41 protein-coding genes (1 of these 41 running past the window's edge) are annotated in these 57,671 nt (G+C 64.7%); 22 read left to right on the top strand and 19 right to left on the bottom strand.

The window, feature by feature from the left end:
• Positions 1-816: the 3' portion of an XOO1806 family protein gene (locus tag ACCQ03_RS15470; RefSeq protein ID WP_209225493.1), read on the top strand. 18 nt of this gene lie to the left of the window's left edge; only the last 816 of its 834 coding nucleotides appear in the window; the start codon falls outside the window, past its left edge; its stop codon occupies positions 814-816.
• A 242-nt stretch (positions 817-1,058) separates the two neighbouring features.
• Entirely contained in the window at positions 1,059-3,959 is a 2,901-nt protein-coding gene (locus ACCQ03_RS15475; RefSeq protein WP_057679801.1) for a TonB-dependent receptor domain-containing protein, read from the top strand.
• A 471-nt stretch (positions 3,960-4,430) separates the two neighbouring features.
• Here ACCQ03_RS15475 and ACCQ03_RS15480 read toward each other — a convergent pair whose 3' ends face one another.
• Positions 4,431-5,039 carry a TetR/AcrR family transcriptional regulator gene (locus ACCQ03_RS15480; RefSeq protein ID WP_017157868.1) on the bottom strand — a complete coding sequence of 203 codons (609 nt, stop codon included), beginning with the start codon at positions 5,037-5,039 and terminating at the stop codon, positions 4,431-4,433.
• A 136-nt stretch (positions 5,040-5,175) separates the two neighbouring features.
• Here ACCQ03_RS15480 and ACCQ03_RS15485 point away from each other — a divergent pair, with 136 nt between their 5' ends.
• Both ACCQ03_RS15485 and ACCQ03_RS15490 read left to right on the top strand, forming a co-directional pair.
• The gene (locus ACCQ03_RS15485; protein ID WP_209225495.1) at positions 5,176-6,075 is read left to right on the top strand and encodes an alpha/beta fold hydrolase; all 900 of its coding nucleotides are present in this window, start codon (positions 5,176-5,178) and stop codon (positions 6,073-6,075) included.
• The gene (locus tag ACCQ03_RS15490) at positions 6,072-8,546 is read left to right on the top strand and encodes an acyl-CoA dehydrogenase (protein WP_209225498.1); all 2,475 of its coding nucleotides are present in this window, start codon (positions 6,072-6,074) and stop codon (positions 8,544-8,546) included. The genes ACCQ03_RS15485 and ACCQ03_RS15490 overlap by 4 nt, the downstream gene beginning before the upstream one ends.
• A gap of 289 nt (positions 8,547-8,835) precedes the next feature.
• Here the strand turns inward: ACCQ03_RS15490 and ACCQ03_RS15495 are convergent, their stop codons facing one another.
• Both ACCQ03_RS15495 and ACCQ03_RS15500 read right to left on the bottom strand, forming a co-directional pair.
• Entirely contained in the window at positions 8,836-9,189 is a 354-nt protein-coding gene (locus ACCQ03_RS15495; RefSeq protein ID WP_039572303.1) for a DUF1304 domain-containing protein, read from the bottom strand.
• A 193-nt stretch (positions 9,190-9,382) separates the two neighbouring features.
• A complete protein-coding gene (locus ACCQ03_RS15500; protein WP_209225500.1) occupies positions 9,383-10,744 on the bottom strand; it encodes an NTP/NDP exchange transporter in 1,362 nt (453 codons plus the stop codon).
• Between the two features lie 333 nt (positions 10,745-11,077).
• Between ACCQ03_RS15500 and ACCQ03_RS15505 the strand changes: the two genes are divergently transcribed.
• Entirely contained in the window at positions 11,078-12,457 is a 1,380-nt protein-coding gene (locus tag ACCQ03_RS15505; RefSeq protein WP_057679797.1) for a serine hydrolase domain-containing protein, read from the top strand.
• A 627-nt stretch (positions 12,458-13,084) separates the two neighbouring features.
• Here ACCQ03_RS15505 and ACCQ03_RS15510 read toward each other — a convergent pair.
• Positions 13,085-13,552, bottom strand: a complete 468-nt coding sequence (locus tag ACCQ03_RS15510) for a histidine biosynthesis protein HisIE (RefSeq protein WP_104619465.1) — start codon at positions 13,550-13,552, stop codon at positions 13,085-13,087.
• 199 nt (positions 13,553-13,751) lie between these two features.
• Between ACCQ03_RS15510 and ACCQ03_RS15515 the strand changes: the two genes are divergently transcribed.
• Positions 13,752-14,153, top strand: a complete 402-nt coding sequence (locus tag ACCQ03_RS15515) for a hypothetical protein (protein WP_209228024.1) — start codon at positions 13,752-13,754, stop codon at positions 14,151-14,153.
• A 176-nt stretch (positions 14,154-14,329) separates the two neighbouring features.
• The gene (locus ACCQ03_RS15520; RefSeq protein ID WP_057679795.1) at positions 14,330-14,557 is read left to right on the top strand and encodes a hypothetical protein; all 228 of its coding nucleotides are present in this window, start codon (positions 14,330-14,332) and stop codon (positions 14,555-14,557) included.
• Here the strand turns inward: ACCQ03_RS15520 and gcvH are convergent, their stop codons facing one another.
• From gcvH to nudE, 8 genes are all read right to left on the bottom strand, one after another.
• Positions 14,558-14,953 (bottom strand): glycine cleavage system protein GcvH, encoded by a 396-nt coding sequence (gcvH, locus tag ACCQ03_RS15525; RefSeq protein WP_003482419.1) that lies wholly within the window; start codon positions 14,951-14,953, stop codon positions 14,558-14,560.
• Between the two features lie 166 nt (positions 14,954-15,119).
• Positions 15,120-16,229 carry a glycine cleavage system aminomethyltransferase GcvT gene (gene gcvT / locus ACCQ03_RS15530; protein WP_209225505.1) on the bottom strand — a complete coding sequence of 370 codons (1,110 nt, stop codon included), beginning with the start codon at positions 16,227-16,229 and terminating at the stop codon, positions 15,120-15,122.
• Between the two features lie 174 nt (positions 16,230-16,403).
• Entirely contained in the window at positions 16,404-16,838 is a 435-nt protein-coding gene (locus ACCQ03_RS15535; RefSeq protein ID WP_039571997.1) for an NfeD family protein, read from the bottom strand.
• A gap of 3 nt (positions 16,839-16,841) precedes the next feature.
• On the bottom strand, positions 16,842-17,804 hold the full coding sequence (locus tag ACCQ03_RS15540; protein ID WP_150146707.1) for an SPFH domain-containing protein: 963 nt from the start codon (positions 17,802-17,804) through the stop codon (positions 16,842-16,844).
• Between the two features lie 158 nt (positions 17,805-17,962).
• Positions 17,963-18,298 (bottom strand): YnfA family protein, encoded by a 336-nt coding sequence (locus tag ACCQ03_RS15545; RefSeq protein ID WP_017157878.1) that lies wholly within the window; start codon positions 18,296-18,298, stop codon positions 17,963-17,965.
• On the bottom strand, positions 18,295-19,323 hold the full coding sequence (mazG, locus tag ACCQ03_RS15550; RefSeq protein WP_150146710.1) for a nucleoside triphosphate pyrophosphohydrolase: 1,029 nt from the start codon (positions 19,321-19,323) through the stop codon (positions 18,295-18,297). The genes ACCQ03_RS15545 and mazG overlap by 4 nt, the downstream gene beginning before the upstream one ends.
• A 188-nt stretch (positions 19,324-19,511) precedes the next feature.
• Positions 19,512-20,312 carry a 3'(2'),5'-bisphosphate nucleotidase CysQ gene (gene cysQ, locus ACCQ03_RS15555; RefSeq protein ID WP_008572065.1) on the bottom strand — a complete coding sequence of 267 codons (801 nt, stop codon included), beginning with the start codon at positions 20,310-20,312 and terminating at the stop codon, positions 19,512-19,514.
• Positions 20,309-20,857 (bottom strand): ADP compounds hydrolase NudE, encoded by a 549-nt coding sequence (gene nudE, locus ACCQ03_RS15560; RefSeq protein ID WP_057679792.1) that lies wholly within the window; start codon positions 20,855-20,857, stop codon positions 20,309-20,311. Before nudE ends, cysQ begins: the two co-directional genes overlap by 4 nt.
• Positions 20,858-20,898: 41 nt before the next feature.
• Here nudE and bioA point away from each other — a divergent pair, with 41 nt between their 5' ends.
• Together bioA and ACCQ03_RS15570 are read left to right on the top strand one after the other, a co-directional pair.
• Entirely contained in the window at positions 20,899-22,317 is a 1,419-nt protein-coding gene (gene bioA / locus ACCQ03_RS15565) for an adenosylmethionine--8-amino-7-oxononanoate transaminase (protein WP_057679791.1), read from the top strand.
• Positions 22,308-23,042 (top strand): 16S rRNA (uracil(1498)-N(3))-methyltransferase, encoded by a 735-nt coding sequence (locus ACCQ03_RS15570; protein ID WP_057679790.1) that lies wholly within the window; start codon positions 22,308-22,310, stop codon positions 23,040-23,042. The genes bioA and ACCQ03_RS15570 overlap by 10 nt, the downstream gene beginning before the upstream one ends.
• 478 nt (positions 23,043-23,520) lie before the next feature.
• Here the strand turns inward: ACCQ03_RS15570 and ACCQ03_RS15575 are convergent, their stop codons facing one another.
• A complete protein-coding gene (locus ACCQ03_RS15575; protein ID WP_170922406.1) occupies positions 23,521-24,519 on the bottom strand; it encodes a glucokinase family protein in 999 nt (332 codons plus the stop codon).
• Between the two features lie 721 nt (positions 24,520-25,240).
• Between ACCQ03_RS15575 and ACCQ03_RS15580 the strand changes: the two genes are divergently transcribed.
• The 9 genes from ACCQ03_RS15580 (at position 25,241) to ACCQ03_RS15620 (ending at position 46,004) form a co-directional block, all read left to right on the top strand.
• Positions 25,241-27,913, top strand: coding sequence for a TonB-dependent receptor (locus ACCQ03_RS15580; RefSeq protein ID WP_209225507.1), 2,673 nt, complete (start codon positions 25,241-25,243; stop codon positions 27,911-27,913).
• A gap of 206 nt (positions 27,914-28,119) precedes the next feature.
• The gene (locus tag ACCQ03_RS15585; RefSeq protein ID WP_209225510.1) at positions 28,120-29,805 is read left to right on the top strand and encodes an alpha-L-fucosidase; all 1,686 of its coding nucleotides are present in this window, start codon (positions 28,120-28,122) and stop codon (positions 29,803-29,805) included.
• A gap of 3 nt (positions 29,806-29,808) precedes the next feature.
• Positions 29,809-30,876 (top strand): glycosyl hydrolase family 18 protein, encoded by a 1,068-nt coding sequence (locus tag ACCQ03_RS15590; protein WP_017155577.1) that lies wholly within the window; start codon positions 29,809-29,811, stop codon positions 30,874-30,876.
• A gap of 257 nt (positions 30,877-31,133) precedes the next feature.
• Positions 31,134-33,584, top strand: a complete 2,451-nt coding sequence (locus ACCQ03_RS15595; RefSeq protein ID WP_209225513.1) for a family 20 glycosylhydrolase — start codon at positions 31,134-31,136, stop codon at positions 33,582-33,584.
• A 21-nt stretch (positions 33,585-33,605) separates the two neighbouring features.
• Positions 33,606-36,296 (top strand): beta-mannosidase, encoded by a 2,691-nt coding sequence (locus ACCQ03_RS15600; protein WP_209225515.1) that lies wholly within the window; start codon positions 33,606-33,608, stop codon positions 36,294-36,296.
• 440 nt (positions 36,297-36,736) lie between these two features.
• Positions 36,737-39,397, top strand: coding sequence for a glycoside hydrolase family 3 C-terminal domain-containing protein (locus tag ACCQ03_RS15605; RefSeq protein ID WP_150146718.1), 2,661 nt, complete (start codon positions 36,737-36,739; stop codon positions 39,395-39,397).
• 563 nt (positions 39,398-39,960) lie between these two features.
• Positions 39,961-41,424, top strand: coding sequence for a glycoside hydrolase family 125 protein (locus ACCQ03_RS15610; protein ID WP_209225628.1), 1,464 nt, complete (start codon positions 39,961-39,963; stop codon positions 41,422-41,424).
• A 110-nt stretch (positions 41,425-41,534) separates the two neighbouring features.
• Positions 41,535-43,886, top strand: coding sequence for a GH92 family glycosyl hydrolase (locus ACCQ03_RS15615; RefSeq protein ID WP_209225517.1), 2,352 nt, complete (start codon positions 41,535-41,537; stop codon positions 43,884-43,886).
• Positions 43,887-44,168: 282 nt separating this feature from the next.
• On the top strand, positions 44,169-46,004 hold the full coding sequence (locus ACCQ03_RS15620; protein WP_150146722.1) for a glycoside hydrolase family 35 protein: 1,836 nt from the start codon (positions 44,169-44,171) through the stop codon (positions 46,002-46,004).
• A 49-nt stretch (positions 46,005-46,053) separates the two neighbouring features.
• On the opposite strand, the gene xopK is transcribed toward ACCQ03_RS15620, so the two are convergent.
• Entirely contained in the window at positions 46,054-48,720 is a 2,667-nt protein-coding gene (xopK, locus tag ACCQ03_RS15625) for a type III secretion system effector XopK (RefSeq protein ID WP_280514358.1), read from the bottom strand.
• A gap of 504 nt (positions 48,721-49,224) precedes the next feature.
• Between xopK and ACCQ03_RS15630 the strand changes: the two genes are divergently transcribed.
• Positions 49,225-49,425 carry a hypothetical protein gene (locus ACCQ03_RS15630; RefSeq protein ID WP_209225519.1) on the top strand — a complete coding sequence of 67 codons (201 nt, stop codon included), beginning with the start codon at positions 49,225-49,227 and terminating at the stop codon, positions 49,423-49,425.
• Positions 49,426-49,482: 57 nt separating this feature from the next.
• On the opposite strand, the gene ACCQ03_RS15635 is transcribed toward ACCQ03_RS15630, so the two are convergent.
• Entirely contained in the window at positions 49,483-49,812 is a 330-nt protein-coding gene (locus tag ACCQ03_RS15635) for a RebB family R body protein (protein ID WP_057680160.1), read from the bottom strand.
• A 456-nt stretch (positions 49,813-50,268) separates the two neighbouring features.
• On the opposite strand from ACCQ03_RS15635, the gene ACCQ03_RS15640 reads away from it, so the two are divergent.
• Positions 50,269-51,429 (top strand): sialidase family protein, encoded by a 1,161-nt coding sequence (locus tag ACCQ03_RS15640; protein WP_057680161.1) that lies wholly within the window; start codon positions 50,269-50,271, stop codon positions 51,427-51,429.
• 385 nt (positions 51,430-51,814) lie between these two features.
• On the top strand, positions 51,815-53,500 hold the full coding sequence (gene xopL, locus ACCQ03_RS15645) for a type III secretion system leucine-rich repeat domain-containing effector XopL (RefSeq protein ID WP_209225632.1): 1,686 nt from the start codon (positions 51,815-51,817) through the stop codon (positions 53,498-53,500).
• Between the two features lie 104 nt (positions 53,501-53,604).
• Here xopL and ACCQ03_RS15650 read toward each other — a convergent pair whose 3' ends face one another.
• Both ACCQ03_RS15650 and ACCQ03_RS15655 read right to left on the bottom strand, forming a co-directional pair.
• The gene (locus ACCQ03_RS15650) at positions 53,605-54,336 is read right to left on the bottom strand and encodes a copper homeostasis protein CutC (RefSeq protein WP_057680163.1); all 732 of its coding nucleotides are present in this window, start codon (positions 54,334-54,336) and stop codon (positions 53,605-53,607) included.
• Positions 54,333-55,397 carry a glycosylasparaginase gene (locus ACCQ03_RS15655; protein WP_150146725.1) on the bottom strand — a complete coding sequence of 355 codons (1,065 nt, stop codon included), beginning with the start codon at positions 55,395-55,397 and terminating at the stop codon, positions 54,333-54,335. The genes ACCQ03_RS15650 and ACCQ03_RS15655 overlap by 4 nt, the downstream gene beginning before the upstream one ends.
• A gap of 468 nt (positions 55,398-55,865) precedes the next feature.
• On the opposite strand from ACCQ03_RS15655, the gene ACCQ03_RS15660 reads away from it, so the two are divergent.
• Positions 55,866-56,318 carry a hypothetical protein gene (locus ACCQ03_RS15660; RefSeq protein ID WP_139791036.1) on the top strand — a complete coding sequence of 151 codons (453 nt, stop codon included), beginning with the start codon at positions 55,866-55,868 and terminating at the stop codon, positions 56,316-56,318.
• A gap of 26 nt (positions 56,319-56,344) precedes the next feature.
• Here the strand turns inward: ACCQ03_RS15660 and ACCQ03_RS15665 are convergent, their stop codons facing one another.
• Together ACCQ03_RS15665 and ACCQ03_RS15670 are read right to left on the bottom strand one after the other, a co-directional pair.
• Positions 56,345-56,938, bottom strand: a complete 594-nt coding sequence (locus ACCQ03_RS15665) for a GNAT family N-acetyltransferase (RefSeq protein ID WP_209225522.1) — start codon at positions 56,936-56,938, stop codon at positions 56,345-56,347.
• Between the two features lie 231 nt (positions 56,939-57,169).
• Complete coding sequence (locus ACCQ03_RS15670; protein WP_008575177.1) at positions 57,170-57,646, bottom strand: chemotaxis protein CheW; 477 nt, start codon at positions 57,644-57,646, stop codon at positions 57,170-57,172.
• Positions 57,647-57,671 lie beyond the last annotated feature (25 nt).

Consider the following 57,671-nt stretch of genomic DNA (forward strand, 5'->3'; position numbering starts at 1 on the left):
GCCACCGGCGTGCACGCGCAGTCGGCCCAGCAGTTACGCGAAAGCACGATCCTGCCGGTGTGGAACAAGGGCAGCGGCAAGGTGGAAGCCTTTCTGTACCTGGAGCCGACCGGCGAGCAGAAAGCCGGCGCGCGGTGGCATTTCGGTCGCAACTCGCTCGATGCCGCGTTTGGTCTGAGCTCCGGCGACTCGCTTGGCCTGCTCTGCAACAGCAGCCGTGGCACCAATATCAGTGGTCTTGCCAGCCACTGCCTGCTTGCAGGCATCGGCGATGACGAAGAAGACAGCGCTGCTGCCTCGCGCCGTGTGTCCGGCACGCTGGGTTTCAATCGCGGTAGCGCCCGGGTCGGCGTCACTGCCGGCACAGGCCGCGACACCCTGCCTGCCTGGCTGATCGGCGCAGGCAAGGCCCCGTTGACGCGTGTCGAGCAAAACGACCTGACGGTGTTCGCACAGAAGAACATCGGCCGCGAAGGCTTTGTTTCGATCGGCGGCACGTATGCTCGCGCACGTCTGGTACCGCTGGCCGATGTGTCCCCGGCCATTGCCGACCAGTGGGACAGCAAGACCTTGAGCGTTGGCGGCGGCTACGGTGCCTTCAGCGCAAATGTCATCGGTCGCGTCGTCGACGTCCCCGGCCAACCCGAAAAATGGGAAGGCCTGGGCCTGGGCCTGACCTGGCGCACTCCCTGGAGCGGCCAGCTCACCGTGGGCGCCGAGAACGTCATTTCCCGCGGCAAGAACCCGTTCGCGCCAAGTAACGAGAGCAACAGCGACGGTACGGTTCCGTACGTAAGATACGAGCAAGACCTGTAACCCACTGATTCCGAAGCATTTCTCAAGACGCCATCGGCCTGCAGCCGGTGGCGTTTTTCGTTGCGGATCGAATGCCAGGCGGCCACTTTCACAACCTTCTTCTTTTTCGTTAACGGGACTTTAATTTCTCTCGCAACGCATATACCATCGGTTCACCCTGACGTTTTGGATCCGCTTTTTCGGAACCCCCGGCAGGCAAAACAACCCTTGGCAGTACCCAAGATCACTTGGAGAGAGAGCTAATGAATTGCAAGTCCAACAAACTGCGCGATGCAGTTGTCCTCGCGCTCGTCGTGAGTGTGGGCGGTACCGGCACCGCCATGGCCCAGGAAGCCGGCACCACCAACCTCGACAAGATCGAAGTGACCGGTTCGCGTATCCGCCAGGTCGATAGCGAGACAGCCCAGCCGGTGCTGCTGATCAGCAGGGATCAGATCGAAAAGCAGGGCTTCAAGTCGGTTGCGGACATTCTGCAGAACATTCCGACCGCGGGCTCGCCGGCCATCAGCCGCACCTCGCCGCTGAGCTCTGGCGAAAACGTCGGTGGTTACTACATCGACCTGCGCAATCTGGGTGCCAACCGTACCTTGGTCCTGGTTGACGGCCACCGCCTCGGCATCACCAACGGCGGCCTGCAGGACGTTGCCTCGATCCCGGCCGTCATGGTTGAGCGCATCGAAGTCCTGAAGGACGGCGCATCCACGATTTACGGTTCTGACGCGATTGCAGGCGTGATCAACATCATCACCCGCAAGGATTTCGAAGGCGCCGAAGCGAACGTCTACATTGGCCAGTGGGGCCAGGGCGACGGTCAGCGCGACGTGTACGACTTCACGATGGGCTTCCGTGGTGATCGCGGCTCGCTGACCGCCGGCGTCGAATACACCAACGAAGACCCGGTCTGGGCACGTAACCGCTGGTTCAGCCGCGCCCGATTCCCGACTGGGGAAAAGACCGATCCGCGTCCGGGCGGTCTTTCGGGAACCACTGAATTTGGTCGTTTTGCTTATACCAATGCTGCAGGCGGCACCTCGACGCGCACGCTGCGCCGCGACGTTGCTGGGCTGGATCCGGCTGACTTTTCCAGCTATCGCGCGCTAAACGGCACCGACACCTCCAATCCCTCGCTGGCATCCACGGTCTACAGCGGCATCAAGCGCAAATCGGCGTTCCTCAATGGGCACTTCGATTTCACCGACAATGTCGCGTTCGACACCAGCGTTCTGTACACCGACCGCGAGTCGTTCGCACAGAATGCCGGCTATCCGATGCAGAGCGCCAATTTCAACCTGAGCAGCGGCGGCCTGTCCATCGACAGCGTCTTCAATCCGCTGGGCAATCAGGCGACCGGCACGCTGCCTGCAGGCGTCGCCCCGCAGGCTGTTCAATATGTCCGGCGTGGCTGGGAAGTTCCGCGCGAAGTTCAGAACAATCTGACCACCTCGCGATTCACGGGCAAGTTTAGCGGTAATTTCAATTTCGGCGAGAAATACTGGGATTGGGAAGCGGGCTTCCTTTACAACCAGAATAAAGGCACGCAGATCAGCACGGGTAATCTCAATACCTATGCCGTCGGCCAGGCCACCGGCCCCTCCTTCATCAATTCCGAGGGTGTGGCACAGTGCGGCACCGCCGCTAACCCGATTACCCTCGGCTCCGGCCCCGGGGCATGCACGCCTTGGAATCCGCTGGTTCCGTTCGGCTACAACGCGCCGAACGGCTTGAACGACCCCAACGTCCAGGCTTACCTGTATCAGCCCGGCCAGGCGCTGTCCGAAACCACCACCAAGAACTACTTCGCAAGCGTTTCCGGCATCCTGGCCTCGCTGCCGGCCGGCGACCTGGGCGTGGCTGTTGGCGTGGAACGTCGCGAAGAAACCGGCTCGTTCTCGCCAGATGCACTCGCACAGACGGGTATCTCGACGGATCTGGCCGCCGGCCCGACCCGCGGTGGCTACAACCTCAACGAAGTCTACGCCGAGCTGCAGGTTCCGTTGCTGGCGGACCTTCCCGGCGCCAAGGAATTGAGCGTCACGCTGGCAACGCGTTATTCGGATTACGACACCTTCGGCAATACGACCAACAGCAAGTTCGGATTCAAGTGGAAGCCGTTCGAGTCCGTGCTGGTGCGTGGTACATGGTCGGAAGGTTTCCGCGCGCCGACCGTTGCAGACTTGTTCGGCGGCCTGTCGCAGAGCTTCGAGAACTACACCGATCCGTGCGATACCTCGTTCGGCCCGGCTGCCGGCAATGCACGCTGCCTGGCTGATGTGCCGGCAGGTTTCCGTCAGCTCAATGCGTCGGGCGTCGCTCCCGCACCGGGCCCTGGCGAACAGACGAATGTGCCGTTCGTGTCCGGCTCGACTCCTACGCTGACCCCGGAAACCTCGACCTCCAAGACGCTTGGCCTGGTGTGGAGCCCCGGTTTCATCACCGGCCTCAACGCATCGCTGGATTGGTGGAATATCCGCATCGAAAACACCATCGTTGGCGACACGCCGACCGACCTGCTGGATGATTGCTACCTGCGCGGTATCGAGTCGCGTTGCGTGGGCTTTACCCGTAACGCAGCGGGCAACATCACCAGCCTTTCGTTCGGCCTGCGCAATGCCGGCTATGTTGAGACCGAAGGCTTCGACTTCGATCTGAATTATCGCTTCGAGACGCAGTGGGGCAACTTCACCACCTCGCTGTTGAACACCTACGTATCCAAGAACGAACTGAAGGCCGACAACTCCAGCAATCCGCCAAGCCAGCAAAATGGCTACGGCGGCAACTTCCGTGTTCGCTCCAACCTGTCGGTGAACTGGCAGTGGGACGATTGGTCCGTGACATGGAGCGCGCGTTACTACTCGCGTACCAAGGAGCGTTGCTTCGCCACCGATCGTTGCAGCTTGCCGGACTTCAGTGCTCCTGAGTTCCAGGGCGCGACGGTCGGCATGAACGAGCTGGGCTCGAACACGTTCCACGATTTGCAGGTCGCGTACGCCCTGCCGTGGAATGCCACGGTTGCAGTTGGCGCCAACAATATCTTCGAGCACTACTCGGCGCCGGCCTACGGCCAGCCGAACTCGGGATATTCGTACTACGGCGGCTACGACATTGGCCGTTTCATGTACATGAAGTATCAGCAGCGCTTCTGATAGGCTGACAGCACGAGAAACGGCCCCGTTCACCGGGGCCGTTTTTTTTTGGAGCAGATACACCATCTCCGCACACGTGCCCTGCAGCCAGCCATTTTCAGATGCGTAACAACTCGGAGAAGTCCCAACATCTGCGCCGCATGGGCATGACATCAGCGACGACGGCAACTGCTTTCGGTGCCCATGATCGAAGGACAATGGGCGCCGTAACAGTGGCAGTGTGCTGGTTACGCAAGACTGCACAACGTTGCAAGTAAGCTGTCAGCCGACGACAGCCCATAAGGCGGTCGACATGCCGCCTGTCGGCACATCGAAAGACGCGCCGAACTCTGCGATCGCCTATCGATGAAGTGATAGACGCCACATGTGGGCACCAGGCAGAAGGCAACGCGCTCTTGCGTACGCTCCGCCGCATCCACACGTGCTACTCCATTCGCCCTATATAGGAGCGAGCACTGGCAATGCTAGCGCTCACCCAGGAATCAACGTCTGGATCACATGCTCGACGTAGGCTTCGAAATCTTCGCGGGCCGGCTTGGGCTGTTGCAATTGCAGTGAGAGTTGCAGGAAGCCGACGTAGGCGGCGTAGGCCAAACGGGCGCGGTGCTGGGCGTCGGTGCGGGACAGGCCGGCCTGGCGGAACGAGGCGATGAGGTAATCGAGGCGACGTTGCGAGACGCGGTCGATGACCGGGCGCACGGCCGGGTGGTCGAGTGCCTTGAGCAGTTCGCTATAGATGACGTGCGGTTTGACTTCGTGGGCGACCAGCTGAAACAGCGCGCGCAGGCGGGCGCTGGGGTCGGGCACGTCTTCCAGGCTGCCGAACACCTCTTTTTGCTCGAAGATTTCCCAGCGCTCAAGGGCCGCTTGAAGCAGCGCGTCGCGCGAGGGGAAGTGCCAATAGAAGCTGCCCTTAGTCACGCCAAGCCGGCGCGCCAGCGGCTCGACTGCAACCGCGCCCACACCTTGTTCGGCAATCAGGTCGAGCGCTGCCTGTGCCCAATCGTCCGCGCTGAGGCGATTGCCGCGACCGGAGCTGGCGCGGGGCGTGGTGAGGCTGGAGTCGATGGTGTCGTTCATGCCGCGATTTAACCATACGCTTGTGTCAGTTGCAGTATGCATCACGAAATTGACATATCAGCGCCATGATTCAATGGCTTAACCGTCCATACGATTGAGTATTGACAGTCGCCATCGCCCATCCATACCATTAAGTATGGTCATCTCGCCCCTGTCCAGCGTCAACGCTGGCGACGCAGTGCTCGCGGTGTCGATGCGGGGTTCAGAACATGCCCCGACGGTGTTGTTCGCGCATGGCTTTGGACAAACCCGACATGCGTGGGAAGCCTGCGCCACGACGCTGGCAGACAAGGGCTACCGCACCCTGGCGTACGACGCGCGTGGGCATGGCGATTCCAGCTGCAATGCGGCAGACCACCCCTACTCGGCAACGCAGTTCACCGACGATCTGATCGTGCTGGCCGGCGAGCAGCCCGAGCCACCGGTGCTGGTTGCTGCATCGATGGGGGGCTTGTTCGGGCTGCTGGCCGAAGCGCGGTGGCCGGGCCTGTTTCGTGCCATCGTGCTGGTCGACATCACACCACGCTGGGACACCACGGGTGTGGAGCGCATCCTGCGCTTCATGACCGCGCATCCGGACGGTTTTGCATCGCTGGATGCGGCTGCCGACGCGATTGCCGCCTACCTGCCGCATCGGCCGCGCAAGACGCCGGGCCAACTGCAGGCATTGCTCCGGCAGCGTGCCGATGGGCGCTGGCACTGGCACTGGGATCCACGCCTGGTCGACGAGCTGGCCGGCCAGGATGCCCAGCTCCAGCAGCATGCATTGCTGGAGGCGGCAGCACAGGTACGTTGCCCGATGCTGCTCATCAGCGGCGGGCGCAGCGACCTGGTGACGCCAGCCAATATCGCCGAATTCCTCTCCATCGCGCCGCATGCGCAGCATGTGCATCTACCCGATGCCACGCACATGCTGGCAGGCGACGACAACACCACGTTTACCGCCACCGTGTTGCATTATCTGGACGCACTGCCGGCGGCTTGCACCATCGCAGCGTCCAACACTACCGAGCATGTCACTGGAGCAAGACCATGAGCATCATTGCACCGTTCCTCCTCGTCATCCTGGCGGCGGGTATCGCTGCCTATCACCGGATGCGCCTTGCCACGTGGGTTGCGAACAGCGCCTGTGTGCTGGTGGCGTGCTGGCTGCTGGGTGCCAATCTCACCGCCACCATCGTGGCCGCCGCGCTGGTGGTGCTGGTCTCCGCACCGGTGCTGCTGCCGTTCCTGCGCAAGCCGCTGCTGACCACGCCGCTGATGGGCTTCTTCCGCAAGGTGCTGCCGCCGCTGTCGCAGACCGAGCGCATCGCATTGGAGACCGGCTCGGTCGGTTTCGAGGGCGAGCTGTTCACCGGTGATCCGGATTGGCAGAAGCTGCTGAACTATCCCAAGCCGCAACTCACCGCCGAAGAACAGGCCTTCCTGGATGGCCCGGTGGAAGAGCTGTGCAAGATGATCAACGACTGGGAAATCACCCACGTCCACGCCGACCTGCCGCCGGAGCTATGGGACTTCATCAAGAAGAACAAGTTCTTCGGCATGATCATTCCCAAGCAGTACGGCGGCCTGGGTTTCAGCGCGCTGGCACACCACAAGGTGATCCAGAAGCTGTCCTCGATCTCCAGCGTGGTCAGCTCCACCGTGGGCGTGCCCAATTCGCTCGGCCCCGGTGAGCTGCTGCTGCACTACGGTACCCCGGAACAGAAGGACTACTATCTGCCGCGGCTGGCGGTCGGTGCGGAAGTACCATGCTTCGGCCTGACCGGTCCGTTCGCCGGCTCCGATGCCACCTCGATTCCGGACTACGGCATCGTCTGCAAGGGCGAGTGGAATGGCGCCAATGTGCTGGGCGTCAAGCTGACCTTCGACAAGCGCTACATCACCCTGGCACCGGTCGCCTCGCTGATCGGCCTGGCGTTCCGCGCCTACGACCCGGACGGCCTGATCGGCGACAAGAAGGACATCGGTATCACCCTGGCGCTGTTGCCGCGCGACACCCCTGGGGTGGAAATCGGCCGCCGCCACTTCCCGTTGAATTCGCCGTTCCAGAACGGCCCGATCCATGGCGAAGAGGTGTTCATTCCGCTGAGCCAGCTGATCGGTGGCGTGGAGATGGTCGGCAAGGGCTGGAACATGCTCAACGAGTGCCTGGCGGTCGGCCGTTCGATCACCCTGCCCTCCACTGCCAGTGGCGGCAGCAAGGCCGCGGCGGTGGTGACCGGTGCGTATGCGCGCATTCGCAAGCAGTTCGGCCTGTCGGTGGGCCGTTTCGAGGGCGTGGAAGAAGCGCTGGCCCGTATCGGCGGCAAGGCCTATGCGATCAGTGCGCTGTCGCAGGCCACGGCTGCGGCAGTGGATCGCGGCGACGTGCCGTCGGTGCCGTCGGCGATCGCCAAGTACCACTGCACCACCATGGGCCGCGAAGTGGTCAGCGACATGATGGACGTGATCGGCGGCAAGGGCATCATCCTGGGGCCGCGCAACTTCGCCGGCCGCGCCTGGCAGGCCGCGCCGATCGGCGTGACCGTCGAAGGCGCCAACATCATGACCCGTAGCCTGCTGATCTTCGGCCAGGGCGCCATCCTGTGCCATCCGTGGGTGTTGAAGGAAATGCAGGCCGCGCAGGATCCCGATACCCGTCGCGGTCTGGAGCAATTCGACCAGAGCCTGTTCGGTCATATCCGCTTCGGTGTTTCCAACGCGGTGCGCTCGTTCTGGTTCGGCCTGACAGGTGCGCGCATCGGTGCGGCGCCGGGCGATGCGTATACCCGTCGGTTCTTCCGCAAGCTGGATCGCTATTCGGCCAACCTGGCCTTGATGGCCGACGTGTCGATGCTGATGCTGGGCGGCAAGTTGAAGTTCAAGGAGTCGCTGTCCGGTCGCCTGGGCGATGTGCTGAGCCATATCTACATGACCAGCGCGATCCTCAAGCGCTATCACGACGAAGGCGCGCCGGCGAGCGACCAGCCGTTGCTGGCTTGGGCGTTCCATGACAGCGTGCACAAGATCGAAACCGCGCTGTCGGCGGCGCTGCGCAACTTCCCGATCCGCCCGGTGGGCTGGTTGATGTGGGTGCTGATCTTCCCGTTGGGCCGTCGCGCCGAAGCGCCGGGCGACCGCCTGGGCCATCGTGTGGCGTCGCTGTTGATGACGCCCAATGAGGCGCGCGACCGTCTGGCCAACGGCGTGTTCCTGACGCCGTGCGCCAACAATCCGGGCGGCCGTATCGCCAGCTACCTGACCAAGGCGGTGATGGCCGAGCCGGTGGAGCGCAAGTTCCTGAAGGCGCTCAAGACCAAGGGCATCGAAGCGCTGGATTTCCCCGCGCAGCTGGACGAAGCCGTGGCCGAAGGCGTGATCAGCATGGAAGAGCGCAAGCTGCTGGAGGAGCTGCGGGAGATCATGATGGACACCATCACCGTGGACGACTTCGATCCGCATGAGTTGCGTGCGGCCAGCTTCTACGACAAGCCGCAGGTGCAACAGCCACGCGAAGCTGCGTAAGGCGTAAAACTGGGGCGAGAATAGACGACGGCGGGCTTCGGCCCGCCGTCGTTGTTTGTGCAGCTGGGTCTTTTCACCATCATGCTGCCTGCGGCCTTCGGCTGCAGGCTCGCGACAGACCGCATCCGTCGGCGACGCCACGCGCTTGGCCGACGATCGAATGAACGCGCATAGGGGCCGAACGCGTGCCAGAGTCGCCCACCTCACACGCTGCAAGCAGCCTGGTGTTGAGGCTAGGAACAAGCGCTAATCGCAGCCATGCACACTGCGAACAACTACCGCAGCTGGATCAGAACGGCAGCCATACCAGCGCCAAGGCGATCAACGCCGGCAGCGCCTGTACGAAGAAGATGCGGCGGTTGACGCTGTAGGCGCCGTAGCAACCTGCCACAACCACGCAGACCAGGAAGAAGCTCAGCACGTCGGCGCGGGCGGCCACTGCGCCCCACAACAGGCCAGCGGCCAGGAAGCCGTTGTAGAGCCCCTGGTTGGCAGCGAGCACGCGGGTGGCCTGCGCCTTCTCGAGGCTATTGCGGAAGGTCTTCAAGCCCAGCGGGTGCGTCCACAGCACCATTTCCAATACCAGGATGTAGACGTGCAACAGTGCGATGCACAGGCCGGCAATGATGGCGAACAGGGACATGGCAGACCGCCTCGGAAAATGGTGCCGCCAGCATAGCCGCGATTACGGTCGCGCTGTTCGGCACACCTGCACTGCCGAGCTGGTGCGTGCGCTTCTGGCGCGGCCGGTGTGAGAAGCAAACCGTCGGCGTGGTCGATGCCAAGGCGACAAGTGGCATCTGTGCGCCTCTGTGCCACATGTGCTGTGGCCGTGCTTACTCGGAAACGCGCTTGTCCGTCTCCACGTCGCGCTCGGCAGGTAGCTTGCGCGCTTGGCGCAACAGGCCGAACGCGCCGACCGTCATGCCGGTCGCCACGGCCAGGCCGACGCCGAACACCGCGCTGGAGCCGAACGCAGAGACCAGCTTGTGCACCCAAACGAAGGTGAGATCGCCACCGCGATAGACCACCGTGTCGATTGCGGCGCCCGCCTTGTAGCGCCACTCGCGATTCACCCGCGTGTACAGCGTTTCGCGCGCGGGCTTGGCCAGTGCGAATTCGCTGGAGCGGGTAATCACCTGCACAATCGCGATCATCATCGGCAACGGCGAAGCCGCCAAAGCCGCATAGCCCAGCATGATTGCCACGCCAGGGATCAACAACGCCGGCGCGATGCCGAAGCGCGACAGCAAGGCGCGCGTCACCAGCAGCTGCAGCACCAGCGCAAGCGCATTGATCGCCAGGTCAATGCTGGAGTAATAGGCGGTGGCCGCCGCTGCATCGGTGTAAAGCCGCCGCACCAGCGCCGCCTGCTCGTTGTAGAGCAAGGTCCCCACGCCCACGCCGAACAACACCATGAAGGCCAGCCAGCGCAACAGCGGTTCGCGCACGATCAGCTTGAGGCCGCCGAGCACATCGCCGCCCATCGGCACTTCCCCGGAGCTCAGCTGGCCCTCCTGTTCGCGCGCAACGGCCCACAGCCGCAGGCGCAGCACGCAGACCACGCAGACCGCCAGAAACCCGGCCGACACCAGCATCAGATGCGCGATGCCGATACGCTCGGCCAGGACGCGTGTCAGGACCGGGCCGAGAAACGCACCCAGCGTGCCTGCCGCGCCGATATAGCCGTAGTAGCTGCGCGCTTGGGCATTGCTGAAGACATCGGCCATGAAACTCCAGAACACCGCTACCGCGAATAGGTTGAAAACGGTCACCCACAAAAAGAACGCCATGCCACGGCCCGGCACGCCGCTGTCGAACAGCACGTAGAACAGCAGCAGCGTGGCGATGAAAAAGCCATACACCCCCGGCAGGAACACCCGCCGCGGATAGCGGCTGACCAGGGCGCCGTAGACCGGTTGCAGCAGCACCATGATCAGGAAGGTGCAGGTAAACAGCACCTGCAGCGTGAAGTCCTTCAGCGGCACACCGTGCGCGGCGAAGAACGCGATCATGCCGGTGGGAAAGAGCGCCTCTACATCGGCCGAGGCGCCCATCGCCTCGCGCACCGGACGCAACACGTAGTAACCGCTGAGCAGGCAAAAGAAGTAGAGGAACGACCATGCCAGTGGTGGCGAGCTACGCAGTGCCGCGCTCAAACGGCCAGCCGCAGATCGCGGCGCAGAAGGGCTGGTCATGGGGTCACGGCCGCTCGCACAGGCGGGCCCGACAGAAAAAACATGGCAACGGCAGCACCTGCGAAAGAAGCGCGCAAGTTAGCCGATGCGAGGCAGCGCCACCAGCGACAGTCGCAGGACACTGCGGCCGGGGCTGCGCTTCGTGCCGGCACACTGCTTGCAGCGCCTAGTGCACCAGCGCGTGGCAACGCCTCGGCGGCCCCGGAATCCTCGATTTCTGAATCTAAAATCATCAACAGGATCAATGCGATGCCCATTCATCTTCCGGCAGTTTGTGCTATTGCAAAGCGCGGCGCTAGAATCGCCGGAGGCAGCGGAACAGGCGGGACCACCATGACAGAAATGCGCACGCGCCGACGGTTCCGACCGTTGGCCATCGGGCTGTTCGGGGCGTTATTGCCTCTGGCCCTCTCCTCCACCGCGCAGACACCCGCGCCCACCGCCGCTGCATTGCAGGCGGCCACTGTGGCGCAGTCGCCCACCGCACCGCTGCCCTATCGCAGCGCGTTGCCGGCCAATCAGGTGTTGGCACCGGCTGCCGGTTTCGATGTGGCGGCATTCGAATCGATGGCGGACCAGCTGACCTACGGCAACCGGGTGCCCGGCATGGCGATGGCCATCGTGCAGGGAGGCAAGGTGCTCAGCGCGCGCGGCTATGGCGTCACCGATGTCAATCATCCGCAGCCGGTCGATGGCCACACCGTGTTTCGCCTGGCCTCGCTGTCCAAAGCCTTCGCCGGCACCATGGCCGGGCTGCTGGTCAACGATGGCGTGCTGCGCTGGGACAGCAAGGTGGTCGACTATGTGCCGGGCTTCCAGCTCAGCGACAATGCGGCCACCCGTAAACTCACCGTGGCCGAAGTACTCAGCCATCGCGTCGGCCTGACCCGCAACGCCTACGACCGCGATATCGAATCCAACGTCGACTACTACTCGCTCAGCCATAAGCTGGCCGCTGCGCCGCTGCGTTGCGCCCCAGGCGATTGCTACGCGTATCAGAACGTCGCCTTCAGCCTGGTTGGCGATGTGGTGTTCGCCGCATCGGGCAGCTTCTACGAGCAATCGGTAGAGCGCCGCATCTTCAAGCCGCTGGGCATGAACGACGCCAGCATGGGTCTGGCCGGTATCCAGGCCAGCCCGCACTGGGCGCGCCCGCATGTGCGCAGCCGCAATGGCTGGGTGTCGCTGACGCCCAAGCCCACCTACTACCGCCTGGCGCCCGCTGCGGGCGTCAACGCCAGCGCCAGCGACATGGCGCAGTGGCTGCTCGCGCACACCGGCCATCGCACCGACGTGCTGCCTGCGCCGCTGCTGGCGACGCTGCACGCGCCGCTGATCTCCACGCCGGGCGAAATGCGTTCGGGCTGGCGCCATGAGCGTGTGGATGCAGCCAGCTATGCGCTGGGCTGGCGCGTATTCGATTACGCCGGCCATCAAGTGGTGTTCCATGCGGGCGCGGTGCAGGGGTATCGCGGCTTGGTCGCACTGCTGCCAGAGCGCGACCTGGGTGTTGCGATCCTGTGGAACGGCGAAAGCGGCCTGCCCTCGGGCATGCTGCCGACCATCCTGGACCGCGCGCTCGGCCTGCCGGCCAAACGCTGGCTGGACATCGACGTGGACGGCGACTTCGGCAGCGAGAATATGCTGGCAGAGAAGCCCGACCCGGCTGGCAAGGGCGTGTCTTCCGGCAAGTCGGTGGCGTCGCCACGCTAAGTGGACCTCGTGCACTGACCTGGTGTCGGTAGCGTAGGCAAAGGCGGCTTCGGCCGCCTTTGTTGTTTCTGTGTCTTCATTGCGCGTTGGGCGGCTCGCCGATGGCATGCCTGCCGGGCGCGCAAGAGCAAGGCCGTGGATGCGCAATGCGCCCGACATCCCTGGCTGCCGCAAACACCCAGTGCCCCCAACGCCGAGACTGAGCCGGTCTGTTCGGCGGACCGACGTGGCGAGCCCGAACGGTTGGCTCTGGAATCTCACGGCTTGGTCCGCCGCATGATCTTGCTCTGCGACCTGCTGCATTGCCACGCGATCAAATCAGGCAGCGGCCGCGTGCTGTCGTGCCCTCGAGCCAGTGTGCAAAGTACCGACAATTGTCCAGGTTGGCCGGCAGAGCCAGATGACCCCGCAGCAACGTCTGCACTGCCGATCGGCATGTGCCGGTGGCCGCACGATGCCGCGAACTTGAAATCAGCGATCTTGCTCGGCCGGCAACAGCGACGCCGTTTGCGGACTGGCGACGCGCAACCTCACAACCAGCACGCCGGTGCCAGGCATAAAAAAGCTCCCTCCCCGCTGGGCGTCGGGGAGAGAGCTCGATGTTTACGGAGATCGGGTATTACAAGATCAGATCAGCGGTGCCGGGGTTGCAGGCAGCGCGACCGGAGCGGCCTTCTTCTTGCGAACGGCCGGCTTCTTCTTGGCGACCTTCTTCACGGCGGGCTTCTTGGCAGCGGTCTTCTTGGTGGCGGACTTCTTGGTCGCCTTCTTCGCTACTGCCTTCTTGGCGGTCTTCTTGACGGCCTTCTTGGCGGTCTTCTTGGCGGCGGTCTTCTTGGTCGCCTTCTTTGCGGTCTTCTTCACTGCCTTCTTGGCGGCAGTCTTCTTGGTTGCCTTCTTCGCAGTCTTCTTCACTGCCTTCTTGGCGGTTGCCTTCTTTGCAGTCTTCTTGACGGCCTTCTTGGCAGCAGTCTTCTTCACTGCCTTCTTGGCGGTTGCCTTTTTGGCGACCTTCTTGACTGCCTTCTTGGCGGCAGTCTTCTTCACTGCCTTTTTGGCAGTGGGTTTCTTTTTCGCAGCTTTTGCAGTGGCCATGTAATTGGCTCCTCGTCAGTGAACTATGGAGGTGAAACGCCCAGTTGAACCAAACCCCGCGACGGCATGCCGTCGTCGGGAACCGTCCGCAGATGATGCGCGACGGAACGGATACAGAAACACCCGCATCGAACAGCGACACGGGTGCGTAGTCGGAACGACAACTGCTTTCTTGGAGAGAAGCGGACCCGACTCCACCGTGGTTAGCGCTTCGGTGGACATCCGGAACAAGCTTGTCGGCGCGATGTCGATTCTGCTCACTCTCTTCCGCAGCAATGTCTGCTGGGCGAAACCTAATCACGCTTTTTTTTACTGTCAACACTCTTTTGCAATTTTTTTTTACCCACCATCGCTGCGCGCCACGGCCACGCCATCGAATCACCCCGCGCGTGCACATCCTCGTCCAAGCGAAAAGCGCGTTGGCCCAACAGCGTTTTCAAAAAAGCACTTCTTTTCCGCTGTTTTTTTTATGCCGTGTGCTTGCGTGGCTGCCTGGGCGCTTGGACGACGCGGCGGCCAAGCCGATGCCGCGGCATTGCTTGCCGCCTGTCCGCCAGCTGAAAATTTTTTATCCAACGGCTGCACTTCCGACGTCGCATGAGCAGAAATGCGCAAACTTATCGAGCGCCTAGAGCGTCATGCACGCACCCGCGCGCACCGACTGCTGCATCCATCGCGTGCACCGACGGATGATCGAGCGAGGCGGCATGGCGCAAATTTTTTTCACCGGGCGCACGCCAAACCCTCACGAACGACTCACGTCAGAAATCCGGCGCAGTGCAGGTGGGCGAGCAGTGGATGCACGTTGGATCGTTGCTGCCGATCAACCGCATCGACATGCCACCAACGGCATCGCGGTCGGGGGCGGCCGACGCGTCCCTCTCGCCGATTGCGCGCCGGCTCGCGCCGCATCGCTGCACCGAGGCCCGCATCACCGACGCAGCCGCGCAAAAAAAATGGCCGCTCCAGGAGCGGCCATCGGATACCGGCGGCAACGATACCTGATCAGTGATCGTCGTCTTCGAGCAGCTCGGCATAGTCGTCCGGGTCCAGCAGGTCGTTGAGCTGTTCCTTGTCGTCGATCTCGACGACGAAGATCCAGCCTTCGCCATAGGCGTCCTCGTTGATGGTTTCCGGCTTGTCGCTCAACGCGCTGTTGACCTCGACAACGGTGCCGCTGACCGGGCTGTAGACGTCGGAGGCGGCCTTGACCGATTCCACCACCGCAGCGCCGTTGCCGACCTGCACGGTGTCGCCGACGCCCGGCAGTTCGACGTAAACCAGGTCACCCAGCAAGCCCTGCGCGTGGTCGGAAATGCCGACGGTCACGCGACCGTTGCTTTCGACGCGGGCCCACTCGTGGGATTTGAGGAACTTGAGGTCGCCAGGGATCTCGCTCATGGGTGTGCTCCGGGAAAGATGATGGTTGGGGACAGGTGGCTAGTTTAGACCGCGCGACAAGACAGGTGCACGCACGGCGGTGTGGCGATGGCGATGGCGATACGGATACGGATACGGACCCGGGCGCAGCGCCGAGCGCCGCGCGCAATACGCGGCGCTACACGAGTCAGTCGCCGAGCACGCCGGGCTGTGCCTGGCCATCGCGCACGAACGGAAACTTCACTGCGCGCAGCGGCACCTGCTTGCCGCGGATGTCCACCCGCAGCTGCTCGATGCTGCCGGCCGGCACACGCGCGAAGGCGATCGCCTTGCCCAGCGTGGGCGAGAACGTTCCGGACAGGATCTCGCCTTCGCCACTGGCGGTGAGCACGGTCTGGCCGTGCCGCAACACGCCCTTCTCGTCCATCACCACACCGATCAGCTGACGCGGTGCGCCCTGCGCCTTTTGCGATTCGAGCACGCTGCGACCGATGAAGTCGCGTCCTTCGTCCAGGGCGATCGTCCAGGCCAGCCCGGCCTCGTAAGGGGTGACGCCATCGTCCATGTCCTGCCCATAGAGATTCATGCCCGCTTCCAGACGCAGGGTGTCGCGTGCACCCAGGCCTGCGGGCTTGACGCCCTGCGCGAGCAACGCATTCCAGAATGCGACGGCGGCCTGCTGCGGCAACACGATCTCGAAACCGTCTTCGCCGGTGTAGCCGGTGCGCGCGAGGAACAAATCAATGCCATCGCGCGAACGCGTCTGCAGCGCGGCGAAACGGCCGAGCTTGCTCGCCGCTGCGGTGTCGGCCGGGTCGAGCAGGTCGATGACCTTGGTGCGCGCGTTGGGACCTTGCACGGCAATCATCGCGAAGTCGCTGCGCTCTTCCACCCGCACGTCGAAGCGTGCAGCCTGCTCGCCGATCCACTGCAGGTCCTTTTCGCGGGTGGCGGCGTTGACCACCAGACGGAAGAAGTCTTCCGTCATGTAGTAGACGATGAGGTCGTCGATCACCCCACCCTGCGGATTGAGCATGCAGGTGTACAGCGCCTTGCCGGCGACCTTGAGCTTGTCCACCGAGTTGGCGAGCAGGTAGCGCAGGAACTCGCGCACGCGCGCGCCGTGCAGATCGACCACCGTCATGTGGCTGACGTCGAACATGCCGGCGTCGCGGCGCACCTGGTGGTGCTCGTCCAGTTGCGAGCCGTAATGGATCGGCATGTCCCAGCCGCCGAAGTCGACCATCTTGGCGCCAAGCGCACGATGGGTGTCGTTGAGGATGGTCTTCTGGGTCATGTGCGCCGTTCCAAGGGAAAGACGGCCATTATCGCCGTCCTGTCACGCTTGGGGGAACGGCGTACATGCCGCTGCGTGGTTGCGCTGCTTGCAAGCGCTGGCGCAACGCGATGCTACGCCGCGCTGCAACAATGCCGAGGTCGGCACCGCAGTGCCAAGCCCTGCCCGCGTACATCAACCGGCCGGCTGCACCAGCAAGGTCATGCCATCGACGCCGACGATGCGCACCGGCGTGCCGGCCGGCAGATCCGGGCCGGCCACCACCCAGAACGCATCATCGACCTTGGCCCGGCCGCGACCATCGTGGATGGCCTGATCGAGCGGCACGCAACGGCCGATCAACTGCTCGGCACGCCGATTGAGCAGCGGGCGATCGCTCTGTCGGCCCTTGCCGCGGAACCAGGTGCGATACACCTGCACCGAGACGAAGCTGAGCAGCACGAATGCCACGATCTGCCACAGCAACGCGATGTCCGGCAACACCAGCACCAATAAGCACACCGCTGCGGCAGCGATCCCCATCCACAACAGGAAGGCACCCGGCACCAGGGTCTCGGCCGCAATCAGCAGCAGCGCCAGCACTGCCCAGACCGCCACGTCCCAGCGCATGGCTCAGGCTCCCGCGCGCGGCGGCATCGGCGGTACGCGCACGGGCGCGTCGGGCTTGCCGGCCGCCTCCTTGGCCAGCTCGGCGATCCCGGCGATGGAGCCGATGATGCCGCTGGACTCCATCGGCATCAGCACGAATTTCTGGTTGGGTGCGGTGGCCAGCGCCTTGAACGCTTCCACATACTTCTGTGCGACGAAATAGTTGATCGCCTGCACGCTGCCGTTGGCGATGGCGTCGGACACCATCTGCGTCGCGCGTGCCTCGGCCTCGGCCAGACGTTCGCGCGCTTCGGCATCGCGGAAGGCGGCTTCCTTGCGGCCTTCGGCCTCGAGCACGGCGGCCTGCTTCTCGCCATCGGCGCGCAGGATTTCCGATTGACGCGAGCCTTCGGCTTCGAGGATCTGGGCACGCTTTTCGCGCTCGGCTTTCATCTGCCGCGCCATCGAATCGATCAGGTCGCGCGGCGGCTGAATGTCGCGAATCTCGATGCGCGTGACCTTGATGCCCCATGGATTGGTGGCCTGGTCGACTACGCTGAGCAGCTGCGCATTGATGGTTTCGCGCTGGCTGAGCGACTCGTCCAGATCCATCGACCCGATCACGGTGCGGATATTGGTTTGCACCAGCGCGATCGAGGCGATCTCCAGATTGGACACTTCGTATGCGGCCTTGGCCGCATCCAGCACCTGGAAGAACACCACTCCGTCCACGCGCACCACTGCGTTGTCCTTCGTGATGACGTCCTGGCTGGGGACATCCAGCACCTGCTCCATCATGTTGATCTTGCGCCCCACGCCGTAGACCACCGGCACCAGGAAGTGCAGCCCAGGGCTCATGGTGTGGGTGTAGCGGCCGAAGTGCTCCACCGTCCATTGGTAGCCCTGCGGCACCATGCGCACGGTTTTGAACAGGACAACGACGCCGGCAACCAACACGGCGATGGCGAGAAACGAAGTCGGAAACATGTGCAGCCCCTTGCAAGTCGTGGATCTATCCTTGCGTGAGTATGCCTCAGCGCTCCCGGCGACCAATGCCGGCCACGTGCAGGGCGGGCCCGGGCACAGCCGCTGCAGCCGGCCGCTGCCGCAAGACAGGCAACGTACGCGCATGCATGCAAACGCAGTCAGGCGCTACGCGGCGAGAACATGATGACCGCCATGCCGAGCAGGCAACAGGCGGCGCCGAGCAGATCCCAGCGCGTCGGCGTTACGCCATCCACCCACCACAACCATAGCAGCGCGCTGGCGATATAGACCCCGCCATAGGCCGCGTACACGCGACCGCTCGCTTCCGGATGCAAGCTCAACAGCCAGACGAAGACGGCAAGGCTCAGCGCAGTGGGCAGCAGCAACCACGCGCTGCCCCCTTTGCGCAGCCAGAGATAAGGAAGGTAGCAACCGACCAACTCGGCGAGCGCCGTCGCGGCGAACAGCAGGAGCGTGGTCGGCGCGATCGTCATGCGGGGCGCGGCGTATCGGCGTCGGCGTCGGCGTCGGCGTCGGCGTCGGCGCCATCGTGGCCGGTTTGATACCGCACTGCACTGCGGGAAGCCTCACCGCCGACGGACGGGTGACGGCTGGCAGGGCTGTCCACAGGCGGTGCGTGGGAAAGCGGGGCGCCCGAGGCCGATGCGTCGCCTGCGGAACTGTCGACGGCCGGCACATCGCCGCTGCGCTCCTCCCGCTTGACCTGTTGCCACAACGCTTCCTGCTCGCCCAGCGACAACGCGTCCAGCGACGTACCGGCAGTGCGCGCCTGCGCTTCCATCGCACGAAAGCGACGTTCGAATTTCAGGTTGGCGTGCCGCAACGCGGCGCCGACATCCACCTTGGCATGGCGCGCCAGATTGGCGCAGACAAACAACACATCGCCCAATTCGTCTTCCAGCCGGGTTTGATTGTCGGCCACCGGGCCGCGGGCGAATTCCACGCGCAGCTCGTCGATTTCTTCCTGCAGTTTTTCCAGCACCGGCATCGGGCCGGGCCAATCGAACCCCACGCGCGCCGCACGCGACTGCAGCTTGGTGGAGCGCTGCCATTCCGGCAGCCCGCGCGCGATGCCGGCAAGTGCGGAGTCGTCCCGATTGCCTGCGGCGCGGCGCTCGTCGCGCTTGATCTGCTCCCAGCTGGCGCTTACCGCCTGCGCATCGGGCGCCGGTTGCGCGGCGAACACATGCGGATGGCGACGTATGAGCTTGTCGCTGAGCGTGGCGACCACGTCGGCGAATGTAAACGCCCCCTGCTCGGCCGCCATTTGCGAATGGAAGACCACCTGCAGCAACAGGTCGCCCAACTCGTCGCGCAGGCCAGCCAGATCGTTGCGGTCGATCGCATCGGCCACCTCGTAGGCTTCTTCGATGGTGTACGGCGCGATGCTGGCGAAGGTCTGCTGCACATCCCAGGGACAGCCATTTTCGCGATCGCGCAGGCGCGCCATCAAGTGCAACAGCTGCTGGATATCGCCGGTGGATGGGGTCTGAGACATCGTGTATTCCTGGAACCTGAGTGAGTGCGCCGCCTGCGCATGCGCCACGCGACGCAAGCGATGTACGCGGCCGTTGCACACCGCAACAACGCGCCGCACGCAAGCGCGTACGGGGATACCGGAGTGTACCTTTCAGTGCGTCAGGGCCTTGCGCAGCCATGCCGTCGCCAAGACGGCGCGCATGCCGCTCAGGCCAGCCAATCGCGCCAGGGCAGATTGGGGTCGCCCAGTGCAATGAAGTCGCCGTTGAGCAAGGTGTCGCGGCGGTTGTAGCGGAACGGTTTGCCGCTGGCGCCGGCCAGCAATACGCCACCGGCCGCATGCAGCACGCACTGGCCGGCGGCGGTGTCCCACTCGGAAGTGGGACCGAAGCGGGGATACACGTCCAGGTCACCTTCGGCGATGCGGCAGAACTTCAACGACGACCCTTGCGCGACCACGTCGATCTCGCCCATCCGCTCCAGCGCGGCGGCGGTACGCGCGTCGCGATGCGAGCGGCTGGCCGCCACCCGCAACGGCGTGGCGGCCGGGGTGCGCGTGTGCAGCATCTCATCGCGGTCGCCATCGCGGCGGAAGGCATTCTCGCCGCGCGCGGCGTACCAGACCCGCCCGTCGACCGGCGCCTGCACCACTCCCAGCACCGGTGCGCCCATATGGATGAGTGCGATGTTGACGCTGAACTCGCCATTGCGCTTGACGAATTCGCGGGTGCCATCGAGCGGATCGACCAACCAGTAACTGGTCCAGTACTGGCGCTGTTCCCAGGCCACGTGCGCAGACTCTTCCGACAGCACCGGCACATCCGGGGTGACACGGCGCAAGCCTTCGACGATGACGCGGTTGGCCGCCAGGTCGGCTTGGGTCAGCGGGCTGGCGTCGTCCTTGATCTCCACCGAAAAGTCCTGGGCATAGACCTCCATGATTGCCGCGCCGGCATCGCGCGCGATGGCGATCACGGTTTCGCGCAGCTCCATCGGGATGCGGATCATGGAGTGCGCTCCAGCCATTCGCGCGCAATGAACAAGGCGGCCAGCGAGCGGCCTTCGGAGAAATCTTCGCGCAGCATCAATTCGTCCAGACGAGCGATCGGCCACGGCACCACGTCCATCTCTTCCGGCTCATCGCCAACCAGGCGCTCGGGGTAGAGGTCGCGTGCCAGCACCAACCAGGATTGGTGACTCATATAAGTAGGAGCGAGCGTCATCGCGCGCAGCACCTGTACCTGGCGTGCGCCATAGCCGGCTTCTTCCTTGAGCTCGCGGTCGGCGGCCTGCTCGGGTGTTTCGCCGGCGTCGATGCGGCCCTTGACCAGACCGAGTTCGTAGCGGTGCACGCCAGCGGCATATTCGCGCACCAGCAGCACGGTTTGCGCATCGAGCATGGGCACCACCACCACGGCGCCGTGTCCCTGGCTGAGTTGGCGTTCGTAGATGCGGCGCTGCCCGTTGGAAAATTCCAGATCCAGCTGCTGCCGACGGAACGGCCCGTCGCCCAGATCGGTGATCTTGTGGATGATCGGCAGACGCGAGCTCATGCGTTGCACGCAGCCGCAAAGCGGGCCGATAGAATAGGCGGATGCATCGACATGTCCATGAACCCGAAATCCTAGCAGACCCTGCAGCCGCACAAACTGCCGAACATTGGCGGCAACGCGATCTTGCGGTGGTGTGGCACCCCTGCACGCAGATGCGTGAGCACCCGCATACGCTGCCGCTGGTGCCGATCGCGCGTGGCGAAGGCGCATGGCTGGTCGGCCATGACGGCCGCCGCTACCTGGACGCGGGGAGCAGCTGGTGGACCAACCTGTTCGGTCATACCGAACCGCGCATCGGCGCGGCCATCGCGCGCCAGGCCGGTGAACTGGAACAGGTGATGCTGGCCGGCTTCACGCATCCGCCGGCCGTGCAACTGGCCGAGCAGTTGCTGGCGATCGCGCCGCGCCAGGCCGGGCGTGCACCGTTGTCCAAGGTGTTCTACGCCGACAACGGATCGGCGGGCGTGGAGGTGGCGCTGAAGATGGCCTTTCATTACTTCCACAATCGCGGCGACCACCGGCGGACACGGTTCATCGCACTGGAGAATGGTTACCACGGCGAGACCATCGGCGCGCTGTCGGTTGGCGATATTCCGCTATACCGGCGCGTGTATGCGCCGCTGCTGCTGGAGGCGATGTTCACGCCCTCGCCCGATGCCTACCTGGCCGAGCCGGGGCAAAGCGCCGAAGACCATGCGCTGCAGGCAGCCGATGCGTTGCAGGCCCTGTTCGAACGCTCGCCCGGCGAAATCTGTGCGCTGATCCTGGAGCCGCGCGTGCAATGCGCGGGCGGGATGCGCATGTACCACCCGGCGTATCTGCGCCGCGCGCGCGAATTGTGCGATGCCCATGGCGCATTCTTGATCGCCGACGAGATCGCCACCGGTTTCGGCCGTACCGGCACCTTGTTCGCCTGCGAACAGACCGGCGTGATGCCCGACCTGCTATGCCTCTCGAAGGGGCTGACCGGCGGCTTCATGCCGCTGTCGGCGGTGCTGGCCACGCAGCAGTTGTACGACGCGTTTCTGGACGATTCGCGCGAGCGTGCGTTCCTGCATTCGCACAGCTACACCGGCAACCCGCTGGCATGTGCGGCGGCGCTGGCGACCTTGAAGATCTTCGCAGACGACGACGTGATCGCGCGCAACAGACCCATCGCCGCGCGCATGCGCGAGCTTGCTGCGCAGATCGGCGAACATCCGGCCGTGGCGGACGTGCGCCAGGCCGGCATGATCGTGGCGTTCGAGCTGACCCAGGGCGGCGACAAGCGCACGCCATTTGCGTCTGCCGCACGCGTCGGCCTGAAGGCGTATCGCGCGGCGCTCGAAAAAGGCGTGGTGCTGCGCCCGCTCGGCGACGTGCTGTACTGGATGCCGCCGTATTGCGTGGACGAGGCGCAGCTTGCGTTGCTGGCCGAAACCACCCGGCATGCCATCACGGAGGCGATGGCATGCGCCTGACCCGTTCGCATGTCGCGCTGCCGATGCACTGCGACCAGGAAGTGACATTGCCGGAAGAGTCGGCCAATCACCTGCTGCGGGTACTGCGGCTGCGCGAGGGCGATGCCTGCATCCTGTTCAACGGCGACGGCAGCGACTACCACGCACGCATCACCGTGGCGGGCAAGCGCGATGCACGTGCGCTGGTAGAACGCGTCGAGCCGCTCTCCAACGAATCGCCGCTGCGCATCACCTTGATGCAAGGCATCGCGCGCGGCGAGAAGATGGACCTAATTTTGCAGAAGGCCACCGAGCTGGGCGTTGCGGCGATCGTACCGGTGATCGCCGAGCGTACCGAGGTCAAGCTCGATGCGGCGCGTACCGAAAAACGCGTGGCGCACTGGCGTAGCGTGGTGGTGTCGGCCTGCGAGCAATCCGGCCGTGCACGTCTCCCCAGCGTGGCCGCGCCGCAGGGCTTGCAGGACGCGGCGCAGGCCAGCGATGCGCATGCGTTACGGCTGACGCTGGACCCACAGGGCGAGCATCGCCTGGGCACGTTGGCATCGAGCGTCCAGCAACACATCGTCGTGGCGATCGGGCCGGAAGGCGGCTGGTCGCCGCGCGATCGCGCGCTGCTTACCGAGGCGGGCTTCAGCGGCCTGCAGCTGGGGCCACGCATTCTGCGCACCGAAACGGCGGGGCTGGCGGCGATTGCGGCGCTGCAGTCGCGGTTCGGGGACCTGTAGCGCCATGACACTGTAGGAGCGCACCGGGGCGCGGCCGGGCGTTTATCGGTAAAGCCTCATCGCGCCCGGGTGCGCTCCTACGGGTCCGGGTACGCTCCTACGGGGATGCGGGCTTTGCTCGGCATAGCGTCGCCCCTTGCATGCTGACGGCTCCGTCCACCGCGTCCCGACCTGACACCCGCGCTGTCTCGTAGGAGCGCACCTGGGCGCGACAGGGCGTTTATCGGTAAGGCCTCATCGCGCCCGGGTGCGCTCCTACGGGGATGCGGGAATTTGCTCGGCATAGCGTCGCCCCTTGCATGTTGACGGCTCCGTCCACCGCGTCCCGGCCTGACACCCGCGCTGTCTCGTAGGAGCGCACCGGGGCGCGACAGGGCGTTTATCGGTAACCCCTCATCGCGCCCGGGTGCACTCCTACGGGTGCGGAGGTGATCGATCTGGTGCAGCCGGATTGCTGCACCTGCCGATGTGCAAACGCTCAGCGGCCGTGCTGCAGGAACCAGCTGGCCGCGCCGATGACGCCAAGCTGGCCGTGCTCGACGATGCTCACCGGCACCTGTTCCAGCGCGGGACGCAAGGCGCCCTTGTCGAGCAGGCGCGCGACAAAATCGCTAGCGGCAATGAAGGTGGCGATTTGCGGCAGGAACCCGCCAGCCAGATAGACGCCACTGCGCACGCCATACAGCAGCATCAGGTCGCCGACCACGCTACCCATAAAGCCGCAAAACGCCTGCAGAGCGTCGTGCGCCAATCCATCATTGCCGGCCATTGCGGCCGCGGTGATATCGGCCGGGCTGGCGTGCAGCACGGGGTCGCCGCGCAACGCAGCCAGCGCGGTGTAGAGATTCAACAGGCCTGGGCCGGACAACAGCGTTTCGGTACCCACGTGGGTGCGCGTGCGCCGCAGTTCCTGCAGCAGCGCCATTTCCAGATCGCTGGCCGGCGCCAGTGCAGCGTGGCCGGCTTCGGTGGGCAGCACCACCGGATCGGCACCGTTGGGGATCCACAGCGCCGCGCCCAGGCCCGTGCCCGGACCAAGCACCAAGGCCGGGCCTGCGGCACCTTGCGCCGGGCCAGACAATTGCATGACCTGGTTGCCGATCATGTAATTGGCCGCATAGGCGACCGCTTCGAAATCGTTGACCAGATGCAGGGCCTGCATGCCGAGCTGGCGGCGAATCTGCTCCGGCGCCAGCACCCAGGGCAGATTGGTGGTGATCACGCTGCCGTCTTCCAGCGCATAGCCGGCGCTGGCGATCACGCCCCGGCGTACTGGCGCACACCCCAGTTCTGCGAAGAACGCGGCCATGATGTCGGCAAGGCCTGGATAGTCGGCGCAGCGGTATTTGCGGTAGTCCAGCACCGTGACCGGCTTGCCTGCGTCATTGCTTTCGCATACCAGCGCCAGGCGCACATGCGTCCCGCCCACATCGGCGGCAACGAAGGTTTCGGGGCGCGGAAAGGCCACCGCTTCCATTGGACTGCTTGCGCTCACGCATTCTCCTGATCAGTGCCGGCGGCTGGCGGCGTGGCCCGTTCTCCGACGAACGGCAAACGGGTAGACAACGTTGTCAGCAATCGCCTCGTAACGCAACCGTATCAACCGCGACTCGTCCCAGGTGGAACGACGCGCATCATTCGCCAAAAATCCGCAGGCGTAATGGCGATTCCTGCACAACTCCAGAGCGAACCAGTGTCGTTTCGATATTTACGATAGTACGCGCCGATGGTAGCAGTCGCGTTCGCAAAGCGCATTGCGCAAAATGCTGCAGCGCAGCGTTCGCTTTCGCCCGGAAATGCTGCATTGCAGCGCAATCGCAGCCACATCAGAGATCTGTGACGACGTGTTGACAACGCTGTCAGCGCTACGCGAGACTCGATTCAAATCGGAGTTCTGGCAGGAGGGGCCATGGACTGTTCGGTACTGAAGAACGGGCATTCCCTCGCCTGGCATTCCAGATTCGCGAGTCGTGCGTCGCCAGACGTTCCCGCTCGCTGATGTGCGTTTAGCTCCACCGCTTCACCACACGGGGGACACCTCCTTCACCACGCGAATCGCCTGCACTACTGCTTCGAAAGAAGCGTGCCAGCGCAATCACCGCGATCGGTCAGGGCGTGTTGTTTTGCCGGCCACGCCGAGCGCGTTGCGTCCTACTGCAGGGCAGCGCGCTCACAGCACTAACCAATGAGGTTTAGCCATGCACAGCCGCACCACGACGTTAGCACTCTGTATCACCGCCGCTCTGTACTGCTCCGGCTCTGCAATGGCTGCCGGACAAGAACAACAAGCCCCGGCCAGCACGCCGTCGGCCACCACCGAGCTGGATACCATCACCGTCACCGGCTACCGCGCGTCGCTGGAGAAGAGCCAGGCGGTCAAGCGCTCGGCCAACTCCATCGTCGATGCGATCAGCGCCGAAGACATCGGCAAGTTCCCGGACGTCAATGCGGCCGAATCGCTATCGCATCTTCCGGGTATCAGCGTCGACCGCCAGTTCGGCGAAGGCGAAAAGGTCAGCATCAACGGCACCGACCCGGCATTGAACCGCGTGCTGCTCAATGGCCAGACCATCGCCTCGGGCGATTGGGGCGGCAACCCGACCGACACCAGCGGCCGCACCTTCAACTACACGCTGCTGTCGCCGGAAATCATCGGCCTGATGGAGGTCTACAAGACCCCCGAAGCGCGCATCGACGAAGGCTCGATCGGCGGCACCGTGATCGTGCACACCCGCAAGCCGCTGGACCTGCCCAAGAACACCATCCGCGGCTCGATCGGCTACAACTACAACGACCGCTCCGAAGAAGGCAATCCGCGCGGTTCGGCGCTGTGGAGCTGGAAGAACGACGACGAGACCTTCGGCGCGTTGATTTCGGCCACGCACGACAAGCAGGACCTGGCGCGCGCCGGTATCGAATACTTCGGCTACACCACCGGCGCCAACATTCCGCCGACCGCCACCATCACCGGCGATGGCAGCGATGTGGCCACCGCGCGCGTACCGGCCGGTATCAACAGCGCATTCTTCCAGCAGACCCGCGAACGCAGCGGCGTGCAAGGTGCGTTGCAGTGGAAGCCGAACGACCAGAACGAATTCAACCTGACCGGTCTGTACATCAAGGGCAAGTACAACAACTTCAGCGAATCGCGTTACGTCTGCCCGGCCTGTAACAACGACATCCAGAAGATCACCAGCGCCAACGTCGAGAACGGCGTGGTGTCCTCGGCCACGGTATCGGACAACACCCGCGGTGGCGTCAACGATCAGCCATACGCGCAGCTGGATGCGAACTATCGCGAGAGCACCGTGACCACCAAGAGCCTGAACCTGCGTCACGACTGGTCGGGTGAAAAGTGGGTGTTCACCACCCAGGTTGGCGACACCCAGGCAACGGGCGGCAAGAACCCCGAATACCTGATGAAGTTTTTGATGACCGATGGCGGCTACAACTACGACTTCGACGGTTCGCACACCGCAGTCAATTACGCCAATGGTGGTGCATCGAACTGGACGCTGCCCGGCTCGCCGGCAGGCCTTGCACCGGGTTCGCAAGATGCCAGCGCCACGCAGGCGGGCGGCATCTTCTATCAGAAGAGCAAGGACGAAGAGAAATATTTCCAGTGGGATGCCGCACGCGACCTGGCGGTTGGCCCGTTCACCAAGCTGCTGTTCGGCTACAAGTACATCAACCATAACAATGGTGTAGACGCACGCGGCAACCGCATCAACACCACCGATCCGGTGTCGCTGACCCAGTTCAACCCGGGCACCACCCCGAGCGGTCTTTACGACGGCCTGGGTGCAAGTGGCGACCTGACCACCTGGCCGACCGCCAGCCTGAGTTCGGTCCGCAACTATCTGCTGTCGCAGCCGCAGGGTCCGTACCGTACCGACTTCGGCTCCTCGTTCGACGTGAAGGAAATCACGCAGAACTTCTACACGCAGTTGAACTACGAGACCGGCAAGTGGCGCGGTAACGTTGGCGTGCGTCTGGTTGATACCACCGACAAGTCCGAGTACTGGCAGAGCCAGGACGGCGGCACCACCTTCAGCCGTGTTGCCGAGACCAACGACTACCGCAAGGCGCTGCCGAGCTTCAACATCGCCTATGACGTCACCGACGATACCGTGCTGCGCTTCTCCGCTGCCAAGGTCATCGCACGTCCGCGTTATGCCGATCTGGCCGGTTCGTTCACCATCAACAGCGGCAACGGCAACCTGACCGCCAACGGTGGTAACCCGGATCTGAAACCATACGAATCCACCAACTACGATCTGGCTGCCGAATGGTATTTCGCGCCATCCAGCATGCTGTCCGGTGAAGTGTTCTATCGCGACATCAGCTCCTACATCGTCAACACCACGGTCAGCCAGCAGCTCAATCCGGCGCCGCCGGCAGTGGCGGGCGTCTACCAGGTGACCACGCCGGTCAACGTTTCCGATGCAAAGGTCAAGGGCGCATCGATCAACTACCAGCAGGCGTTCGGCCTCGGTTTCGGCTTGCAGGCGAACTACACGTTTGCCAAATCCGATGCGAGCACCGGCTTGAACCTGCCCTACCTGTCGCGCGACACCTACAACGTGATTCCGTATTGGGAACACGGCGACTGGACAGTGCGCGTGAACTACAGCTACCGCTCCAAGTACTTCACCCAGATCGGACGCCTGGGCTCGGAAGACTTCGCGGACAGCTACAAGCAGCTGGATTTGACCGCCTCGTATCAGATCACCGACTACATGGGTCTCACCTTCGACGCCACCAACCTGCTGGATTCCCCCTACCGCTTGTACAGCGGAACCAGGGACACCCCGACGGCGTTCTACAAGAACGGCCGCGGCTACCAGGCCCAGCTGAACTTCAAGTTCTGATGTGGCACAGGCGCGCCACCGACCCTCCACGGTGGCGCGCTTTTTTTTGGACCTGTCGCTGTCCGCAGCGGCAGGTCGATGTCGCATCAAGGAGTGGTACTGGCCACGCCCCTTCGCTGCCGAGGGGGCATGGCCAGGCCCGCTTTCGCCATCCACGCGCGGCCGCAGCATGACCGACGCGTTTCGCTTACAGGAGTGCAGTTCCCATGACGACCGATAGCCGCCAGTTGGCGGCTCCATCCCGCCGCCACGCCGGAGCTGCACCCAGGAGCCGAATGCTCGCGTTCGCTCTCTTGCTCGCGCTGCCCACGCTGCACGTCAACGCGGCGCAATCGCCGACCGCCCCCACCGCCACCACGCTCAGCCCCGAAGCGATCGACCAGCAGTGGCTCGATGCCACCGCTGCCTATGCGCCCGAACGCGAGCGCCTGGTGCGCGAAGCCGAAGCCGGCGCGCGCAGGGGCCCGTTCCGTCCCGACTGGGCGGCACTGAAGGCGTATCAATCGCCGGCGTGGTACGACAACGCCAAGTTCGGCATCTTCATCCACTGGGGCGTGTTCTCGGTGCCGGCGTTCGGTAGCGAGTGGTATTCGCGCAACATGTATCTGCAAGGCTCCAAGGAATTCGCCCATCATGTGGCCACCTACGTGCCGCAGGCCAGCAGCGGCTACAAGGACCTGATTCCCAAGTTCACCGCGCCCAAGTTCGACTCGACTGGCTGGGCCAAGCTGTTTCGGCAATCCGGTGCGCGCTATGTGGTGCCGGTCGCCGAACACCACGATGGTTTTGCGCTGTACGACTCGAAGTTGTCCGACTGGACCGCGATGAAGATGGGGCCCAAGCGCGACCTGCTGGGCGAGCTGTCCAAGGCCATTCGCGCGCAGGGGCTGCATTTCGGGCTGTCATCGCACCGCGCCGAACACAACTGGTTCTTCGATGGCGGGCGCAAGTTCGATTCGGACGTCAACGATCCGCGTTACGCCGCGCTGTACGGTCCGGCGCAGGTGCGCTTGCCGGGCAAGGACGATGCCGATGTGGCCAACGACTGGACGCCGGTCTCGCAGGCCTGGCTGGACGATTGGCTGGCGCGCACTACCGAGTTGATCGACACCTATCAACCGGACCTGATCTATTTCGATTGGTGGATTGCCCACCCCACCTTCCGCCGCAGCCTGCCGACGATGTTGGCGTATTACTACAACCAGGGCGCAGCGCGTACCGAGGCCGACCGCGGCGTGGTGGTGAACTACAAGCTCGGCGCCTTCCCGGAAGGCGCTGGCACGCTGGATATCGAGCGCGGCCAGCTCACCGGCATCCACCCCACGCATTGGCAGACCGACACCTCGGTCAGCAATGCCTCGTGGGGCTACATCGAGAACGACACCTATAAGTCGCCCACCTTCATCATCCACATGCTGGCCGACGTGGTGGCCAAGAACGGCAACCTGATGCTCAACATCGGCCCGCGCGCCGATGGCTCGATCCCGGACACCGAGCGCGGCATCCTGCTGGCGATCGGCAAGTGGCTCAAGACCAACGGCGCCGCGATCTACGACAGCAAGCCGTGGCGCGTGTATGGCGAAGGCCCCACGGAAGTGGTGGGCGGCACCTTCCAGGACATCAAGACCAAGCCGTACACCTCCGAAGATTTCCGCTTCACCACGCGCGACGGCGCGCTGTATGCGATCGAACTCGGCTGGCCGAGCAATGGCGAGGCGGTGATCCGCTCGCTCAAGGCCGCCGACGGCGTGCGCGCTGTGACCTTGCTGGCAAACGGCAAGAAGATCCCGTTCGAACAACGCGCCGACGGCCTGCATCTGCGCCTGCCGGTCAAGCCGGTTGGCGAGAGCGCCTATGTGTTCCGCATCGACCTTTCTTCCCCCACTCCCTGACGGATGTTGTCTTTCATGAGCAAGCGATTGACCTGGATGTTGCTCGCGCTGGCATTTGCCTGCGCCCCGGCCTTGGCCAAAAACCCCACGGCGTTGTTCTATCTGATGAACACGCAGAAATCGACCAACTCGTTCATCGCCAACGTCGACAAGATCGATGTGGTGGTGCCCACCTGGTATGGCGTGGACCAGAACGGCCTGGTCAACGGCACCCCCAACATGTATCTGTACGACATCGCCAAGCAGCACAAGTTGCGGGTGATGCCGATCCTGTCGATGACCACCGGTCGCGAAGGCTTCCACAAGCTGATGCATGACGAAGCCGCCAAGAAGCGCATGATCGAATCGCTGCTCATCCACGGCAAGCAGCACAAGTACTACGGCTTCCAGTTCGATTTCGAAAACATCGCCTGGACCGACCGCGACGCCTACACGCTGATGGTCAAGCAGACCGCAGATGCGCTGCACAAGGCCGGGTTCAAGATGTCGGTCGCCGTGGTGCCGAATGCACCGGGTTATGCCGAAGGCGGCCAGTTCTCCAAGTGGATGTGGGAATACTGGCGCGGCGCGTACGACCTCAAGGCGCTGGGCCAGGCGGTGGATCTGGTCAGCCTGATGACCTACGACCAGCACACGCGCTGGACCACGCCGGGCCCGGTCGATGGCATGGTGTGGATGAAGAAGCACCTGGATTACGCCATCACCCAGGTACCGAAAGACAAGCTGTCGCTGGGTATCGCCACCTACGGCTACCGCTGGTACACCGGCAACCCGGTGAAGGAAGACGGTACCGAGGCATCGAATATTTCCGCAACGTATATCGATGCGGACGAGTCGTTCCCACTGGCGCAGGAACAGAACGCCACCGTGCAGTGGGATCCGGTCGAGCAGGAATCGTGGTTCTACTTCTATCGCGACGACATGCGCGAGTGGGTATTCCGCCCGGACGCACGTAGCTTCAAGGCACGTTACGAGCTGACCAAGCAATACGGCCTGGAAGGCTTCAGCTGCTGGGTGCTGGGCGCCGAAGACCCGAAGGTGTGGGACGAGCTGCCGACTGCGCAGCGCTAAGCGCAGCCGACGCGACGACGGCATAGTGATCAGGCGGGCGCGGTTGGTGCAAGGAATTGGACTGCGTGGTTGCAGTCCGGTTCCAGCGTTGCCCGCGCCCGTTTCGCAGCGACCGCTCCCACTGACGTGATCGCATGATCACGCAGCGCCCCCGCTGCGCAACGGGACGAAGCGTGCGCCAGTCACTGCGTCTTCCGACACGGCTTTGCTACTGTGCGTGGCTGCCGTGTACCGCCGCCATACCGGGATGTGATTGCATGATGTCGAACTCCGCACCCATTGCTCGCCTGACAGCCGTCGCGCCGTTCTCCTCGCGCCTGCTTGCGCTTGCGTTCGCAGCGATGTCGCTGGCCGGCTGCGGGCAACGTGCGCCAGGCACCTCGCCGGCCGCTGCCACGGCGGGCACCCCTGCCGCGGAAACCGCAAGCACGGCGGGTACTCCGTTGCCACTGATTCCCGCAGCAGTCGAGGTCAAACGCGGTAGCGGCAGCTTCACGGTGGGCGCCGGCACGGTGATCTCGATCGTGCCCGGCGACGCCGATGCACGGCGCAGTGCCGAACATCTGGCCGACCTGCTGCAACGCACGCGTGGGCTGCGCTTGGAAGTGCGCGCCGAAACCAGCGCATCGCCGGGCAGTATCCGCCTGGAGCGCAGCGCGCAGGCTCCGGTGGTGCACAAGGAAGGCTACAGCCTGGAGGCAGATGCCAAGGGCATGCGTATCACCGCGCGCGATGGTGCCGGCTTGTTGTATGGCGCAATCAGCGCCTGGCAATTGATGACACCGGATGCACGCAAGGGCGAGGTCCAGGTGCCGGCGGTGGCGATCCGCGACTGGCCGCGTTTCAGCTGGCGCGGCCAGCATCTGGATGTGGCCCGGCATTTCCATGATGTGGACACGGTCAAGCATGTGCTCGATACGATGGCCCTGCACAAGCTCAACGTGCTGCATTGGCATCTCACCGATGACCAAGGCTGGCGCATCGAGATCAAGCGCTATCCCAAGCTCACCGAGGTGGGCGCATGGCGTACACCGCCCGGCGCCGGCCAGCACGGCACGCCGCAGCGTTATGGCGGCTTCTACACACAGGAACAGATCAGCGAGATCGTCGCCTATGCGGCGCGCCTGCATATCACCGTGCTGCCCGAACTGGACATGCCCGGCCATGCGCAGGCGGCCGTTGCTGCCTATCCCGAGGAAGTGGGCGTACCCGGCGCACGCACGCAGGTGGGCGTGGACTGGGGCGTCAACCCCTACCTGTTCAACACCAGCGAACGCAGCCTGACCTTCATCACCAACGTGCTGGACGAAGTGCTGACGTTGTTCCCGTCGACCTACATCCACATCGGTGGCGATGAGGCGGTGAAGGATCAATGGGAGGCCTCGCCGGCGGTGCGCGCGCAGATGCGCAAGCTCGGGGTCAAGGACGCGCATGCGATGCAAGGCTGGTTCAACGAACAGCTGGCGGCCTACCTCACCCAGCACGGCCGGCGCATGATCGGCTGGGATGAAATTCTGGAAGGCGGCGTGCCGGCCAGTGCGTCGGTGATGTCGTGGCGCGGCATCGAAGGTGCAGTGACCGCAGCAAAGCAGGGCCACGATGTGGTGCTGGCGCCGGGCGACTGGCTCTATCTGGACAACCTGCAAACCACGCGCAGCGATGAACCGAACGGTCGCCTGACCGTATTGCCGCTGTCCAAGGTCTACGCATTCGACCCGGTGCCGGCCGAGCTCGGCGCCGAACAGGCCAGGCATGTACTGGGCGCACAAGGCGCGCTGTGGTCCGAATACATCCCCTCGCGCTGGCATGTGGATCACGCCCTGTTTCCGCGGCTGGCTGCGGTAGCGGAAGTGACCTGGTCGCCGCCGGCAGCGCGCAACTGGGACAGCTTTCTGGCGCGCATGCCAGCGCAGCTGCAGCGCTACAAGGCGCTGGGCATCGACTATAGCGACGGCGCCTTCGCAGCCGATATCGCGTTGGAAGGCGGATCTAATCCGGTGCTCGCCGGCGGGCCGGCCAAGGTGGCGCTGAGCACGCAAGCCGGCGCGGGCATGCTGCACTACACCATCGACGGCAGCGAGCCCACGCCGGCATCGCCGCGCTACAGCGCGCCGTTCGCGATTCAATTGCCGACCACGGTCAAGGCCACCACGTTCGATGCGGGCGGCACGCCGCTGGCGGCCACGCGCAGCCGTACCTTCGATCGCGCGAGCTTGTTGCGGGTGGATACGCAGGGATTGCAGCACTGCGTCGACACCAGCGCGCTCGGCTTGCGCCTGCCGCTGTTGCCGGAGATGACCGGCGCCGACACGCCGGTGTACAACGTCGACCTGTTCCATGCCTGCCGCCTGTATCCGCAGGCACGGCTGGACGGTATCGGCGCCATCCGCATCGACGCCGCACGCCTGCCCAACAACTTCGGCCTGGCGCACGAGCAATCCAAGGTCGTGCAATACCCGGCCAAGACCCGCGGCGGTGAGCTGGAAGTGCGCCTGGGCTGCGACGGCGAGCTGATCGCCAGCGTGCAGCTGCCGCGCAGCGACACCCTGGGCGAACAATTCACCCTGGAAACCGCACTGCCTGCACGCACCGGCATCCACGATCTGTGCCTGCGCTTCACCGCGCCGATCCGTGGCCCCCTGTATGCCATCGGCGCCGTCCAATTGATTGAAACCACTGCGCAGGCGCCCCCCGCCGCCACGCGCTGAGCCACCCTAGGAGAGTCACGCATGCCCCTGTCCCGTCATCGTTTTGTTCCCGCGCCCGCCCGTCTCGGGCTTGCCCTGGCCTTGGCCCTCTCGCAGGCCTGGGCAGCGCCGCCTTCGGCAGTGACGCTGGACAGCGGCTGGCAGGTGCGGCTGGTGCCGGGTCAGGAGCAGGGCAAGACGTATCCGAAGGCAGCGGCGTGGCTACCGGCGCAGGTGCCCGGTGCGGTGCAGACCGACCTGATCGCCGCCAAGATCGTGCCCGACCCGTTCTATCGCGACAACGAAGGCAAGATCCAGTGGGCCGGCCTGAGCGATTGGCAGTACCAGACCCGCTTCAACGTCGATGCAGCCACGCTTAAGCGCGAACATGTCGAGCTGGTGTTCGACGGCCTGGACACGTTTGCCGAGGTCACCCTCAATGGCAAGAAGCTGCTCAGCGCCGACAACATGTTCCGGCAGTGGCGCGTGGATGCGAAATCCCTGCTCAAGCGCGGCGATAACGTGCTCGAGGTCAAGCTGTATTCGCCGATCAAGAAGATCCAGCCGTGGCTGGCCAAGCAGCCGTATGCGCTGCCGGGCGCCTACGATTCGGCGTTCGGCGACGAGCCCGAAGCACGCCACAGCTCGACCTATGTGCGCAAGGCGCCGTACAACTTCGGTTGGGATTGGGGCCCGCGCATGGTCAACGCCGGCATCTGGAAGGATGTGCGCGTGGAAGCGTGGGACGCCGTGCGTGTGGATGGGCTGCATATTGCCCAGCAACGCGTGGATGCCGATAGCGCGCAATTGCAGGCGCAGCTGGACCTGCAGGCCGGCCGCAGCGGGCCGGTGCAGGTGACGCTGGATGTACTGGGCCCGGATGGGCAGAAAGTCGGCCAGTTCACCCAGGACGCGGTGGTCGATCCCGGCCGGAACCGCATCGACCTGGCGGTGCGCATCGCCCATCCCAAGCGCTGGTTTCCGGCCGGTTACGGCGCGCAGGACCGCTACACCTTTGTGGCCAACGTGCGCGATGCCGATGGCGACAGCCAGCAGATCAAGCGCGTCACCGGCCTGCGTTCGGTGGAGCTGCGCCGCGAAAAAGACCAGTTCGGCAAGAGCATGGAGATCGTGATCAACGGCATCCCGATCTTCGCCAAGGGGGCCAACCTGATTCCGCTGGATGCCTTCCCGGCACGTGTCACGCACGAGCGCATGCGCAGCACCTTGCAGGATGCGCGCGATGCCAACATGAACATGCTGCGCATGTGGGGCGGCGGGCATTACCAGGACGACTATTTTTACGACGTCGCCGACGAACTGGGCATCATGATCTGGCAGGACTTCATGTTCGGCGGCGCGGTACCGCCGTACGACGTGGAGTTCCGCGAGAACACCCGGCAGGAGGCGATCGAACAGGTCAAGCGGCTGCGCGACCACCCCAGCATCGTGTTGTGGTGCGGCAACAACGAGGTGCAGACCGGCTGGGAAAACTGGGGCGACCGGGTTAAGTTCAAGCAGTCGGTGGACCCGGAAGAACGCGCCCGCATCGAACGCGGCATGACCACCCTGTTCGGCACCGTGTTCCGCGAAGTGGTGGCCACCTACGATAGCGATGTGCCGTACTGGGCTACCTCGCCGGGCACCGATTTCGATGGCGCGGCCGACCAGACCAACGATGGCGACATGCATTACTGGAAGGTGTGGGGCGGCCCTGCCCTGCCGGTCACCGAGTACCTCAACGTCACCCCGCGCTTCATGTCCGAATACGGCCTGCAGTCGTTCCCCGACATGCGCACCGTGCGTGCGTTTGCCGAGCCTGGCGACATGGATCCGGAATCGCCGGTGATGCGCGTGCATCAGAAGTTCGACAAGGGCAACGGCAACAAGCGGCTGATGCTATACATCCGCCGCGAATTCGGCGAGCCCAAGGATTTCGAAAGCTTCGTCTACCTGAGCCAGCTGATGCAGGCCGAAGGCATCAACATCGCCGCCTCGCATCTGCGCGCCTCGCGTCCGCAGTCGATGGGTTCGCTGTACTGGCAGCTCAACGATGTGTGGCCGGGCGCGTCGTGGTCCAGCGTGGATTACTACGGCCGCTGGAAGGCGCTGCATTACCACGCACGCCGATTCTACGCGCCGGACATGATTGCCGCGTTGCGCAACGACAAGGGCCAGACCGAGGTGTCGCTGGTGTCCGACCGCACCACCCCGCTGGCAGCACGCTGGCGCATGCGGGTGATGGGCATGGATGGCAAGGTGCTGAGCAAGCGCGAAGAAAAAGCCACGGTCAAACCGCTGAGCAGCCTGAAGGTGGGCAACTTCACCGACAAGCAATTGCTGGGCAGCGCCGATCCCAAGCGCACCTATGCAGTGTTCGAGCTGTTGGACGGCGACAGGCTGCTCTCGCGTGAGGTGGTGTTCTTCGCGCCGGCCAAGCAGCTTGCCTTGCCGGCCGCGAAGATCGACGGCCAGTGGCGTGCCGATGGTGATGGCTACGCACTCACACTGACCAGCAACACGCTGGCGCGCGAGGTCTGGCTGTCGTTCGGCGATGTGGATGCCACGCTGTCGGACAATGCCTTCGACCTGCTGCCGGGCGAGCCGCTGACCGTGCATGTCTCCAGCAAGTTTCCGCTCGCGCAGGTGCAGGCGGCGCTGCAGGTGCGCGATCTGGCCTCGACCCTGGCTGGCGCACCGGCCAAGCCGCAGGAGGCAGCGGCTGCGAAATAAGAAGCAGGGCGGCCCTCATCCGCCCTTCGGGCACCTTCTCCCGCAACGCGGGAGAAGGATTGGATTTCCTGCAATGAGAGACTGGATTTCTCGCAATTGAAGGACTGGATTTCCTGCAATGAGAGACTGGATTTCTCGAAATGAGAGACTGGATTTCTTGAAATGAATGACTTGGTTTCTAGCAATGAAGGACTTGATTTCTTGCGATGAGAGACTCGATCTCTTGCGATGCACATCTTCCTTCGCGCATGAATGCCCTTCTCCCGCTGGCGGGAGAAGGTGCCCCGCAGGGGCGGATGAGGGCCCACCGCAAGACCAGCACCAGCCGTCACCCACGGCACGCATGCCACCGCCGCGCCTCACCCTTCACCTCGCCGCAGCCATTGCGGCACTACCAGAACAATGCCCAGCGGCCTTGGCCGCTGCCCAGGAGTGAATCCATGTCGTCCGTGTTTGTATCGCGCCTTGCCATGGCAGTGGGCCTTGGCCTGACACTGCCCTGCCTCGCCCTTGCCGCCCCTGCCGAACGGGGCGGATCGCCCGAACAGCGCGCCGCCGCCCTGGTCGCGCAAATGAGCCGCGAAGAAAAAGTGGCGCAGGCCATGAACGATGCACCGGCGATTCCGCGCCTGGGCATCCCCGCCTACGAGTGGTGGAGCGAAGGTCTGCACGGCATCGCGCGCAACGGTTACGCCACGGTGTTTCCGCAGTCGATCGGCCTGGCGGCGAGCTGGAATACCCGCCTGATGCAACAGGTGGGCACGGTGGTTTCCACCGAAGCGCGCGCCAAGTTCAACCAGGCCGGTGGTCCGGGCAAGGACCATAAACGCTACGCCGGCCTGACCATCTGGTCGCCCAACATCAACATCTTCCGCGACCCGCGCTGGGGCCGTGGCATGGAAACCTACGGCGAAGATCCGTTTCTCACTGGGCAAATGGCGGTGGGCTTCATCCGCGGCCTGCAGGGCGAGGATCTCGACCATCCACGCACGATCGCCACGCCCAAGCACATCGCGGTGCACAGCGGCCCCGAGCCGGGACGGCATGGCTTCGATGTGGATGTGTCGCCGCACGATGTGGAAGCGACCTATACGCCTGCGTTTCGCGCCGCGCTGGTCGAAGGCCAGGCCGGCTCGGTGATGTGCGCCTACAACTCGTTGCACGGCACCCCGGTCTGCGCAGCGGACTGGCTGCTCAACGGCCGCGTGCGCGGCGACTGGGGCTTCAAGGGCTTTGTGGTGTCCGACTGCGATGCCGTGGACGACATGACCCAGTTCCATTACTTCCGCCCGGACAACGCCGGCTCGTCGGCCGCCGCACTGAAGGCTGGGCATGATCTCAATTGCGGGCATGCCTATCGCGAACTCGGCACGGCGATCGCGCGCGGCGAAGTGGACGAAGCCTTGCTCGACCAATCGTTGGTGCGCCTGTTTGCCGCGCGCTACCGCCTGGGCGAGCTGGAGGCTCCGCGCAAGGATCCGTACGCGCGGCTCGGCGCGAAGGACGTGGACAACGCAGCGCATCGTGCGCTGGCCTTGCAGGCGGCCGCCGAGTCGATCGTGCTGCTGAAGAACGATGCCGACACCTTGCCGCTCAAAGCCGGCACACGTGTGGCGGTGATCGGCCCGAATGCCGACGCACTGGCTGCATTGGAGGCCAATTACCAGGGCACCTCGTCTGCGCCGGTAACGCCATTGCTGGGCCTGCGTCAGCGCTTTGGCGCGCAGCAGGTGAGCTACGCACAAGGCGCACCGCTGGCTGCCGGCGTGCCCGGCATGATCCCGGAGACCGCACTGCGCAGCGATGACAAGCCGGGGCTGCGTGGCGAATATTTCGACAACCTCGACATGCGCGGTGCTGCACGCGTGGTGCGGCAGGACCGCACGGTGAGCTTCAACTGGGATCAGGTCGCCCCGGCGAAGGGAGTGCCGGCTGACCGGTATGCGGTGCGCTGGAGCGGCGAACTGCTGCCGCCCAGCGCTGGCGATTACACCCTGGCAGTGCGCGTGGCGCGTTGCTTCGATTGCAGCGGACACGACCCCGTCCGCCTGTATATCGACGACAAGCTGGTGGTTGCCGGCAACGCCGAAGACAAGCACGTGCCGGCCGGCATGCACAACGCCGACGGCCGCAGCGTGGAAACCGTGCTGCATTTCGACGACACCCGCCCACGCAAGATTCGCCTGGAAATGGAGCACCGCGGCCAGGATCAGGGCGTGCGCCTGGAATGGCTGGCTCCTGCCGCCGCGCAACTGGCCGAGGCCGAGCAGGCCGTGGCACAGGCAGACGCGGTGGTCGCCTTCGTTGGCCTGTCGCCGGATGTGGAAGGCGAAGAGTTGCGGATCGATGTCCCCGGCTTCGACGGCGGCGACCGCAACGACATCGCCCTGCCCGCCACGCAGCAAGCGTTGCTCGAACGGGCAAAGGCCTCGGGCAAACCGCTGGTGGTGGTACTGATGAGCGGCAGCGCGGTGGCCTTGAACTGGGCCAAGACGCATGCCGATGCGATCGTGGCCGCGTGGTACCCGGGCCAGTCCGGCGGCACCGCGATCGCGCGCATGCTGGCCGGCGACGACAATCCCGGCGGCCGCCTGCCGGTGACCTTCTACCGCTCCACCAAGGACCTGCCGGCCTACGTCAGTTACGACATGAAGGGCCGCACCTATCGCTACTTCAAGGGCGAGCCGCTGTTTCCGTTCGGCTATGGCCTGAGCTACACCCGCTTTGCCTACGACGCGCCGCAGCTATCCACCACCACGCTGCAAGCCGGCAACACGTTGCAGGTGACCACGACCGTGCGCAACACCGGTGTACGTGCTGGCGACGAAGTGGCGCAGGTGTATCTGCAATATCCGGACCGCCCGCAGTCGCCGTTGCGCAGCCTGGTCGGTTTTCAGCGCGTGCATCTTGCGGCGGGCGAGCAACGCACGCTGAGCTTCGAGCTGGATGCGCGCGCCTTGAGCGACGTGGACCGCAGCGGACAGCGCGCGGTGGAAGCCGGCAGCTACACGTTGTTCGTCGGCGGTGGGCAGCCGGGCACCGGCGCCGTTGGCAATGCGGCGTCGTTTTCGATCCAGGGACGTTCGCCGTTGCCCAAGTAATGTCCCTGATTGCGTGACGCACAAAGGCGCCGGCTGTCTGGGCCGGCGCCTGTTGCGTCGACGCGTGATGAAGGCCACGCCGGTGCGTGGCCACACGTTGATCTGAGCACCCGCTCGCAACTGTCTGGAATTCGAAACGGCGCCCGCTGGTCACTGCCGCGGGGCCAGCGCAATGCAAGGGGCGTGCGGTGTGCCGGTGCCGGTGCAGGTGCTGCTGGTGTTGCCATTGACGGCGCCAGCGTGGCACCGGCTTAGCGCCATCCACCGCCTGTCCTTTTAGCCAACAAGCTGGGGGGCGAGGGTCCGAGCGAGCCTCGCATACCCGGCGGCGGCAGGCTGGCGCTAGCGGTCTTTCGCGCCGCCGGCACCGAGGCTCAACGCGCAGCGCACTCCCACGCATACGGCGGAGAATTGTGCGACCGCACTATGCACGTTCGGCGCACACGTTGTATGGTCATCGGGAATTGGTCATGCATAGGTCTCATCCTTCGCCGGCAGGTAGCGCGGCGCTGGAGCGGCACTGGCGTGCAGGCCCGCTGTCGAAATCCAAGGAGTTCCAGGTCATGCACACCCGCCGCGACATCCTTCAGCTGCTGGGCGCCAGTGCCGGTGCCGGCCTGCTCGCCGGTGCCCTGCCCGCGCTTGCGGCCGCGCCCGCTGCCGGCACGTCTAGCACAACCGGCCGCTTTGTCAGCAAGCGTCCACCCAAAGCGCAGCGCCGCTTTGTCAGCAAGGCAGTCGAGCAGCAAATCGCGCAGGTCAAGGCGCGCATCGCCGACCCCGAACTGGCCTGGCTGTTCGAGAACTGCTACCCAAACACCCTAGATACCACGGTGGAAACCGGCACTCGCAACGGCAAGCCGGACACCTTCGTCATCACCGGCGACATCCACGCGATGTGGCTGCGCGATTCCTCCGCGCAGGTGCACCCGTACGTGCCGCTGGCCAAGCACGACCCGGCGTTGCGGCGCATGTTCCATGGCCTGATCCAGCGCCAGGCCGCATGCATCACGCTCGACCCGTACGCCAACGCGTTCCTGCCCGATGGCCAGACCCAGCGCCTGAAGTGGTCGCTCAACGACATCACCGACATGAAGCCCGGCGTGGGCGAGCGCAAGTGGGAAATCGATTCGCTGTGCTACCCCATCCGCATTGCGCACGAATACTGGCGCGCCACCGGCGATGCCGCACCGTTCGACGACGACTGGCGCGCGGCGATGCATGTGGTGGTCAAGACCTTCCGCGAGCAGCAGCGCAAGGACAACCGCGGCCCGTACGTGTTTCAGCGCCCCTCGCCACTGGCCACCGAAACCCTGGTGCTGGAAGGCTACGGCCAGCCGACCAAGCCCAACGGCATGATCCACTCGATGTTCCGCCCCTCCGACGATGCCTGCGTGTTTCCGTTGTTCGTGCCGGCCAACCTGTTTGCGGTGACCTCGCTGCGGCAGCTGGCCACGATGAGCACCGCCTTGCATCGCGACGCTGCCTTCGCCGCCGAGTGCACCGCGCTGGCCGGCGAAGTGGAAACCGCCACCCGCCAGTTCGGCCAGCAACGCGATGCCGACGGGCAGGCGTACTGGGCGTTCGAAGTAGACGGCTTCGGCAACCAGCTGTTCATCGACGACGCCAACGCGCCCGGCCTGCTCAGCCTGGCCTACCTGGGCTGCTGTGATCGCGCCGACCCGGTGTTCCTGCGCACGCGCCAGCTGGCCTGGAGCGAGCGCAACCCGTATTTCTCGCGCGGCACCGCCGCCGAAGGCGTCGGCAGCCCGCACAGCGGCATGGGCACGATCTGGCCGATGTCGATCATTCAATACGCGCTGGTCAGCGACGACGACGCGCAACTGCGCCAATGCCTGCAATGGTTGAAAACCACGCATGCCGGCACCGGCTTCATGCACGAGGCTTTTCACAAGGACAACCCGAACACCTTCACCCGCGACTGGTTCGCCTGGGCCAACACCTTGTTCGGCGAACTGATCATCGACCTGCATCAACGCAAACCCCAGCTGCTGCGTAGCGCCTGATCCATGCGCAGCGCCTGTTCTCAGCCCTTCTCCCGCACGCGGGCGAAAGTGCCCGAAGGGCGGATGAGGGCGCTCCCGCACCGGCCCATGATTTACGAGAGCAAACACACATGACAACACGACGCGGTTTTCTCCAAGGCGCCATCGCCGCAGCCCTGTTCGGCAGCGTCGGCCTGCCCGGCCTGCCCGGCCTGGCCCGCGCGCGTGCCGGCAATTACGCGCTACCGGCCGATGCGCGTGCCCGCGCCGACCTCACCCGGCATGTGGATGTGTTCATCGGCACCGGCGGCCATGGCCACACCTTCCCCGGCGCCACGTTGCCGTTCGGCATGGTGCAGCTCAGCCCCGACACCTACAACGCCGTGTGGGATTCGTGCTCGGGATACCACGAGTCCGACGGCTCGATCATGGGCTTCTCGCACACGCATCTCTCAGGCACCGGCATCGGCGACATGCTGGATTTCCTGCTGGTGCCCGCCACCGGCGAGGTCAAACTGGTGCCCGGCCCGCTCGACAACCCGGACGCCGGCTACCGCTCGCGCTACGACCATGCCGATGAAGCCGCATCGCCGGGTTACTACCGCGTGCGGCTCAAGGACAGCGGCGTGCATGCCGAACTTACCGCCACCGCGCGGGCTGGCCTGCACCGCTATCACTTCCCCAAGGGCAAACCCGCGCATGTGTTGCTGGACCTGTGCCACGGCATGCAGGACAAGCCAGGCATTCCCACCCGCGTCAGCGATGCGCAGCTACGCGTGGTCGACGAACGCACGCTTACCGGTGGGCGCCGCGTGTACCAATGGGCCAAGGGCCGCTACATCTATTTCGCCATGCGCCTCTCGCGCCCCTTCAAGCACGTGCAGTTGTACAACGAGGACCAAGCACTGGCCGCCGGCACGCGCAGCATCGACGGCACGCACCTCAAGGCCGTGTTGCATTACCCCGACGCTGCCGACGCCCCGCTGCTGATCAAGGTCGGCATCTCGGCCGTCAGCGCCGACAATGCACTGGCCAACCTGGACGCCGAATTGCCGGACTTCGACTTCGCGCGCGTGCATGCGCAAGCGGTGGCCGCCTGGGAAAAGGAACTGGCCCGCGTGCGCATCGACAGCGATGACGACGCGCAACGGCGCATCTTCTACACCGGCCTGTATCACAGCCTGCTGGCACCCACGCTGTTCTCCGACGTGGATGGCCGCTACCGCGGCATGGACCTGCAGATCCACACTGCGCCGAAGGGCTACAACAACTACAGCACCTACTCGTTGTGGGACACCTACCGCGCCGCGCATCCACTGCTCACGCTGGTACAGCCCGAGCGCGTGCCCGACCTGGTGCAATGCCTGGTGCGCGGCGCCAACGAATGCCCGGACGGCGTGGGCATCTGGCCGCTGCAAGGCGTGGAGACCGGCTGCATGATCGGCTATCACTCGGCCGTGGTGCTGGCCGAGGCGCATGCCAAGGGCTTCACCGGGATCGACTACAAGGCCGCGTGGCCGGCGTACCGCAAACGTGCAATGGACGATACCACCCACGGCATGGGCGAGTACCGCAAGCTCGGTTACATCCCCGCCGACAAAGTGGACGAAGCGGTCAGCCGCACGCTCGAATATGCCTACGACGACTGGGCCTGCGCACACCTGGCGCAGGCCGCCGGCGCCAGCGACGATGCACGCGCATTGCGCGAACGCTCGCGCAATTACCGCAACGTGTTCAATCGCGATAGCGGCTTCGTGCAGGCGCGGCTTGCCGACGGCAGCTGGGCCACACCGTTCGACCCGCGCGGCATGGGCCACATCGCCAAATGGCGCGATTTCACCGAATCCAACGCCTGGCAGGCCACCTTCCTCAACCAGCACGATCTGTACGGGTACATGGACTTGTACGGTGGCCGCGCGGGTTTCGTCGCCAAGCTGGACGAGCTGTTTTCCACCAGCTCCGAACTGCCCGCCGATGCACCGCCGGATATCGACGGCATGGTCGGCCAGTACGCGCATGGCAACGAGCCCAGCCACCATGTGGCGTATCTGTTCGCCTATGCCGGCCAGCCGTACAAGACCCAGGCGATGGTGCGCCGGTTGCTGCGCGAGCAGTATCACGACGCGCGCAACGGCCTGTCCGGCAACGAAGACTGCGGGCAGATGAGTGCGTGGTTCGTGCTCAGCGCACTGGGGCTGTATGCGGTGGACCCGGTCAGCGGCAACTACATCGTGGGCAGCCCCTTGTTCAAGCGCGCCACGCTGGAGGTGGGCAACGGCCGCACGCTGCACATCGTGGCCAAGGACAACAGCGCGCAGAACGTCTATGTGCAGTCGCTCACCTTCAACGGCAAATCGCTCACCCGTGCCTGGCTCCGCCACACCGAGCTGGCTGCCGGTGGCACGCTGGAATTTGCGATGGGGCCCAAGCCGAACCCGGCCTTCGGCGCAGACAAGGAGGATCTGCCACCGTCGTTCGCGTAATGCCGGTCCGTCGCCTGCGCGAGCGGCGCGTTCGGTTCTTGCAACCCAAATGGAGAACGCCCTTCCCCGCTCACGCAAACAGGGATCGCTTTTCATTTGCCAGTGGAACTTGCTTTCTCTTTTCCGCAAGCGGGGATTGCTACTCCTTCTCCCGCAAGCGGGGATTGCTCTCCCTTCTCCCGCAAGCGGGAGAAGGTGCCCGAAGGGCGGATGAGGGCAACACCCAAACACCGGCCCCTGCCATCCACCCGCACCACCGGCCCTACCTACATCGAGACTTCCATGCTGCGTACCACTCTTGCTCCCCTGGTCCTGGCCCTGGCGCTCGCGCTGCCCGCCGCTGCCGCGACGCCCGAGTCCTGGCCCACCTTCGGCACCCAGGGCACGCAATTCGTGCGCGACGGCAAGCCGTACCAGCTGCTGTCCGGCGCCATTCATTTCCAGCGCATTCCGCGCGCATACTGGAAAGACCGCCTGCAAAAAGCGCGCGCCCTGGGCTTGAACACCGTAGAAACCTACGTGTTCTGGAACCTGGTGGAACCGCAGCAAGGCCAGTTCGATTTCTCCGGCAACAACGAAGTCGCCGCCTTCGTCAAGGAAGCCGCCGCGCAGGGCCTCAACGTGATACTGCGCCCCGGCCCTTACGCCTGCGCCGAATGGGAAGCCGGCGGCTACCCGGCCTGGTTGTTCGGCAAGGGCAACATCCGCGTGCGCAGTCGCGACCCGCGCTTTCTTGCCGCCAGCCAGGCGTATCTGGATGCGTTGGCCAAACAGGTGCAACCGCTGCTCAACCACAATGGCGGCCCGATCATCGCCGTGCAGGTCGAGAACGAATACGGCTCCTACGCCGACGATCACGCCTACATGGCCGACAACCGCGCCATGTACGTCAAGGCTGGCTTCGACAAGGCCTTGCTGTTCACCTCCGATGGCGCCGACATGCTCGCCAACGGCACCTTGCCCAACACCCTGGCGGTGGTGAACTTCGCGCCCGGCGAGGCCAAGAGCGCATTCGACAAGCTGATCAAGTTTCGCCCCGATCAACCGCGCATGGTCGGCGAATACTGGGCCGGGTGGTTCGACCATTGGGACAAGCCGCATGCCGCCACCGATGCCAGGCAACAGGCCGAAGAGTTCGAGTGGATCCTGCGCCAGGGCCACTCGGCCAATCTCTACATGTTCATCGGCGGCACCAGTTTCGGCTTCATGAATGGCGCCAATTTTCAGAACAATCCCAGCGACCACTACGCGCCGCAGACCACCAGCTACGACTACGATGCCATCCTCGACGAAGCCGGCCACCCCACGCCCAAATTCGCGTTGATGCGCGATGCCATCGCCCGCGTGACCGGCGTGCAACCGCCCGCATTGCCGGCGCCGATTGCCACCACCACGCTGCCGGCCACGCCGCTGCGCGAATCGGCCTCGCTCTGGGACAACCTGCCCACCCCGATCGCCATCGACACCCCGCAGCCGATGGAACAGTTCGGGCAGGATTACGGCTACATCCTTTACCGCACCACGATCACTGGCCCGCGCAAGGGCCCGCTGTATCTGGGCGATGTGCGCGATGTGGCGCGCGTGTACGTGGATCAACGACCAGTCGGTAGCGTTGAGCGGCGCTTGCAGCAGGTGTCGCTCGAGGTAGAGATTCCTGCAGGCCAGCACACCCTGGATGTGCTGGTCGAAAACAGCGGCCGCATCAATTACGGCACGCGCATGGCCGACGGCCGCGCCGGCCTGGTCGACCCGGTGCTGCTGGACAGCCAGCAGCTCACCGGCTGGCAGGCCTTCCCGCTGCCGATGCGCACGCCCGACAGCATCCGCGGCTGGACCGGCAAGGCGGTGCAAGGCCCGGCGTTCCACCGCGGCACCCTGCGCATCGGCACGCCGACCGACACCTATCTGGACATGCGCGCCTTCGGCAAGGGCTTTGCCTGGGCCAACGGCGTCAACCTGGGCCGCCACTGGAACATCGGCCCGCAGACCGCGCTGTATTTCCCTGCGCCATTCCAGCGCAAGGGTGACAACACGGTGGTGGTCTTCGACCTGGACGATGTTGCCACCCCCAGCGTGCGCGGCCTGAAGCAGCAGGTCTGGCTCACACCGAAGGAGTGAGGCTTACGCGGCGGCTGCTGCAGACGCGTGCTCGCTCGCACGGCCACAATCAGGTCGTAGACGCCGGCGCTGCGGCAGCCGCCTGCTCGCGGATGCGTGCTGCCTGTATTTCGGTGGCCAGCAGCGTGCCGCGCACGTGTGTCGTGTGCTGACGGGCCTGTTTCATGCAGAACCGGGCGAAGCCTGCAACGCCTTCTTGCGGCACGATCGCGTTCGAGGTCAGCACCCGGATCAGGCGTTGCTGCAAACCGGGCATCCTGGCGGCGGCGCGCGCCTGGCTTCGCGCATCTGGGCTTGCCAGCTCCTGCTCGGCCATCTGCAGTTCCTGCAGCATCAGGCTGATGGTGCGCTGCTGGGTGTCGTCGCGCATGCGCGCTTGGTGCAATTGCGCCAGTAAGCGTTCCGGCGCCCGATCGACCGTCGCAGCCGGCGTTTGGCCATGAGAATGCGGATCATCGTGCACGTCGGGCTGCGGAAGGTCCGCCTGCGCGCTGAGCTTGGTGTCGAGATATTTCTTCTGCAGTTCGAGGCAGCATTGCATGTAGGCGATCTGCGACTTCACCGAGCCGGGCGTTTGCAGCCACTGCGCAAACGCGGTTTCGGTCAGCACCGCGCTGTGCTTGGCATGGCTGCGCATCGCCTTACCGCGCGCCTGCTGCGGCTTACCGGTCAAGACCGCGCGCCCGTAATTGGCTGCTGCGCGCAGGGCTGCATTGACGCGCCGACCCAGCGGCGCCGCAGCTGCTGCTCGACCCGAGCCCTTGCCCTGGTCTGTCGAGCGCGGCTTGGCCGGATGCAATTTCTGCAGGTCGTCGGCACCGCTCTGCACAAACGCGTCCAGTGCGTTTTCCTGCCCGTCGATGCAGGCGTAGAGCGCACTGCGCAACTCGAATCCATGGTGGGGCACCGCGTTCTCTGCCGTGCTTGCACTCGAGGTGTCGGCAGTGGAAGCGGAGGGTTCCGGCAGTGCCGGTTGCCCATCACGTGCAGCAGAGGCGCCTTGGCGATGCGTCGGCTCCAGGCCGGGATCGGCGTCTGCAACGATCGCGTCTTCATCGCTTCCCGCCGCTTCCTCCGCCACTGACGTCAGTGCAACGTCCACCGCGGTTGGCTGCAACGGCTCGGCGAAGTTGGGCGCTTGCTGGGCTGCTGCACCCTCCGCCCCGCGTGCAGGCAATAGATCCGCCACCGCCAGTAGCGCGCGGTCGACGCCTGGCATGTCCTCGGTCTGGTACCTGCGATAGCGCTTCTGCTTGCCGTGCGCCAGCAGGAACTGATGGCTGCCGACCCCCATCGTGGCCGCACCGAGCAGACCTGCGCCGATGATCAGGCCGGTGCCCACCGGTGCGGCCACCGTGGCGCCGGCAACGACGGCCGCGCTGACGCCGACCTTGGTCAACGTACTGGCGGTGTAGGTGATTCCCCCCACAACAAAGCCCTTGTTCCACTGGTTGAACCGATGCGCAAAGTGGTCGTACTTGCCCAACTTGGTGTTCACGAAGTGCTGGTAGCGCTGTGCGCCAGGACTGAGTTCGCCAGGTTCGAGGTCGTGCAGGAAGCGCTGGACCCTGCCCACATCCACGGCAACACGCGTCCTTTCCCGACGCGACTGGTGCAGGAAGGTACCCCCCAATGCGGTGGCCGCCACGCTTGCCAACGGCGCGAGCACGAAGCTGCCGGCGATACCCGCCGCGGACGCAGCACCTGCGGCAGCGGCGCTGTGACCCACCAGGCCCGCCGCATTTGCGCTCTTGCTGGCGATGGCCAGCCCGCCCTGGATGCCGAGTTCGCTCGCCGCCTTGGTGAAGATCACCCCGGCCGAGGCCATGGAGGTCGCGGCAATGGCGCCGTCCCGCGCATTTCGCCGCTGCAGGTAGGCGTTGGTCTCGATCGCCTCGCTCAGTGCATGCGCGTGCGCATTTGTAGCGCCTGCAGGCGCTGCCGTGCCCAAGGCAGATTGCAGTGCCGCCTGCTCCGAGCGCAGGCGGCGCTCCTGCCGTCGCAAGTGCGTGCGCTGCTCGGCAACTTCGCGGGTTTCCTTGTACGCGGCATAGATCGCAAGACTCGACAGCGGCAGCATCGTGCCGCTGATGCCCAGGCTCATCGCCAGATCGAATGCGCCTGCCGGCGCGCCTTCCTCGGCAAGAGCGTGCAGGACGCCGTCCTCCGCTGCATGCCCAACCGCTTGCGGATCAGCCGGATGCCCGACGCCGGCATCCGGTGCGTGCGGCCCCTCCGGCGTCGGCGCATGCGGGGCATCTGCAGCGTGCGGCTGTACGGGATGCGCGGCCTGCGCTGGATGCGGCGGGTGGTGGCCATCCGGTGCCGCTGCATGCTCGGCCGGTGAGTGCTCGGGTGGATGCGCCGACTCCCCAGCGTCCGCAGACTGCCCGGGTTCTCCGCGGCGGGGAATGTCGTTGATCAATTCGGCCGTTTTGTCCGCGGTTCCGTGCAAGGGGTCGGCCACGTACTTGGCGACCACGAGCACGTCGTAGGCTGTCTCCGCTTCGGCAACCCGGGCGTTGGCGTCCCCGTGGTGCGGTCGTCGCTCGCTCTCATCGCGGTGTGTGCGTTTGGGCACTGGCCGCGTCCGCAGCACTTGCAACCCCATTGGCCACCCCTGTCCATCTTGCGGCAATTCCGCTGTGGGCGGCGTTTCAACGTCCGCACAATCGCGTGAGACAAGATGCTGTGCAGTGGATCGCTGGACACGCATGAGCAAACTCCAACCGGTGCAAAACGGCGATGGTGCGCCTGTCTTCTCCAGCCAGTCTTGCTGCGACGAACACGCGATTGCGTAAACGAACTCTCCGGCGCAACCGCGCTCCGCGCGGTTTATCCCGGAGAAAGCCGGCCGCTGGGACCTGCATGCTGGATGGGCAAATGCAAGACCCCGCACCGATGGCCTGGCGGAGCCGACACTGCCCCGCAAAGCGCCGAGATGGCGATCCGGCTGTCGAGCCGCCGCGTCCTGCAAGAGGTCCCCATCGCCTCGGGCCCTGTTGCGCAATCAGAGACCACCGCCGGAGCAGATTTCTGCCGATGGCACTTTAGACCTGGCCGCAGCCGCCGTTATCAGAACGTCCGGTGCCGCTGCGCCGCCCGCATACCGTCGAGGTATCGGACGGCACAGATTCCAGGCAATATCACCGGCTGACTCCGTTACGGATGCGCTTGCTTGCGACGTAGACGGCTTGATTGCAGGTTCCAGGAGCGTTGCATGTCGTCGTCTACCGTTGCACAAGAGTCCGTCCCCGCCGTTGCCGAGCACACCCAGAACGCCTTCGCCGAGCAGATCCACAGCCAGCCCATGGGCAGTGCCGAAGCCGCACACCTGATGACCTTCCTGTGCCAGACCGAATCGGCCAAGAAGCCGCAAACGCTGCTGCCGCCGCAAGTGCGCGACGACAACGCGGCCTGAGCGGGCCGTTTTCGCGGGCAAGCATGGCGACAGACGTGACGCTGCCGCCAGCGACGATTACTTCGCAGTGTCGAACGCGTTGAGCGCGGTGAGCAGACTGTTCAGAGTGTCTGCGGCACCGCCTTGGGCAACGTTCTCGACCTCTGCCGTGCAAGCGCTGGTCTCGACACCGTAGGTCTGCATCACGCCCTGGTTGTTGGCCGCCTGCGCCAGGGCGTTTTGCTGCTGTTGTGCAGCGATCGCATTCTGGAACAGGATGCCGCCCGAATGGGCCAGGCTCTGGTAAATCGAACCCATCGCAAACGCTGGGGCTTCGCCAACGACCTTGACGTTGGCCTGGGTGACGGCATCGGTGATCTGCGGATTGACTGCGGTTGGAAAAGCCATCAATGCACTCCTGAGTGAAGGGATGCACGGCGGTCTGCGTCGTGCCGGCCCATGGGTGCGAAGACCGCAACGCGGTCATGTCCCCGCAATACCGCCGACAAACCGCCACATCACGCTCGCCGTGCCATCCCGATAGCGGCCGGCGCGCGCGCAACTCGACCCTCGCAATGCCAGGTTTCGGCGCACGTCGCAGCATCAGTGTGATCGTGCACGCGGGTGCAAGGCTGCTGGGCAGTCTGCTGCAGTGAGGGCTGTGCCGCGGGCATGCTGCACGATGGCCGCGTGCACGTCGCCCCCAGGTCGGGCTAGGTGACACCAGCCAGTAGAAGCCGGAGCAGAGCGCCCCTTGCTGTACATCTGGCAATGCAGTTCGACCAATCCGCCCGACGACGGGAACACGTGGTATTTAAGAGATAATAAAGAGGTCTTTTAAACCTCGCACAGGACTGGACCACGATGCATCCGCCACGCCTGCTGAGCCGCCTCGTCGTGAGCCTTGCTGCAAGCCTGGCTGCGATCGTTGCGCAGGCGCAATCGCCCACGTCGCCGCCCTCGCCGATCGTGCTGAGCGAGTTCATCGCCGACCCGGCTCCCACGCCGCAAGCACATGCCTCCACCTTGCTGGAAACGCGCGATGGTCGCCTGCTGGCCGCCTGGTTCGGCGGCGAGCACGAAGGTTCGGCCGATGTCGGCATCTGGCTCGCTCAGCGCGGCCCGCAGCAATGGCAGCCACCACGTCGTCTTGCCGATGGCGCGCACGCAGGCGTCGATGGCACTGCAGTGCCGGCATGGAATCCGGTGTTGTTCCAATCGGCCACCGGGCCGGTGCAGCTGTACTACAAGCTCGGACCCAATCCGCGCCAATGGTGGGGGCTGCGTCTGCTCTCCACTGACGATGGCGTGCACTGGTCGCCACCGCAGCGGTTACCCGACGGCATTCTCGGGCCAATCAAGAACAAGCCGGTGCAATTACCGAACGGCCGTATCCTGGCGCCCAGCAGCAGCGAAGACCGCGGCTGGCGCGCGCATCTGGAATGGAGCGACGACGACGGCGCGCACTGGCAACGCGGCATGCCGCTCAACGATGCGAAGACGATCGGCGCGATCCAGCCCAGTCTGCTGCTGTATCCGGATGGCCGGCTGCAGGCGTTGGGCCGCAGCCAGCAAAACAAGCTTTTCAGCACGTTCTCGCTCGATGGCGGCCTGCATTGGCAGCCCATGTACTTGCTGGACGTGGAAAACCCGAATTCGGGCACCGATGCAGTGGTGCTGCGCGACGGTCGTGCGTTACTGGTCTACAACCCCGCCATTGCCGGCAAGGACTGGTGGGACGGCCGCGGCACCCTGGCCGTTGCGCTCTCCAACGACGGCGTGCACTGGCAACGCGTGCTGACGCTGGAAGACAGCGCCCATGATGAATTTTCGTATCCGGCCGTGATCCAGAGCCGCGATGGCTTGGTGCATGTCAGCTACACCTGGAAGCGCCGACGGATCAAGCATGTGGTGCTCGATCCCACGCGGTTCGGCAAGTGCGGTCCCTGCCAGGCGCCCGCTCCCGCAGCGCTGTCTGAGCGCTGCACAACGGCATGCGGCCACGCCGCTGATCCTTCGTCATGATGACGATGGCTTCGCCCCGCGGGATTCGCTAATCGCGTTGCATGCCGATCATCGTCATGGCGCGACAGCCAAGACGAGGAATGCGATGCGACGTGTCGATCAACCACGCCCGCCGGGCCCGCCTGTCGGACTGCGGGAGCAGACTGCGTCCAGTGCCGATGCGCCCGCGCGCACTGTCCCACCCGCACACCCCGCGCCCGAGCGCCCCACCGGCATGCTTAGCGGCCTGACCAGATATGTGCCTGGCGACCGTTCCGGGCGTCCGCCAGCAATGCCTGCCGCTGCCGAGACCTCTCGCCGGCCAACCACATCCGCTCGCCCTCTTCCCTACGATGGCTCCGGCAGCGCTGCGCGAATGAACCAGGCGACTGGACAGGCTTCGCGGATGCCGCAATTGCCACAGCTCAGCAACATAGAACGCTCGCGCTTCCACTCCGTCACCACCGATTCGCAACGCTTGCAGCCGGCGCGGCCGCGCGTGCCGCCGAGCGTGGGCGCTTCACCCTTACGGCGCTCTACAGCGCTGCGCCCTTACCGCGACGTTCTGGCGCAATGGCAACGACACTACAACGCAGACCGCAATCGCTGGCACAGCGCATGGCGCCAGGCCAATCGCAACAACCCGCAGGTCGAGACACGCACAGACCGGGCGCTGAAGGCGACCGCAGACTTGCTGGAGAACGCAAGCCAAACGGGTCGGGTCGCGCTGGAGCTGCGCTCGGTTCCCCTTCCGCAATTTCCCGACCAGGCATTCCGTCTATCTCATCTGCAGCACATGACGATCGATGCGGCGGGGTTGATGGAGCTTCCGGACGCCATGCAGCAATTTGCGGGCCTGGAAACACTGACGCTTGCGCACAATCCGCTTCGCTCGCTGCCCGCATCCATCGCAAGCCTCACCCAATTACGCGAGCTCTCCATCCGCGCCTGCCCGGAACTGACGGAACTTCCCGGCCACCTGGCAAGCACCAATGCATCCGGCGAGCACGAGGGCTTGATCAACCTGCAGAGGCTACAGCTTGTAGAAACCGGGATCACAGCGCTTCCGGCGTCCATGACCAACCTGCAAAACCTGAAAAGGCTACAGATACGCAACTGCCCGCTGTCCGTGCTTGCTCCAGCCATCCATCGGCTGCCACGGCTGGAGGAACTTGATCTGCAGGGCTGCACGGCGCTACGCAACTATCCGCCGATTTTCGGCGGCGGTGCGCCCTTGAAGCGACTGATTCTGAAAGACTGCAGCAACCTGCTTACGTTGCCGCTGGACATTCACCGCCTGACGCAGCTGGAAGAACTCGATCTGCGAGGCTGCGTCAATCTCTCCAGACTGCCCTCGTTGATCGGCCAATTACCTGCCAACTGCATCATCCGGGTGCCGCCGCATTTGCAAGCGCAACTCGACCAGCATCGCCCGGTTGCGCGCCCCGCCGAACCAGAGCCGACTGGCCCAACCGCCCCAGTTCCCTCGCCCCCTGTTCCCGGCAATCGAGCCAGGGCAACCTCTTCGGCGGCCACCACCGAACCGCCTCGCACGGTTGCGCTCGAACGCATCGAGGACACCGCACAGACCATGCTGAGCACGGTCATTGATGAGGAACGAAATCCCTTTCTGGAAGGTGCCCCCTCCTACCTTCCAGAAAAGCGCCTGCCCGGCGCTCCCACCACCTTCGGCCAGATTCCGGCCTTGCAGAAAATGCTGGAAGAAAGCAGGGATTCCCATTTCCTGAGGCGGGTGAGCGACATGGCAGGCCCATCCCCCAGAATCGAAGACCCGAGCGAGGAAGGCCTCAGCCGCCACTACACCAACGTCAGCAACTGGAAGGCGCAGAAGAGCGCGCACCTGGGCATCGTCGATCATCTCGGGCAGTTCGTTTATCACGCAGGAAGCCAGCTCGACGCAGCGACATTGGCCAAGGCGGTCCAGATGTGGAAGACCCGGGAGCTGATCGTCAATGCACACCCGCAGGATCGCGCGCGCTTTCCCGAGTTCGCTGTGCACATTCCCGAGCAGGTCAGCGATGACGCTGACGACGAACAGCAGACAAGCCCGGAACCTTCAGGCCATCAGTAGAGGGTCAACGCGACAGGCGCAGCAGCCCATCGAGCATCGCCCTCAGCGTACGTGCGCAACTCAAGGCCGCGCCTATGCTGGCCGAAGTCACCGTTGTGCGCGTTTCACGCCTGCTGCAACGCGTCCACCATCCGGCGTACCCGCGCGGCATCGGTCCGCTGGTAGTCTCCGCCCAGATCGCGGATATACGGGTGCGGCGACGGCACCTGGGCCGCGATCATGCCACGCGCCGAGGCATGGAATTCGTGCGCGCCGGTGTGCTGCCATATGGTGTGGATGTTGTGCTCGGAAAGCCCGGCACCGGGCATGATGCCGATGCGCCCAGCTGCCTGCCGCACCAATGCGGCGATGGTGTCCATTCCGTCCAGCGCACTCGCACGTGCACCCGAGGTCAGCACCCGCTCGCAGCCCAGCCCGATCGCATCTTCCAGCACGCGCGACGGATCGGCACTGACATCGATCGCACGATGGAACGTCACCCCCAACGGCCCTGCTGCCTGCATCAACACGCGCATCGTCGCCAGATCGACCAGCCCATGCCGGTCCAGCGCGCCGAGGACCAAGCCATCGCATCCAAGCCGCACGCACTGCTCCACATCGCGGCGCATCACCTCCACTTCCGAGGCGTCGAACACGAAGTCGCCCACGCGCGGACGAATCAGCACATACAGCGGAATCCGCAAGCGCTCGCGCACCACCGCCAACGTGCCGAACGACGGGGTCAGCCCGCCGCCATCCAGCCCGCCGCACAGCTCCACGCGCATCGCGCCGCCTGCTTGCGCAGCCAACGCCGAGGCCACCGAATCGGCAGCCACTTCCAACCCTGACGCGCTCATGCCGTCGGCTCGCGGGTGTAATGGCTCTCGCCAGGCACCAGCAGATCCTGCCGCTGAGCGTCGCACACCGCGTAACTGAAGCCTTTCTGGATCGCGAACGCGCCCACTTCGCCGCGCTTGTTCATCGCCAGAAAGCCGACCTGCAATGTGCGCGTCAATTCCGGCTTGCGGCGGATCAGCCGCATCACCACCTCGCGGCAGGCGTCGGCCGGCGACTTGCCCTGCCGCATCATTTCCACCACCGCAAAACTGCCGACGTTCCGGATCACCTCTTCGCCCACACCGGTCGAGGTCGCACCGCCCACTTCGTTGTCCACGTACAGGCCCGCACCGATGATCGGGCTATCGCCCACGCGGCCATGCATTTTCCACGCCATGCCGCTGGTGGTGCATGCACCGGATAGATTGCCGTACGTATCCAGCGCCAGCATCCCGATGGTGTCGTGATTGTCCTTGCCGCCGGGCAACTTGGCATCGCGCCAGGCGCGATTTTCGACATTGGCTTCGGGCGAATACTTCGAAGTCTTCAACCACTCTTTCCAGGCCGCTTCCGAGCTTGGGGTCAGCAGCTTGGCTTTCGGAAACCCCTGTTCGAAGGCGAATTGACGCGCACCATCGCCCACCAACATCACGTGCGGCGTCTTCTCCATCACCGCACGCGCCACCGAAATGGCGTGCACCACGTCTTCCAGCGATGCCACCGCGCCGCAGTTGCCCAGGTGGTCCATGATGCAGGCGTCCAGCGTGACCCGGCCATCGCGGTCCGGATAACCGCCCAGGCCGACGGTGGGATTGCTTGGGTCCGCCTCCGGCACACGCACACCGGCCTCTACCGCATCCAGCGCAATACCACCGCTGCTGAGAATCTTCCAGGCTTCCTGATTGGCGGCGACGCCGAAATCCCAGGTGGAAATCACCCGCGCCGCACCCCGCGGCAGCGCCGTCGGCCGCACGCCTGGCGTGGCGCCTGCCGCAGCGTGCGCGCGGGCGCCCCAGCCGGCCAACCCGGACGCGATCGCGCCCAGCGTGGCGCCCTTGAGGAAGTGACGACGTTGAAGCATGCGGATGACTCCATGGCGGAAACGAGCGGCCGCGCAGTGCGGCACCAGCCTTCCATCATGCGACAGCGTGATGTGCGGATAAACCTTCTTGCGGCGTTGTCGCATGCGGATCCGTGCACAACCGTTGCATGGCTGGGCCAACCCTGCCTCAGCCGCTGCGCGTCCGATGCATGGATCTGGCTGGCGGCAAGCGACGGGCGATGCAACGCGCAGCGGCCGCAAGGGCGCTTACCCAACCATCAACAGGACAGGAGTCGACGCAAGGCGATGCGCACGCGGCGATGACGCCGCCCCCACCGCCTGCCCCCCCATCGGCGCGCACAACGACGATCTACAGGCCAGTGGCGCGCCGTGGCAGGCACGGATGACAGCAGCGCACCTCCCCCCGCAGCCAACCAAGCGCACGCCAGCGCCTGCGGCGGCGCGCCGGCACTACCGATGTTGCCGGCACCGTTGCAGGATCCATCGTTGCGTATCGAATGCGGGACGGCCAACGCACCTGCGACCACCCAGATCGCGATATCGCCAAACGCCTCGCATGCCGCGCCAACAGCTGCACCTGCACGAAGATGGGAACCGCCGGACGGCAAGCCGCAGCCCGGAGCATCTCGCAACATGTGGTCGCCACCTTCGGCCACCCGCACTGCCACACAGCAGGCACGTCAACAGCGAGACAGTCACGCGCGAGCAGATGCACCGCACGGTGTTTCTGAAACTTTCCGCGCCACCGAGCGATCGGCTAACGGACCGTGCTGCTTCCTGGAACACGCAGACACGATAACGATCGGCATCAAGGCGGCCACGCCGGATGCAGCGTCGGTGCAGGCCTGGGCGGCGCAGTTGCGCAATCAACTCAAACGACGTGGCTGGCCAACGCAGATCGAGCTTGCGCAGGACAATCCGCTAGCCGCCGATGAATGACGGCTTGAGTTCTCGGGCGCTTTGCCCTAACCCGGCTCATCATCCACAGCGCCTTCGCCAGGCATGCCGTCCTCGCGCAATCTGCTGGTCAGCACATGATCGCGCCAGTGGCCATTCAACTGCAGATAGCGCCGCGCATAGCCTTCGATCTGGAAACCCAGCCGCCGCAGCACGCGCGCGCTGCGCAGATTCTCCGGCACGTATTGCGCCATCACCCGGTGCAGGCCGAGCTGGCCGAAGGCAAAAGCGATGCCTTGCGTAGCTGCCCACTGGATCAAGCCGCGTCCCTGCTGCGCCGCGTCCAGGCCGTAGCCCATATGGCACGCCTGAAACGCGCCGCGCTGGATCTGGGTGAACCCGGTGGTGCCGATCACGTGCTCGCCCTGCAACAAGACCAGTTGCAGCTCGCGCTCGCCAGGCATCGCGCCGCGGTATGCCATGCACAGGCGGCGCCAGCCTTCGACAATGTAGAACGCGGGCGGCCGCAACGGCATCGCATCGGCCAGATGAGCGCGGTTACGCGTGTGGTAGTGCGCCATTGCAGCCGGATCGACCACGGCCAGATCGCACAGCACCACACCGTCAGCGCGGCGGATCGGCGCAAAGAGCGGATGGCTCATGACGTCCACGCCTCAACCCCGCGCGTCAGCTTGCTGCGAGGTGCATCCGGCTGATGCATACCGATCATGCTCCGCAAGCCGTCTCCAAGGCAGGGCGTCATCCAGTGCGTAAGATGGAACGCCCAACAGTCAGCCACACCCTCAACCGCGCATCACTCAATGCCCGGCAGCCTCCGCTGCACTGCGTCACTGCGCCCGCCCGACGGCGAGCACAGCAGGCATTCGCCGCTCTCAGGCGGCAGCGACCGCAAGCGCCTGGCCGACCTGCGCTTCGATGGCGTCCAGGTTCGGCAACAGCGCGCTTTGCTCGCCCAGCAGCACGCGCATGTGCACACCGTCCGGCAGCGCATCTTCCGAGGCATCGGCCAGCAGGCCATCGCGCGGCACCGAAATCAGCTGCGGGAACGAGGCAGTCAGCAGCGCGAAATACGGCAACGCCGGGTTGCCACCCAAGGCCTTCAACACGATGACCTTGTTGTTGACTGCGGTGGGTTCATCGCCCATGCCGCTGAGGCGCGCGAACGACAGCAGCGGCACCTTCCAGCCGTACCAGTCGATGCGTCCGACCACCCAGCGCGGCATGTCGGGCAGGGGCTCGACCGCCACGCGCGACATCACCTCGGCCACCGTTGCGTTCGGCAGCAGCACGCGCTCGCTACCGGCCTGGATCAGGACGCCGCGGATTTCGTCGTTATTGGCGTAGCTCATCGCATGATTCCGATTCGAAAAGGAG

The sequence above is a fragment of the Xanthomonas sp. NCPPB 3569 genome (assembly GCF_041475645.2).
Classification (GTDB): domain Bacteria; phylum Pseudomonadota; class Gammaproteobacteria; order Xanthomonadales; family Xanthomonadaceae; genus Xanthomonas; species Xanthomonas phaseoli.

Coding starts and splice junctions, on each gene's coding strand:
- ACCQ03_RS15575 (WP_170922406.1), bottom strand. CDS start 24,519: ATGGAAGCGGTGGCCTTTCCGCGCCCCGAAACCTTCGTTGCCGCCGAT.
- ACCQ03_RS15620 (WP_150146722.1), top strand. CDS start 44,169: ATGCTGCGTACCACTCTTGCTCCCCTGGTCCTGGCCCTGGCGCTCGCG.
- ACCQ03_RS15585 (WP_209225510.1), top strand. CDS start 28,120: ATGACGACCGATAGCCGCCAGTTGGCGGCTCCATCCCGCCGCCACGCC.
- ACCQ03_RS15650 (WP_057680163.1), bottom strand. CDS start 54,336: ATGAGCGCGTCAGGGTTGGAAGTGGCTGCCGATTCGGTGGCCTCGGCG.
- gcvT (WP_209225505.1), bottom strand. CDS start 16,229: ATGACCCAGAAGACCATCCTCAACGACACCCATCGTGCGCTTGGCGCC.
- ACCQ03_RS15610 (WP_209225628.1), top strand. CDS start 39,961: ATGCACACCCGCCGCGACATCCTTCAGCTGCTGGGCGCCAGTGCCGGT.
- ACCQ03_RS15535 (WP_039571997.1), bottom strand. CDS start 16,838: ATGCGCTGGGACGTGGCGGTCTGGGCAGTGCTGGCGCTGCTGCTGATT.
- nudE (WP_057679792.1), bottom strand. CDS start 20,857: ATGAGCTCGCGTCTGCCGATCATCCACAAGATCACCGATCTGGGCGAC.
- ACCQ03_RS15670 (WP_008575177.1), bottom strand. CDS start 57,646: ATGAGCTACGCCAATAACGACGAAATCCGCGGCGTCCTGATCCAGGCC.
- mazG (WP_150146710.1), bottom strand. CDS start 19,323: ATGTCTCAGACCCCATCCACCGGCGATATCCAGCAGCTGTTGCACTTG.
- ACCQ03_RS15570 (WP_057679790.1), top strand. CDS start 22,308: ATGCGCCTGACCCGTTCGCATGTCGCGCTGCCGATGCACTGCGACCAG.
- ACCQ03_RS15490 (WP_209225498.1), top strand. CDS start 6,072: ATGAGCATCATTGCACCGTTCCTCCTCGTCATCCTGGCGGCGGGTATC.
- cysQ (WP_008572065.1), bottom strand. CDS start 20,312: ATGATCCGCATCCCGATGGAGCTGCGCGAAACCGTGATCGCCATCGCG.
- ACCQ03_RS15540 (WP_150146707.1), bottom strand. CDS start 17,804: ATGTTTCCGACTTCGTTTCTCGCCATCGCCGTGTTGGTTGCCGGCGTC.
- bioA (WP_057679791.1), top strand. CDS start 20,899: ATGCATCGACATGTCCATGAACCCGAAATCCTAGCAGACCCTGCAGCC.
- ACCQ03_RS15500 (WP_209225500.1), bottom strand. CDS start 10,744: ATGACCAGCCCTTCTGCGCCGCGATCTGCGGCTGGCCGTTTGAGCGCG.
- ACCQ03_RS15480 (WP_017157868.1), bottom strand. CDS start 5,039: ATGAACGACACCATCGACTCCAGCCTCACCACGCCCCGCGCCAGCTCC.
- xopK (WP_280514358.1), bottom strand. CDS start 48,720: ATGCGTGTCCAGCGATCCACTGCACAGCATCTTGTCTCACGCGATTGT.
- ACCQ03_RS15635 (WP_057680160.1), bottom strand. CDS start 49,812: ATGGCTTTTCCAACCGCAGTCAATCCGCAGATCACCGATGCCGTCACC.
- ACCQ03_RS15640 (WP_057680161.1), top strand. CDS start 50,269: ATGCATCCGCCACGCCTGCTGAGCCGCCTCGTCGTGAGCCTTGCTGCA.
- ACCQ03_RS15630 (WP_209225519.1), top strand. CDS start 49,225: ATGTCGTCGTCTACCGTTGCACAAGAGTCCGTCCCCGCCGTTGCCGAG.
- ACCQ03_RS15615 (WP_209225517.1), top strand. CDS start 41,535: ATGACAACACGACGCGGTTTTCTCCAAGGCGCCATCGCCGCAGCCCTG.
- ACCQ03_RS15580 (WP_209225507.1), top strand. CDS start 25,241: ATGCACAGCCGCACCACGACGTTAGCACTCTGTATCACCGCCGCTCTG.
- ACCQ03_RS15665 (WP_209225522.1), bottom strand. CDS start 56,938: ATGAGCCATCCGCTCTTTGCGCCGATCCGCCGCGCTGACGGTGTGGTG.
- ACCQ03_RS15590 (WP_017155577.1), top strand. CDS start 29,809: ATGTTGTCTTTCATGAGCAAGCGATTGACCTGGATGTTGCTCGCGCTG.
- ACCQ03_RS15485 (WP_209225495.1), top strand. CDS start 5,176: ATGGTCATCTCGCCCCTGTCCAGCGTCAACGCTGGCGACGCAGTGCTC.
- xopL (WP_209225632.1), top strand. CDS start 51,815: ATGCCGCAATTGCCACAGCTCAGCAACATAGAACGCTCGCGCTTCCAC.
- ACCQ03_RS15595 (WP_209225513.1), top strand. CDS start 31,134: ATGATGTCGAACTCCGCACCCATTGCTCGCCTGACAGCCGTCGCGCCG.
- ACCQ03_RS15655 (WP_150146725.1), bottom strand. CDS start 55,397: ATGCTTCAACGTCGTCACTTCCTCAAGGGCGCCACGCTGGGCGCGATC.
- ACCQ03_RS15495 (WP_039572303.1), bottom strand. CDS start 9,189: ATGTCCCTGTTCGCCATCATTGCCGGCCTGTGCATCGCACTGTTGCAC.
- gcvH (WP_003482419.1), bottom strand. CDS start 14,953: ATGAGCGAGATCCCTGGCGACCTCAAGTTCCTCAAATCCCACGAGTGG.
- ACCQ03_RS15475 (WP_057679801.1), top strand. CDS start 1,059: ATGAATTGCAAGTCCAACAAACTGCGCGATGCAGTTGTCCTCGCGCTC.
- ACCQ03_RS15600 (WP_209225515.1), top strand. CDS start 33,606: ATGCCCCTGTCCCGTCATCGTTTTGTTCCCGCGCCCGCCCGTCTCGGG.
- ACCQ03_RS15545 (WP_017157878.1), bottom strand. CDS start 18,298: ATGACGATCGCGCCGACCACGCTCCTGCTGTTCGCCGCGACGGCGCTC.
- ACCQ03_RS15510 (WP_104619465.1), bottom strand. CDS start 13,552: ATGGCCACTGCAAAAGCTGCGAAAAAGAAACCCACTGCCAAAAAGGCA.
- ACCQ03_RS15605 (WP_150146718.1), top strand. CDS start 36,737: ATGTCGTCCGTGTTTGTATCGCGCCTTGCCATGGCAGTGGGCCTTGGC.
- ACCQ03_RS15505 (WP_057679797.1), top strand. CDS start 11,078: ATGACAGAAATGCGCACGCGCCGACGGTTCCGACCGTTGGCCATCGGG.